This is a genomic window from Streptomyces sp. NPDC006235 (assembly GCF_040613735.1).
Classification (GTDB): domain Bacteria; phylum Actinomycetota; class Actinomycetes; order Streptomycetales; family Streptomycetaceae; genus Streptomyces.
The window spans coordinates 1-56170 of the sequence record NZ_JBEXSR010000009.1 but is presented as its reverse complement, the minus strand read 5'-3'; the positions used below and the strand labels follow the sequence as shown (position 1 = coordinate 56170).

General features: G+C 72.2%; 53 protein-coding genes and 1 pseudogene (1 of these 54 cut by a window edge). 31 read left to right on the top strand and 23 right to left on the bottom strand.

The annotated features are described in order from the left end of the window. From ABZ192_RS13805 to ABZ192_RS13785, 5 genes are all read left to right on the top strand, one after another. Positions 1–574: the 3' portion of a sugar ABC transporter permease gene (locus tag ABZ192_RS13805; RefSeq protein ID WP_356924697.1), read on the top strand. It extends 311 nt beyond the left edge of the window; only the last 574 of its 885 coding nucleotides appear in the window; its start codon lies beyond the left edge, outside the window; its stop codon occupies positions 572–574. Continuing rightward, positions 574–1488: a carbohydrate ABC transporter permease gene (locus ABZ192_RS13800; RefSeq protein ID WP_356924696.1), complete on the top strand. Its 915-nt coding sequence runs from the start codon at positions 574–576 to the stop codon at positions 1486–1488. The genes ABZ192_RS13805 and ABZ192_RS13800 overlap by 1 nt, the downstream gene beginning before the upstream one ends. A gap of 220 nt (positions 1489–1708) precedes the next feature. Next, positions 1709–3310: a glycoside hydrolase family 43 protein gene (locus ABZ192_RS13795; protein ID WP_356924695.1), complete on the top strand. Its 1602-nt coding sequence runs from the start codon at positions 1709–1711 to the stop codon at positions 3308–3310. Positions 3311–3495: 185 nt separating this feature from the next. Continuing rightward, the gene (locus ABZ192_RS13790) at positions 3496–4539 is read left to right on the top strand and encodes a substrate-binding domain-containing protein (RefSeq protein WP_356924694.1); all 1044 of its coding nucleotides are present in this window, start codon (positions 3496–3498) and stop codon (positions 4537–4539) included. A gap of 336 nt (positions 4540–4875) precedes the next feature. Next, positions 4876–5307, top strand: coding sequence for a helix-turn-helix transcriptional regulator (locus ABZ192_RS13785; RefSeq protein WP_356924693.1), 432 nt, complete (start codon positions 4876–4878; stop codon positions 5305–5307). Positions 5308–5424: 117 nt separating this feature from the next. Here the strand turns inward: ABZ192_RS13785 and ABZ192_RS13780 are convergent, their stop codons facing one another. From ABZ192_RS13780 to ABZ192_RS13770, 3 genes are all read right to left on the bottom strand, one after another. Continuing rightward, complete coding sequence (locus ABZ192_RS13780; RefSeq protein WP_356924692.1) at positions 5425–5964, bottom strand: peptidoglycan-binding domain-containing protein; 540 nt, start codon at positions 5962–5964, stop codon at positions 5425–5427. A 250-nt stretch (positions 5965–6214) separates the two neighbouring features. Beyond that, the gene (locus tag ABZ192_RS13775; protein WP_356924691.1) at positions 6215–6796 is read right to left on the bottom strand and encodes a hypothetical protein; all 582 of its coding nucleotides are present in this window, start codon (positions 6794–6796) and stop codon (positions 6215–6217) included. Between the two features lie 146 nt (positions 6797–6942). Next, positions 6943–7350 (bottom strand): SRPBCC family protein, encoded by a 408-nt coding sequence (locus ABZ192_RS13770; RefSeq protein WP_356924690.1) that lies wholly within the window; start codon positions 7348–7350, stop codon positions 6943–6945. A gap of 125 nt (positions 7351–7475) precedes the next feature. Between ABZ192_RS13770 and ABZ192_RS13765 the strand changes: the two genes are divergently transcribed. Continuing rightward, the gene (locus ABZ192_RS13765) at positions 7476–7880 is read left to right on the top strand and encodes a VOC family protein (RefSeq protein ID WP_356924689.1); all 405 of its coding nucleotides are present in this window, start codon (positions 7476–7478) and stop codon (positions 7878–7880) included. On the opposite strand, the gene ABZ192_RS13760 is transcribed toward ABZ192_RS13765, so the two are convergent. Both ABZ192_RS13760 and ABZ192_RS13755 read right to left on the bottom strand, forming a co-directional pair. Next, positions 7860–8549 carry a DUF6597 domain-containing transcriptional factor gene (locus ABZ192_RS13760; RefSeq protein WP_356924688.1) on the bottom strand — a complete coding sequence of 230 codons (690 nt, stop codon included), beginning with the start codon at positions 8547–8549 and terminating at the stop codon, positions 7860–7862. The two genes, ABZ192_RS13765 and ABZ192_RS13760, sit on opposite strands and share 21 nt — an antisense overlap. A 114-nt stretch (positions 8550–8663) precedes the next feature. After that, positions 8664–9599, bottom strand: a complete 936-nt coding sequence (locus ABZ192_RS13755) for an AraC family transcriptional regulator (protein ID WP_356924687.1) — start codon at positions 9597–9599, stop codon at positions 8664–8666. Positions 9600–9680: 81 nt separating this feature from the next. Here ABZ192_RS13755 and ABZ192_RS13750 point away from each other — a divergent pair, with 81 nt between their 5' ends. Continuing rightward, positions 9681–10526, top strand: a complete 846-nt coding sequence (locus ABZ192_RS13750; protein ID WP_356924686.1) for an NmrA family transcriptional regulator — start codon at positions 9681–9683, stop codon at positions 10524–10526. Between the two features lie 23 nt (positions 10527–10549). Here the strand turns inward: ABZ192_RS13750 and ABZ192_RS13745 are convergent, their stop codons facing one another. After that, positions 10550–11719 carry a YihY/virulence factor BrkB family protein gene (locus tag ABZ192_RS13745; RefSeq protein WP_356924685.1) on the bottom strand — a complete coding sequence of 390 codons (1170 nt, stop codon included), beginning with the start codon at positions 11717–11719 and terminating at the stop codon, positions 10550–10552. 109 nt (positions 11720–11828) lie between these two features. Here ABZ192_RS13745 and ABZ192_RS13740 point away from each other — a divergent pair, with 109 nt between their 5' ends. From ABZ192_RS13740 to ABZ192_RS13670, 15 genes and pseudogenes are all read left to right on the top strand, one after another. Further along, positions 11829–13463, top strand: a complete 1635-nt coding sequence (locus ABZ192_RS13740) for an acyl-CoA dehydrogenase family protein (protein WP_356924684.1) — start codon at positions 11829–11831, stop codon at positions 13461–13463. Between the two features lie 304 nt (positions 13464–13767). Continuing rightward, positions 13768–15045, top strand: coding sequence for a GAF domain-containing protein (locus ABZ192_RS13735; RefSeq protein ID WP_356924683.1), 1278 nt, complete (start codon positions 13768–13770; stop codon positions 15043–15045). A 172-nt stretch (positions 15046–15217) separates the two neighbouring features. Next, the gene (locus ABZ192_RS13730) at positions 15218–16543 is read left to right on the top strand and encodes a hypothetical protein (protein WP_356924682.1); all 1326 of its coding nucleotides are present in this window, start codon (positions 15218–15220) and stop codon (positions 16541–16543) included. Between the two features lie 42 nt (positions 16544–16585). Beyond that, a complete protein-coding gene (locus tag ABZ192_RS13725; protein ID WP_356924681.1) occupies positions 16586–17158 on the top strand; it encodes a GNAT family N-acetyltransferase in 573 nt (190 codons plus the stop codon). Between the two features lie 126 nt (positions 17159–17284). Further along, positions 17285–17368, top strand: coding sequence for a putative leader peptide (locus ABZ192_RS13720; RefSeq protein ID WP_310887545.1), 84 nt, complete (start codon positions 17285–17287; stop codon positions 17366–17368). Between the two features lie 128 nt (positions 17369–17496). Beyond that, entirely contained in the window at positions 17497–19194 is a 1698-nt protein-coding gene (locus ABZ192_RS13715; protein WP_356924680.1) for a nitrite/sulfite reductase, read from the top strand. After that, on the top strand, positions 19191–19370 hold the full coding sequence (locus ABZ192_RS13710; RefSeq protein ID WP_356924679.1) for a hypothetical protein: 180 nt from the start codon (positions 19191–19193) through the stop codon (positions 19368–19370). Before ABZ192_RS13715 ends, ABZ192_RS13710 begins: the two co-directional genes overlap by 4 nt. Further along, entirely contained in the window at positions 19367–20077 is a 711-nt protein-coding gene (locus ABZ192_RS13705) for a phosphoadenylyl-sulfate reductase (protein WP_356924678.1), read from the top strand. The genes ABZ192_RS13710 and ABZ192_RS13705 overlap by 4 nt, the downstream gene beginning before the upstream one ends. 80 nt (positions 20078–20157) lie before the next feature. Further along, positions 20158–20712, top strand: a pseudogene (gene cysC, locus ABZ192_RS13700) (adenylyl-sulfate kinase); the annotation flags it as partial. After that, positions 20709–21644, top strand: a complete 936-nt coding sequence (gene cysD / locus ABZ192_RS13695) for a sulfate adenylyltransferase subunit CysD (protein ID WP_356924677.1) — start codon at positions 20709–20711, stop codon at positions 21642–21644. The pseudogene cysC and the gene cysD, both read left to right, overlap by 4 nt. 2 nt (positions 21645–21646) lie before the next feature. Further along, positions 21647–22981: a GTP-binding protein gene (locus ABZ192_RS13690; RefSeq protein WP_356924676.1), complete on the top strand. Its 1335-nt coding sequence runs from the start codon at positions 21647–21649 to the stop codon at positions 22979–22981. A 221-nt stretch (positions 22982–23202) separates the two neighbouring features. Beyond that, positions 23203–24306, top strand: a complete 1104-nt coding sequence (locus ABZ192_RS13685) for an ABC transporter substrate-binding protein (RefSeq protein WP_356924675.1) — start codon at positions 23203–23205, stop codon at positions 24304–24306. Between the two features lie 35 nt (positions 24307–24341). Further along, positions 24342–25130: an ABC transporter ATP-binding protein gene (locus ABZ192_RS13680; protein ID WP_356924674.1), complete on the top strand. Its 789-nt coding sequence runs from the start codon at positions 24342–24344 to the stop codon at positions 25128–25130. Then, complete coding sequence (locus tag ABZ192_RS13675) at positions 25117–26013, top strand: ABC transporter permease (protein ID WP_356924673.1); 897 nt, start codon at positions 25117–25119, stop codon at positions 26011–26013. Before ABZ192_RS13680 ends, ABZ192_RS13675 begins: the two co-directional genes overlap by 14 nt. Before the next feature lie 2 nt (positions 26014–26015). After that, complete coding sequence (locus ABZ192_RS13670) at positions 26016–26756, top strand: sirohydrochlorin chelatase (RefSeq protein ID WP_356924838.1); 741 nt, start codon at positions 26016–26018, stop codon at positions 26754–26756. Between the two features lie 37 nt (positions 26757–26793). Here the strand turns inward: ABZ192_RS13670 and ABZ192_RS13665 are convergent, their stop codons facing one another. The 7 genes from ABZ192_RS13665 to ABZ192_RS13635 all read right to left on the bottom strand — a co-directional run bounded on the left by ABZ192_RS13665 (position 26794) and on the right by ABZ192_RS13635 (position 30497). Next, positions 26794–27627, bottom strand: coding sequence for a GvpL/GvpF family gas vesicle protein (locus tag ABZ192_RS13665; protein ID WP_356924672.1), 834 nt, complete (start codon positions 27625–27627; stop codon positions 26794–26796). Beyond that, positions 27624–27986, bottom strand: a complete 363-nt coding sequence (locus ABZ192_RS13660) for a gas vesicle protein (RefSeq protein WP_356924671.1) — start codon at positions 27984–27986, stop codon at positions 27624–27626. Before ABZ192_RS13660 ends, ABZ192_RS13665 begins: the two co-directional genes overlap by 4 nt. Beyond that, positions 27983–28234: a gas vesicle protein GvpG gene (locus ABZ192_RS13655; RefSeq protein WP_356924670.1), complete on the bottom strand. Its 252-nt coding sequence runs from the start codon at positions 28232–28234 to the stop codon at positions 27983–27985. The genes ABZ192_RS13660 and ABZ192_RS13655 overlap by 4 nt, the downstream gene beginning before the upstream one ends. A 1-nt stretch (position 28235) precedes the next feature. Beyond that, positions 28236–28955 (bottom strand): GvpL/GvpF family gas vesicle protein, encoded by a 720-nt coding sequence (locus ABZ192_RS13650; RefSeq protein WP_356924669.1) that lies wholly within the window; start codon positions 28953–28955, stop codon positions 28236–28238. Further along, positions 28952–29338, bottom strand: coding sequence for a gas vesicle protein GvpJ (gvpJ, locus tag ABZ192_RS13645; protein WP_356924837.1), 387 nt, complete (start codon positions 29336–29338; stop codon positions 28952–28954). Before gvpJ ends, ABZ192_RS13650 begins: the two co-directional genes overlap by 4 nt. 122 nt (positions 29339–29460) lie before the next feature. Continuing rightward, positions 29461–29757: a gas vesicle protein gene (locus ABZ192_RS13640; protein WP_356924668.1), complete on the bottom strand. Its 297-nt coding sequence runs from the start codon at positions 29755–29757 to the stop codon at positions 29461–29463. 194 nt (positions 29758–29951) lie between these two features. Next, positions 29952–30497 (bottom strand): DUF1697 domain-containing protein, encoded by a 546-nt coding sequence (locus ABZ192_RS13635; RefSeq protein ID WP_356924667.1) that lies wholly within the window; start codon positions 30495–30497, stop codon positions 29952–29954. Positions 30498–30850: 353 nt separating this feature from the next. Here ABZ192_RS13635 and ABZ192_RS13630 point away from each other — a divergent pair, with 353 nt between their 5' ends. Beyond that, the gene (locus tag ABZ192_RS13630; protein ID WP_356924666.1) at positions 30851–33100 is read left to right on the top strand and encodes an MMPL family transporter; all 2250 of its coding nucleotides are present in this window, start codon (positions 30851–30853) and stop codon (positions 33098–33100) included. Between the two features lie 54 nt (positions 33101–33154). Here ABZ192_RS13630 and ABZ192_RS13625 read toward each other — a convergent pair whose 3' ends face one another. The 4 genes from ABZ192_RS13625 to ABZ192_RS13610 form a co-directional block, all read right to left on the bottom strand. Beyond that, on the bottom strand, positions 33155–34357 hold the full coding sequence (locus ABZ192_RS13625) for a glycosyltransferase (RefSeq protein ID WP_356924665.1): 1203 nt from the start codon (positions 34355–34357) through the stop codon (positions 33155–33157). A 65-nt stretch (positions 34358–34422) separates the two neighbouring features. After that, positions 34423–35697: a sugar ABC transporter substrate-binding protein gene (locus tag ABZ192_RS13620; RefSeq protein WP_356924664.1), complete on the bottom strand. Its 1275-nt coding sequence runs from the start codon at positions 35695–35697 to the stop codon at positions 34423–34425. Then, complete coding sequence (locus ABZ192_RS13615; protein WP_356924663.1) at positions 35697–36530, bottom strand: carbohydrate ABC transporter permease; 834 nt, start codon at positions 36528–36530, stop codon at positions 35697–35699. Before ABZ192_RS13615 ends, ABZ192_RS13620 begins: the two co-directional genes overlap by 1 nt. Next, positions 36527–37471, bottom strand: a complete 945-nt coding sequence (locus tag ABZ192_RS13610) for a sugar ABC transporter permease (protein ID WP_356924662.1) — start codon at positions 37469–37471, stop codon at positions 36527–36529. The genes ABZ192_RS13615 and ABZ192_RS13610 overlap by 4 nt, the downstream gene beginning before the upstream one ends. Positions 37472–37639: 168 nt before the next feature. Between ABZ192_RS13610 and ABZ192_RS13605 the strand changes: the two genes are divergently transcribed. Then, the gene (locus ABZ192_RS13605) at positions 37640–38503 is read left to right on the top strand and encodes an aminoglycoside phosphotransferase family protein (protein ID WP_356924661.1); all 864 of its coding nucleotides are present in this window, start codon (positions 37640–37642) and stop codon (positions 38501–38503) included. Positions 38504–38505: 2 nt separating this feature from the next. Here ABZ192_RS13605 and ABZ192_RS13600 read toward each other — a convergent pair whose 3' ends face one another. Then, positions 38506–39411, bottom strand: coding sequence for a LysR family transcriptional regulator (locus ABZ192_RS13600; RefSeq protein WP_356924660.1), 906 nt, complete (start codon positions 39409–39411; stop codon positions 38506–38508). 91 nt (positions 39412–39502) lie between these two features. Here ABZ192_RS13600 and ABZ192_RS13595 point away from each other — a divergent pair, with 91 nt between their 5' ends. Together ABZ192_RS13595 and ABZ192_RS13590 are read left to right on the top strand one after the other, a co-directional pair. Continuing rightward, positions 39503–40501: a DMT family transporter gene (locus ABZ192_RS13595; RefSeq protein ID WP_356924659.1), complete on the top strand. Its 999-nt coding sequence runs from the start codon at positions 39503–39505 to the stop codon at positions 40499–40501. Then, positions 40432–40968, top strand: a complete 537-nt coding sequence (locus ABZ192_RS13590; RefSeq protein ID WP_356924658.1) for a YbaK/EbsC family protein — start codon at positions 40432–40434, stop codon at positions 40966–40968. Before ABZ192_RS13595 ends, ABZ192_RS13590 begins: the two co-directional genes overlap by 70 nt. A gap of 40 nt (positions 40969–41008) precedes the next feature. Here the strand turns inward: ABZ192_RS13590 and ABZ192_RS13585 are convergent, their stop codons facing one another. Together ABZ192_RS13585 and ABZ192_RS13580 are read right to left on the bottom strand one after the other, a co-directional pair. Beyond that, on the bottom strand, positions 41009–41725 hold the full coding sequence (locus ABZ192_RS13585; protein ID WP_356924657.1) for a 3'-5' exonuclease: 717 nt from the start codon (positions 41723–41725) through the stop codon (positions 41009–41011). A gap of 117 nt (positions 41726–41842) precedes the next feature. Next, the gene (locus ABZ192_RS13580) at positions 41843–43114 is read right to left on the bottom strand and encodes an SAV2148 family HEPN domain-containing protein (protein ID WP_356924836.1); all 1272 of its coding nucleotides are present in this window, start codon (positions 43112–43114) and stop codon (positions 41843–41845) included. Positions 43115–43416: 302 nt separating this feature from the next. Here ABZ192_RS13580 and glgX point away from each other — a divergent pair, with 302 nt between their 5' ends. Together glgX and treY are read left to right on the top strand one after the other, a co-directional pair. After that, positions 43417–45552: a glycogen debranching protein GlgX gene (gene glgX / locus ABZ192_RS13575; RefSeq protein WP_356924656.1), complete on the top strand. Its 2136-nt coding sequence runs from the start codon at positions 43417–43419 to the stop codon at positions 45550–45552. A 138-nt stretch (positions 45553–45690) separates the two neighbouring features. Next, positions 45691–48060, top strand: a complete 2370-nt coding sequence (gene treY / locus ABZ192_RS13570; RefSeq protein ID WP_356924655.1) for a malto-oligosyltrehalose synthase — start codon at positions 45691–45693, stop codon at positions 48058–48060. 16 nt (positions 48061–48076) lie between these two features. Here the strand turns inward: treY and ABZ192_RS13565 are convergent, their stop codons facing one another. Beyond that, a complete protein-coding gene (locus ABZ192_RS13565; RefSeq protein ID WP_356924654.1) occupies positions 48077–49027 on the bottom strand; it encodes a LysR family transcriptional regulator in 951 nt (316 codons plus the stop codon). A 90-nt stretch (positions 49028–49117) separates the two neighbouring features. On the opposite strand from ABZ192_RS13565, the gene lpdA reads away from it, so the two are divergent. Continuing rightward, positions 49118–50557 carry a dihydrolipoyl dehydrogenase gene (gene lpdA, locus ABZ192_RS13560; RefSeq protein ID WP_356924653.1) on the top strand — a complete coding sequence of 480 codons (1440 nt, stop codon included), beginning with the start codon at positions 49118–49120 and terminating at the stop codon, positions 50555–50557. 148 nt (positions 50558–50705) lie between these two features. Continuing rightward, positions 50706–51956, top strand: coding sequence for a M14 family zinc carboxypeptidase (locus ABZ192_RS13555; RefSeq protein ID WP_356924652.1), 1251 nt, complete (start codon positions 50706–50708; stop codon positions 51954–51956). Positions 51957–51988: 32 nt separating this feature from the next. Here ABZ192_RS13555 and ABZ192_RS13550 read toward each other — a convergent pair whose 3' ends face one another. After that, positions 51989–53341, bottom strand: coding sequence for a M14 family zinc carboxypeptidase (locus ABZ192_RS13550; protein ID WP_356924835.1), 1353 nt, complete (start codon positions 53339–53341; stop codon positions 51989–51991). 202 nt (positions 53342–53543) lie between these two features. Further along, positions 53544–54095 carry a DUF1707 and FHA domain-containing protein gene (locus tag ABZ192_RS13545; protein WP_356924651.1) on the bottom strand — a complete coding sequence of 184 codons (552 nt, stop codon included), beginning with the start codon at positions 54093–54095 and terminating at the stop codon, positions 53544–53546. A gap of 173 nt (positions 54096–54268) precedes the next feature. Here ABZ192_RS13545 and treZ point away from each other — a divergent pair, with 173 nt between their 5' ends. Continuing rightward, complete coding sequence (gene treZ / locus ABZ192_RS13540; protein WP_356924650.1) at positions 54269–56014, top strand: malto-oligosyltrehalose trehalohydrolase; 1746 nt, start codon at positions 54269–54271, stop codon at positions 56012–56014. Positions 56015–56170 lie beyond the last annotated feature (156 nt).

The following is a 56170-nucleotide window of genomic DNA, read 5'->3' as shown; positions in this document are numbered from 1 at the left end:
GGCGAGCCGGTTCCGGATCCTGCTGCTGGTGCCGTACATGATCCCCGGCGTGGTCGCGGCGATCGTGTGGGTCAACCTCTACAGCCCGGACGTCGGCCCGCTGACCCCGATCGGCAAGACCCTCGGGCTCGACTGGAACTTCTTCGCGCCGTCGATGGTGTGGCCGTCCATCGGCAATCTGCTGACCTGGCACGGCATCGGCTACAACATGGTGATCATCTACTCGGCGCTCCAGGGCGTGCCCCGCGAGCTGTTCGAGGCGGCCCGGCTCGACGGCGCCTCCGAGCTGAGGATCGCGCGCAGCATCAAGATTCCGTACGTGCGCGGGGCGCTGGTGCTGACGGGTCTGCTGTCGATCATCCAGATGCTCCAGATCTTCAACGAGCCGGCGCTGTTCCGGAACATCACTCCGCAGACGGTCAGCGACAGCTTCACCCCGATCATGATCATCTACAACCAGGCGTTCAACGCGGGCAACTACAACTACGCGGCCGCCCTGTCCGTGCTGCTCGCCCTGATCCTGGGCGTGGCCTCCTTCCTCTTCTACCGGCTCACCTCGAAGGAGGCCGACTGATGGTGCTGACCGAGCACACCACCGAGCGGCCCCCCGTCCGCAGCGTCCGGCGCCTTGCCCGCCCGGACGCGGCCTCCCGCGGGCGGGGTGGTCAGCGCTTCCTGCTGGTCGGGCTGATCCTGGCCAGCGTCTACAGCCTGTTCCCGGTGTGGTGGCTGATCGTCGCCGCGACCAAGGACCGCACGGCGCTGTACCAGAGCAACGGCCTGTGGTTCTCCGGCTGGCACCTGTGGGACAACCTGCAGCAGGTGTTCACCTACCAGGACGGCATCTTCCTGCGGTGGACGGCCAACTCGTTCCTGTACGCCGGGGTCGGCTCGCTCGGCGGCACGCTGATCGCGCTCGCAACCGGTTACGGACTGGCGCGCTTCGACTTCCCCGGCCGCAACGTGATCTTCGCGTGTGTCGTGGGCTCGTTCCTGATCCCGATCGCGCTGCTCACGCTGCCGCTGTATCTGCTGTTCTCGGCGCTCGGCATGGTGGACACCCCGTGGGCGATGCTGATCCCCTGCCTGATCAACCCGTTCAGCGTGTATCTGGCCAAGGTGTACACCGAGGCCACGGTCCCCTACGAGCTGCTGGAGGCGGCCCGGATCGACGGTGCCGGCGAGCTGCGGATCTTCTTCAGCATCGTGCTGCGGATGATGACGACGGGCGGTGCGACGGTGTTCCTGCTGGCCTTCGTCAACACCTGGAACGCCTTCTTCCTGCCGCTGACCGTGCTCCGCGGCAAGGAGAACTGGACGCTCAACCTCGGCCTCTACAACTGGACCGGCACCCGCCTGGAGTCCGGCATCGATCTGACGGGCCTGGTGCTGACCGGCGCGCTGCTGTCCATCGTCCCGATGGCGATCATGATGGTCGCGATGCGCCGCTACTGGCGATCGGGCGTGACACTCGGCGCCCTCAAGTGACCGGGGCTCCGGTGACCGGGGCCTCCTGTAACCGGCGCCCTCAAGTGACCGGAGCCTCCGGTGACAGGTGCCCTCCGGTGGCCGGCGCCCTTACGTCACCGGCGCCCATACGTCACCGGTGTCCTCAAGTGATCTCCCTCGCCGCTGACCGACTCCGGGGGCCGCAGGTGACCCTGACTCCCTGCGGCCCCCGGGCGCCCATCCCTCCCGGAGCCCTCACGTGACCGTTCTGCACAACCCCGTCCTGCGCGGCTTCTCCCCCGACCCCTCCCTGATCCGGGTCGGCAACTGGTACTACGTGGCGACCAGCTCCTTCGAGTGGTTCCCGACGATCCCGGTCCACCGCTCCCGCGACCTGGCCCACTGGGAGTACGCGGGGCACGTCCGGGGCGCCGCCCCCGGCGGTTCGCTGGCCGGGGTGCCCGACTCCGGGGGCATCTGGGCGCCGTCGCTGAGCTGGGACGGGGAGCGGTTCTGGGTGACGTACGCCGTCGTGCGCTCGGTCGGCACGCCGTACTTCGACCTGGACACGTACGTGTCGACGGCCACCGAGGTGAGCAGTGAGTGGAGCACGCCGCGCCGGGTCGCGAGCCACGGTTTCGACCCGGCCCTGTTCCACGAGGACGGCAGGCTGTGGCTGCTGAACCTCCAGAACGACCACCGGCCGGGCGGCCGGAGGTTCGCCGGGATCGTCGTCACGGAGCTGGACCGGGACACCCTGGAGCCCGTCGGGCCGACGCGTCTGCTGCTCCAGCACGACCGGCTGATCGAGGGGCCGAAGCTGCTGCGGCGCGCGGGCTGGTACTACCTGGTCCTCGCGGAGGGCGGCACGGGCTGGGAGCACGGGGTGCGGGTGGCCCGCAGCCGGGAGCTGACCGGGCCGTACGAACTCGACGAACGGCCGCTGCTGACCACCCGGGACGACGCGGAGGGGCCGTTGCAGAAGGCCGGGCACGGGGAGCTGGTCGAGACGCCGGACGGGCAGTGGCTGATCGGCCATCTGACGGCCCGTCCGCTGCACACGCCGCAGGGCCGCCGCTGCCCGCTCGGCCGGGAGACCGCGATCCAGGCGGTGACCTGGGACGCGGAGGGCTGGCCCCGGCTGCGGCAGGGCGGTTGGCACCCGGCGGTGGACGTCGACGTGCCGACGCCGCCACATCCGCTGCCTCCCGCCGCCCTGCCCGAGGACCTGTCCTGGCCGTGGAGTTCCCTGCGCGAGCCGCCGGACGCGTCCTGGGCCGACACGACGGCCCGGCCCGGCTGGATCCGGCTGCGCGGCCGGCACGGGCCTGAGTCCCGCTGGGCGAGCAGCCTGCTGGCCCAGCGCATCACCGAGCACCGCGCTCAGGCCGAGGTCACCGTCGAGGCGCGGCCGGTCACCTTCACCCAGGCCGCCGGACTGGTGCTCTGGTACAACCCCGAGGCGTATCTCAGCCTGGACCTGACCTGGGTGGAGCCCGAGGGCGAGCCGCAGGGCGGACAGCAGTGGCGGGGCACGCCCGGTGCGGGGGGCCGTACGGTGCTCAGCCTCGTGGAGCGCGACGAGGAGGGCGCCCGGCAGGCCGCGATCGTGGAGGTGCCGGTGGCGGCGCCCGTGACGCTGGGGGTGACGATCGAGAAAGCCGAGGCACGTTTTTGGTATGTCCTGGACGGGGTGCGGACGGCGATCGGCCCGGCCCTGGACTTCAGCCGGCTCTCCGACGACCACGGGTCCCGGCTGCGCTTCACCGGTGCGATGGCGGGCATCCACGCCCGGGACCTCGTCGACGCGGCGTTCACGGCGGACTTCAGGGGGTTCCGGCTGACCTGCACACCAGGCTGAGGGCCTTGTTCGGGGTTTCGAAAGTTTTGACCGGCGAGAACCCGTGAATTCACTTGTCTTCCCGCCGTCCTGCGCCGCACCTAGAGTAGGAAGCGCTTTCTGTCGGTCCGGACTCCGGACTGCGGTGAGCAGCGCTGGTCGAAACTTTCCACGGCCCTCGGGCGGGCCGGAGAGGTGGGTTCCCGATGGTCCGTACGGCGAGTGCGAGCGTGGCGGCAGGTCCGACGCTGGCGGTCGTGGCGCGCGAGGCGGGGGTGTCGGTGCCGACCGCGTCCAAGGTGGTCAACGGCCGGGAGGACGTGGCGCCCGAGACGCGCCGCCGCGTCACCGAGGCGCTCGACCGGCTCGGCTACGTGCGCAGACCCCGGTTCGACGCGTCGAAGGCGCCACGGCTGGTGGACCTGGTCGTGCACTCGCTGGACAGTTCCTGGTCGGGCGCGGTGCTGCACGGGGTGGAGGAGGCGGCGCACGACGCGGGCCTGGAAGTCGTCGTGTCGGCGGCCCTCACCCGCACCCGGGCCGGGCGCCCGGAGCGCGGCTGGCTGGACAAGCTGGTCGCCCGGGGCTCCTCCGGGGTCCTGTTCAACCTGGCCGAGCTGAGCGATTCCCAGTACGCCTGGCTGGAGCAGCACCGCATCCCGTTCGTGATGATCGACCCGGTCCAGGAACCGCCGGAGGGCGTGGCGTCGGTGGGCGCGGCCAACTGGCAGGGCGGTCTGACGGCCACGGAGCATCTGCTGTCCCTGGGCCACGAGCGCATCGCCGTCATCGCCGGTCACCGGCGCACGATGTGCAGCAGCGCCCGGGTCGCCGGTTACCGCTCGGCGCTCGCGTCGGCCGGGCTCCGGCACCGCGCCGAGTACGTCCGGCACGCGGGCTTCGACGAGAGCCAGGCCCGCCGCCGCATGCGGGAGCTGCTCGACCTGCCCGAGCCGCCGACGGCGGTCTTCGTCTGCTCGGACCGGATGGCGCTGGGGGTCTACCAGGCCCTGACCGAAAGGGGGTTGAGCGTCCCGGACGACGTCAGTGTGGTGGGCTTCGACGACCTGCCCGAGGCGCGCTGGGCCTCCCCCGCGCTGACCACGGTCCGCCAGCCGCTGTCGGAGATGGCCGCGACGGCCCTGCGGTCGCTGCTGCGTCTGATGGACGGCCACCACCCGGAGAGCACGCGGACGGAGTTGTCGACGCGGCTGGTGGAACGGGCGAGCACGGCGGCGCCGCGCGGGTAGCCACTGCGCACAGCGGCCGCCCGGGCAGGGATCCGGCGAGCCGCAGGCGTGCGTCACGCGCCTGCCCTGTCAGGCGTTCGTCATGCCCCTGCACTGAGAGGCGTTCGTCAGGCGCCGACGCTGAACTGCCTGCGACCGGTCGTCACCCGCGCCCTCGCGGCACGCCGCTCCGGCGCGATGCACGCCAGTGATGGTCGCCCGGTCCGCAGCCGCGCACCCCTTGCGCGCGCCGCGCGCCCGTCGTGGTGGGGAACTGGCCGGAACCGGCCGGCGTCGAACGATGCGGTGGGGAGGGGCCGTTGCCCGGGGCGGCGGTCGGGCAGTGGGGGGACGACCATGACACGCTGGCGGCCGCTTCCGGACGCACTGCCGAGGGAGGCACGGCACCTGGTCGCACAACTGCGGGCCCTGAAGGACCGCACGGGTCTGAGCCTGGCCGAGCTGGCGCGGCGGACGGCGTACAGCAAGTCGTCGTGGCAGCGGTACCTCAGCGGGGCCAAACAGCCGCCGAGGGGAGCGGTGCAGGCGCTGTGCCGGGTGGCGGGGGCGGACCAGGCGCGGCTGCTGGCGCTGTGGGATCTGGCGGACCAGACGTGGCCGCACGGCGCGGCGGTGCCGGTGGAACCGGCCGGGCGGGTGCTGGACGCGGCGACGCCGCCGCCCGGCGCCGAGTACCGGCGGTGGCGGGCGGCGGCGCTGGTCTCCTTCGCGGTCATCGTGGTGCTGCTGGCCGGGCTGCTGTGGGTGCTGCCGGCGAGGAGCGGGTGAGGGGCAGGTCCACCCGCTCCTCACCCGCTCCCCGGCTCCCCGGCTCCCCGGCTCCTGGCGCCCGGCCCCCGGCCCCCGGCCCCCGCTAGCGCCTCCCGTTCCTCGACGGCGGCGTTCTCAGCCGACGGTGCGGTAGTGGGCGTTCTTCCAGGGCCCGACGTTCTTCAGCTTGACCTGGTACTTGCCGCCCACGCGCTTGAAGCTGACGTTCCGCGCGTCGCCCTTGTACTGGACGAGGTTGCCCGGGATGCTCTGCAGCCGGGTCTGGGCGAAGTCCCAGGTTTCGCCGACGACGACACCGTCGGTGTCCGACAGGTTGTGCCGGCTCTGCCACCACTGCGTGGCGGACTCGGTCTCGGGCCCGAACGAGCCGTCGATCTGGCTCCTCTTGAAGGGCCGCCACTCCCCCTCGTCGTCCTCCCACTGGGCGCCGTCCGCCCACAGGACGGTCTCCCACAGGGCGATGGCGTTGCCCCTGGCGTACGCCTCGACGCCGAGGTTCTCCTCGTCCTCCCAGTCGTTGCCGACGGCGCCGCCGCCGTCGATACCGAAGTACGCGGGTGCGGCGCCTGCGGCCGGGGCCAGGGCGATTCCGGTGGCCCCGGCCCCCAGCAGTACGGCCGTCACCATCGCCATGGCCCGAATGCGCATGCTCATGCGGTCTTCCTTCCCGAACCGCCGTCACCCGTGGGTTCCCCCTGGGGCGGCTCGTCTCCTCTGGCACGGCACAGCCTCACGGGCCGGGGCGGCCGGAGCGAGCTTTCCCGCCGTACGCGGACCGCCCCGGGGCGGTTCACGAGCCGGTCGGCGGCGTCCCGGCGCGGGACGGGTCGCGCGGGACCTCCGTGGGCCGGGGCGGGACGGATCCGAGGCAGGGGCGCGTCGTGGTCACGGGTCGGTCCGCTCCTCACGAGGGGCCGGCGAGGTACTCGACGTCGAGGGTGTCGGTATGGCCGGCCCAGGCGAGGGAGAACGTCCAGCATCCCGGCTTCGGCATGTCGACGAGGGAAGGACCGGGTCCCCCGGTGACCGAGCGGGTCACCACTTCGTCCGTGCCGGCGAGGCGGGCCTTGATGGTCAACCGGTCGTCGGGCGCCATGTGGGCGGCTTCCTCGGCGTCCTTCGCCACCCAGAGGATCTTGTTCTCCCGGTCCTTGGCCGGCGGCGCGTGGTACGGGTATCCGAAGAGCACCGCTGCGATGTGGCCCTTGTCGCCGATGATGTGGCGCTGTGCCACGTCTCGCGGGAAACCGTTCCGGGCCCACGGGGGAAGGGAGCCCTGCCGCACCGCGGGGCGGCAACTCCCCGCCGCGTCCGGCCCGGTGACGTGGCGCGTGGATTCCGTCGCCTGCGCCGTGTCCGGGTCGCTCCCGCTCCCGCTGCACCCGCTCGCCGTGAGCACCGCGGCCGTCACCAGGGCGACGAGCGCACGGGGCACGGCGGAGCCGTCCGGGTGCCGCACGCTGGGTCGATTCAGGTGTGCGGGCATCCCGGCTCCGATGCGGTGCGGCAGCCCGCCGGGCGCGACCCGGCGGGGCGGGGCTGAACGTCATGCTGATCGCAGCAGGACGAGTGGTCACTGTTCCACGGGTGCCGAAGGGCGGGGAACCTGCTGTCCGGCCAACCTCGGCTGTCTCATGAGCGTTCCATCAGCCGCTTGAGGGCGGTGAGGTCGGCGGTCACCGCCTCCGCGTCGCGGTGGAACTCCTCGTCGCTCATCCAGGGCTGCCGGCGCAGGGTGAACACCACTTCGCAGCCGGGGCCGTCGGCGAGCACTCGCATCGGGTTGTGGACGGTCTCCCCCGAGGGCAGGGTGACGTCGTGGTCGAGCACGCCGAAGTCGTTCCTGGGCGTGAAGTCCACCACGACCCGTCCCATGGGTGACTCCCCCACCCACCGGCCGTCCACCAGCTCGATGGAACGGGCCAGTCCGGGAGCCCAGCCGGGGACGTTGACGGGATCCGAGACGTAGTCGTAGACCTCCTGTGCGGGTCGGTCGATGGCGATGCCGAGGTGCTGGGACTGCCGTGTCGTGGTCGTCATGGCGGCGACGTTACGGGCCTGCCCGAAGGGCCGTCTTGAACGGATCGGACACGGATCGGACACCCCCGCGACCGGTGTCCGATTCCTTCAAGACCGGGCGTCGCGGGGCTGCCTACGGTGGGCCCATGACTGCTCGATTCGATGCCATCGGCCTGGTCGTCTCCGACATGGCCGCCTCCGTCGCCTTCTACCGTCGGCTCGGGTTCGCCTTCCCCGAGGGCGCCGAGAACCAGCCGCACGCCGAGGCCGAACTGCCCGGCGGGCTGCGGCTGATGTTCGACACCGAGGAGACGGTCCGCTCCTTCCTGCCCGAGTGGCGGCCGCCGGCGGACGGCGGCCGGACCTCGCTGGCCCTGCGCTGCGACGGGCCGGAGGAAGTGGACGCGGTGTACGCGGAGTTGGTGGGCGCCGGGTGCCACGGTGAACTGAAGCCCTGGGACGCCTTCTGGGGGCAGCGGTACGCCGTAGTGCTCGACCCGGACGGCAACGGGGTCGACCTGTTCGCTCCGCTAGCCGTGCCCGGCGAGTAGCTCACCCAACGGCAGACCCGCCAACTCCCTCACGTCCCGGGCCAGATGGGCCTGGTCGGCGTATCCGGCCCGGGCGGCCGTGTCCGCGAAGGGGACACCGCCCCGGGCCAGCGCGAGGGCGCGGCGCAGCCGCAGGATCCGGGCCAGGGTCTTGGGCCCGTAGCCGAACGCGGTCAGCGAGCGGCGGTGCAACTGGCGTGCTCCGACGCCGAGTTCGTCGGCGGTCGCGGCGACCGGCCGGCCCGCGCCGAGGGCGGTCACGACCTGCCGCAGCAGCGGATCCGGCGGATCGGCACCGGCCGCCTGCCGCAGGGCGAGATCCTCCAGGCCGCTCTCCGGGTCGGGGGCGGCGTTCACCCGTGCCTCCAGTCGCCGTACCTCCGCGGCCGGCCACAGATCCGCGAGCTCGACGCGGCGGTCACGCAGCTCGTGGGCCGGTACGCCGAGCAGCGCCGGGGCCGTGCCCGGGTAGAAGCGGACGCCGGCCCATGCGCCGTTCTCGCTGTCCGTGACATGGGCGTGGGTATCGGGCCCGGCGACCAGCAACCGCCCCTGGTGCCACAGCAGATCCATGCACCCGTCGGGCAGCACACGTGCCGCCCCGCCCCGCTCCGGGGCGTTGCTCCACACGACCGCTCCCGCCAGCCGTGACGCCCGCTCCACGTACACGTGAGCCAGGCTACGCCGCGGGCGCCGAGGCTGCCGCGAGCGTCGTCCCGGCCGGGCTTCACCACCGCCGCCGACCAGGAGACCGCGACGCTCCCCGCCCCTGCGCCATCTCCCCTACGCCACCCGTCCCCGGTACTCCACCGGGCTCACCCCGTACACCCGCTTGAACGCCGTCGACAAGGCGAACGCGCTGCCGTACCCCACCCGGCGGGCCACCGCGTCGAGCGTGTCCTCGGTGTCGCGCAGCCGGTCGGCGGCGAGGGCGAGGCGCCAGCCGGTGAGGTACGTCATCGGGGGCTCGCCGACCAGGGCGGTGAAGCGGCGGGCGAGTGCGGCGCGGGACACACCCACCTTGGCGGCGAGCGCGGCGACGGTCCACGGGTGGGCGGGATCGTCCTGGAGCAGGCGCAGGACACCGCCGACGACCGGGTCGGCGAGGGCCCGGTACCAGGCGGGCGCCTCCGCCTCGGGGCGGGCGAACCAGGCGCGCAGCGCGGCGATGACCAGCAGGTCCAGCAGCCGGTCCAGGACCACCTCCTGGCCGGGCTCGTCCCGCACGATCTCCTCGGAGACATACGGCGTGAGCGGGCAGTCCCACACGTCGGACGTGAGGGCGAGCAGCGGCGGCAGCGCGTCCAGCAGCCGGCCGCTGATCTCGCCCTGCAGCGGGTAGGTGCCGATCAGCAGCACCGTGGCACCGTCGAGCCGGTCGCCCCAGGTGCGCACGCCCAGGTCCATGGAGCCGTTGAGGGGGCGTCCGTCGGGGTGGCGGCACTCCTGGCCGGGCAGGATCAGCGCCTGCGGTGCCGTGCCCGGGGCGTCGGCGCAGGTGTAGGGGTCCGGGCCGCGGGCGATGGCCAGGTCCCCGGCCCGCAGCCGGGCCGGCTCGCCCCGGTCGGGCAGGACCCAGGCCTCGCCGCGCGCGACGAGCATCACGGTGAGCGGCGCCCGGTCCTCCACGCGGACCGCCCACGGCGGGTCGAAGCACGCCCTGATCATGAACGCGCCCCTGGCGCGCGGGCCCTCCAGCAACCCCGAGAGTGCGTCCATGGGGTCAGCGTAGACGCGGTCGTATGGGAATGAGCCGTTCAGCGATGGTTCCGTGCGGTGCAGGGCAGTTGACTCGACGGCATGACGAACACGACACGGGACTCGCAGGACATGACGGTGGTGGTGACGGGCGCCTCGGGCCGTACGGGGAGCCGGGTGACGCGGGCGGCACAGGCCGCCGGGCTCACGGTACGGGCGGCGTCGCGGGCGACCGGTTTCGACTGGTGGGACCGCTCGACCTGGGCGGACGCCCTGCGCGGCGCCGACGCGGCCTACCTCGTCCACCCCTCGGACGTCGGCGCGCCGGGCGCCGCCGAGGCGGTCGGGGAGCTCGCGCGGGAGGCGGTCGGGCTCGGGGTGCGGCGGCTGGTGCTGCTGTCCGGGCGCGGCGAGGACCAGGCCCTGCCCACGGAGGAGGCGCTGCACGCGTCGGGGGCGGACTGGACGGTCCTGCGGGCCGCGTGGTTCGCGCAGAACTTCAGCGAGGGGCCGCTGGTGGCGGAGCTGCGGGAGCGTGGGGAGCTGGTGTTCCCGGCGGGCGAAGTGCGCGAGCCGTTCCTCGACGTACGGGACATCGCGGATGCGACGGTGACCGCGCTGACGTCCGGCGACCGGTACGTGGGCCGGACGCTCACCCTCTCCGGGCCACGCCTGCTCACCTTCGGCGAGGCGGTGGCGGAAATCGCCGAATCGACCGGCCGCCCGCTCACCTACCGGGCGGTGTCGACACAGGACTACGCCGAGAGGCTTCTCGAGTTCGGCGTACCACCGCAGGAGGTCACGGCCCTCACCGAAATCTTCGACACCCTCCTCGACGGCCGCAACGCACACCTCTCGGACGGCGTACGGGAAGTCCTGGGCCGCGCGCCCAGGGACTTCACGGACTTCGTCCGGGAGGAGACGACGGCGGGAACGTGGAAGGGCTGACGACAGCCGGGATGTGCGGGCTCTTACTTGTTCACGGGCGGTGGTGGCTCCCCATTGGACTGGTCGGAGCTCTTCGCATGGGTGCTCTTCACGTGGGTGCTCTTCACGTGGGTGCGCAGACGGGCCGTGACGTCCTCCGGGGGGAGGAAGCGGGACCAGCGTTCGGGGAACTCGGAGGGCATGTCCGGGTCGGACTCGCCCGCGGCGGCGGCGCGGGCGACGTACTCGGCGACCTGCGCCTGCCGCAGGCGTTCGTTGGCCTCGCGGGCCGCGGCCGTCGCGGCGGCCGGCCAGACCCGGTCGATGGCGGCGTTGACCGCGGCCCCGACGAGCACGGCGAACGCGGCCACCCCGATCCACAGCAGCACGGCGACGGGCGCGGCCAGGGAGCCGTAGATCGTCGGGCCCTCGACCGTGCTGGTCAGGTAGATCCGCAGCAGGAAGCTGCCGAGGACCCACATGCCGAGGGCGACGAGCGCGCCGGGCACGTCCTCGATCCACGGGGAGCGGACGGGGACGGACACGTGGTAGAGCGTGGTCAGGAAGGCGATGGACAGCAGGATGACGACCGGCCAGTAGAGGATCTGCACGACCGTCGTCGACCACGGCACGATCCGTACCACCGCGTCCGGCCCGGCCACCATCAGCGGCAGCGCGATGGAGCCGATCAGCAGGGCGACGATGAACAGCGCGAAGGCCATCAGGCGGGTCTTCACGATGCCGCGGACGCCGTCGAGGCCGTACATGACGGTGATCGTGTCTATGAAGACGTTCACGGCGCGGGAGCCGGACCACAGGGCGAACAGGAATCCGATGGAGATGACGTCGGGCCGGCCGCCCTTCATCACGTCGTGCAGGATCGGCTCGGCGATCTGCCGCACGCCCCGGTCGGACAGCACCGTGCGGGCGGCCTCCAGGATGTTCGTCTCGAGGCTCGCGATGGTGTCGGCGCCGGTCCAGGCGTCGACGTAGCCGAGCAGTCCGATCATGCTAAGCAGCAGGGGCGGCACCGACAGCAGCGTGAAGAACGCGGCCTCCGCCGCCAGGCCCAGGATGCGGTACTCGATGCAGGAGTTGACGGTGTCCTTGAGCAACAGCCAGGCGGTCCTGCGCTTGGAGACGTTCCGGTAGAGCGCACGCGCCCGGTGGAGGCGCCCGGAGTGTGTGTCGGGGGTTTCACTTGCTGGCTGCACCCCCTAACGGTATCCGTCGTGCCTGACCGCACTCACGCACAGGTGGGGCTCCGGCGCCCGGGCCCCGCCCCTTGGTGACCGGGGGGCCGCCCCGGGGTACTTTCGCAGCATGGCTGGCAGCACCCACTCCGTGAACAACCAGGTCCCGCCGTTGGTCGGGTACGACGTCTTCTCGGCCGACCGGGCCCTCACGGCGGCGGTCGAACGGCATCTCGATCCGGGCGTGCGCGACGAGGTGCTCGGCGAGCTCTCGGCGCTCGGGCGGACCTCCGGCTCGGCCCAGGTGCAGGAGTGGGGAGCGCAGGCCAACGAGAACCCGCCGCGGCTGCGCACCCATGACCGGTACGGCCACCGGATCGACGAGGTCGAGTTCCACCCGTCCTGGCACCGGCTGCTCGGCAAGGGCGTCTCGGCCGGTCTGACCGCGGCCTGGGACCGGCCGGCCGGGCATCTGCGGCGGGCCGCCGCGTTCCTGGTGTGGACGCAGGTCGAGGCCGGCAACAGCTGCCCGCTGTCGATGACGCACGCGGCGGTGCCCGCCCTGCGCGCGGACCCGGACCTGGCCGCCGAGTGGGAGCCGCGGCTGACGTCCATGGTCTACGACCGTGGGCTCAGGCCCGCCCGCCTCAAGGCCGGGGCGCTGTTCGGGATGGGCATGACGGAGAAGCAGGGCGGCAGCGACGTACGCGCCAACACGACGTCCGCGCGGCCGCTCGCGGAGGACGGGACGTACGAGCTGACCGGGCACAAGTGGTTCTGTTCGGCGCCGATGTCCGACGGTTTCCTGGTGCTGGCGCAGGCGCCGGGCGGGCTCACCTGTTTCCTGGTCCCGCGGGTGCTGGCGGACGGCACGCGCAACGTGTTCCTGCTCCAGCGGCTCAAGGACAAGCTCGGCAACCGGTCGAACGCCTCGGCCGAGGTGGAGTTCGACGGGACCTGGGCACGCCGGGTCGGCGAGGAGGGGCGCGGGGTGCGCACCATCATCGAGATGGTGGCGGCGACCCGGCTCGACTGTGTGCTGGGCTCGGCGGGGCTGATGCGGCAGGCGGTGGCGCAGGCGGTGCACCACTGCACGTACCGGGAGGCGTTCGGCGGGAAGCTCGCCGACAAGCCGCTGATGCGCAACGTCCTCGCCGATCTCGCCCTGGAGTCGGAGGCGGCGACGACGCTGGCGCTGCGCCTCGCGGCGGCCTACGACGACGGCGGCGAGCACGAGCGGGCACTGCTGCGGATCGCGGTACCGGCGGCCAAGTACTGGGTGACCAAGCGGTGCCCGCCGGTGGCGGTGGAGGCGGCCGAGTGCCTGGGCGGCAACGGCTACGTCGAGGAGTCCGGGCTGCCCCGGCTGGTGCGCGAGTCGCCGCTCAACTCGATCTGGGAGGGCGCGGGCAACGTCCAGGCCCTCGACGTGCTGCGGGCGTTGCAGCGGGAACCGGGGGCGCTCGACGCGTATCTGCGGGAGGTCGGGCAGGCGCGCGGCGCCGATCACCGGCTCGACGGGGCCATCAAGAACCTGCTGACGGAACTCGCCGATCTGGAGGGCGTGGAGGGTCGGGCGCGGCGGCTGGCGGAGCGGCTGGCGCTGGTGCTCCAGGGGTCGCTGCTGGTCCGTTTCGCGCCACCGGAGGTCGCCGACGCGTTCTGCGCGGCACGGCTGGGCGGCGACGGGGGCGCGGCGTTCGGGACGCTCCCGCACACGCTCGATCTGGCGTCGGTGGTGGAGCGGGCCCGGCCCGTGACCTGATCGGGCAGGGGAGAGCGGGGGTGGTGCTGCGCCGACACGGCACCACCCCCGCCGCACTGGCCCGTTCGAGCCACTGAACGCCGCTCGGGACGGCGCCGCTCAAGTTTCAGACACGGCCGGGCTGTCCACCAGGGTTGCAAGGGGTTGCAACTTGCTGCTGACTGTGGGCGGTCTGCCCGCGCCGCCGTGGGGCAGACGGCACTATGAGACGGACAGTCAAAAGGCTCCGACAGACAGTCAGGACTCCGGCGGACGGTCGATGGACTCCGACGGGCAGTCAGAAGACACCGGGGGGCACACGCCTATGGACGTCACGCAGATCGCCGCCAGGGACACCTCGCGTGCGGCCCGGGTGCTCAGCCAGGTCCGTTCCGCCCGGCTGTCCGGGCAGCCCGCGCCCGTGCCGCCGCGCCCGGTGATCGAGCAGTCCTGGGAGCGGATGCTGCGCAGCGGTGTGGATCCCGACCACGACTTCCGGGCGGATCTGCTGTCCCGCGAGGAGGTGCAGCGGCGGCGTGAGACGTCGGCCCTGCGCCATGTGCTGCCGGTGCTGCGGGAGGGGCTGCTGGGGTTCGCGGACGTCGCCCACCACATCATGGTGGTCGCCGACGAGGAGGGCCGGGTGCTGTGGCGCGAGGGCAGCGCGCCGGTGCTGCGCAAGGCGGACGGGCTCGGCTTCGAACTCGGCGCGGACTGGCGTGAGGACGTCGTCGGCACGAACGGTCTGGGCACCCCGGCGGTGGTGCGCCGGCCCGTGCAGGTCTTCGCCTCCGAGCACTTCGTGCGCTCCCAGGCCGTGTGGACCTGTGCCGGCGCTCCGCTGACGGATCCGCGGGACGGCCGGCTGCTCGGCGTGGTGGATGTGAGCGGCCCGCTGGAGACGATGCATCCGGCCACGCTCGCCTGGGTGGACTCGGTGGCCAAACTCGCCGAGGCCCGGCTGCGGGAGAGGCACCTGGAGTCGCTGGAGCGGCTGCGCGCGGTGGCGGCGCCGGTGCTGGCCCGGCTGGAGGGGCGTGCCCTGGTCGTCGACCGGGACGGCTGGACCGCCGCGGTCAGCGGGATGCCGTACACGCGGCGCGTGGCCCTGCCCAAGTCGCTGTCGCCGGGCCCGAGGTGGGTGCCGGCGCTCGGGCTGTGCTCGGTGGAGCCGCTGGCCGGGGGCTGGCTGCTGCGGGCGGCCGCCGACGAGCCGGCGGCGCTCGGGGCGAGCAGCATCGTGCTGGACCTGAGACAGGCCCGCAGATGGACGGTGGCGGTGTCCGGCGGCGCGGGCTCGTGGACGCGTGAACTGAGTCCCCGGCACGCCGAGTTGCTGTACCTCCTCGCCGTCCACCGCACCGGCCGCAGCGCCTCGGACCTGGCCGGTGACGTGTTCGGCGATCCGGCCCGCACGGTGACGGTACGCGCCGAGATGTCGCGGGTACGGCGCTACCTCGGCGCGTTCCTGGAACACCGGCCGTACCGCTTCGCCGAGGACGCCGAGGTCGAGGTGCTCCTCCCGGACGACCCGAACGACCTGCTGCCGCACTCGACGGCACCGACGGTGGGGAGGCTGCGCGGCTCCGCACCTGCCCCCTGAGGTTCACGGGACGTGCCGTCCGGCCGCCCCAGGGGTGCATCTTGCGCATATTTGCAAGGTCTTCGCCCCCCGCCCCGCCCACCTGCCGTAGCATCCCCTACGGGCCACCCCACCTGCTCCTCCGTCAACGTACGGACCACAAGGCGCAGTTGGCTCGCCTCGGGAGGACGTTATGAAGCATCGCGGCAGACACCGGCGGCGCAGGCGGGGCAGGGTACTGCGTGGGACCCTGGCCGGGACGGCTCTCGCGCTCACCGCCGCCGCCACCCTGATCAGCGCCTCGCAGGCCACGGTCGCCGACGCGCCCGGGGCCCTGAAGCCCCTCTCCGCGTCCACCGGGGCCGGGCGGCTGCCGCTGACCGAGCAGCGGGTGCCCGGGCGGTGGCTCGACCGGCTGGCCTCGGAGATGGGCCGGCCCGTCGGTGCCGGCACGGTGCTGGACGGCGCCGACCGCACGCTGCGGAACGCTAACGGCTGCCCGAGCGCCGAGAAGCACAGCCTGCCGGTCGAGCCGGCGGCCACGCGCGCGTACTGCTTCGGCGGCGCCGACACCCGGGGCTGGCGGCCCGGCGCGGTCACCACCTCGGGCGACGCGGACGACGACGGCCGCTGGGGCCGCCACCGCGTGATCCTCTCCGGCTGGACCCGCGGCGGCGGAGGCGGATCCCTGGACGGCCCGGACCCCGAGCGGGGCCTGGCGAAGGTCGCCTTCGTCGACGCGAACGACCCCGGCCGGCTCCGCTACACCTGGGCGCTGCTGGCCGTCCCGGTGGACGGCGGGCGGGACTACCGGGGGCTGGTCTCCCCGCTGTCCGGCATGGTCTGGTACCAGGACAAGCTGCTGGTGACGACCCGCGAGGGCGACCGGGACGCGCTGTACGTGTACGACATGGACCGCATCCAGCGCGCCACGGTCGACTCCGACGCGGTCGGCCGGGTGCGCGGCGGCTGGTCGGCGTACGGCAACCGGTACGTGCTTCCCGCGATCGCCTCCTACGCCCTGCCCGGCGGGCGCGACGCGCCGCATCCGGCCGCGGTCTCCCTCGACCGCAGCACCTCCCCCGACAGTCTGGTGGCGAGCGAGTGGGTGCCCGCGGACGGCGACCGGCGCACCCGGCTGTGGCGGTACGCGCTGAGCCGGGAGCCGGCCAGGTCCGGCCTGCTCGCCACGGCCTCCTCGGGGCGCGCGGAGCCGGTCGAGGCGTACGAGACGAAGACGGCCGACGTGCGCGGCGTGCTGTCGTACCGCTCGGGCTGGTACCTCGACCGCGCGGCGGGCACGTCCGGCGGGCACGGGACGCTGTGGCGCCAGGACACGAAGGGCGCGCGGGCGACGGAGTGCGCGACGGACGAGACGCGCCACTGCTGGAGCGGCCGGGCGGGTTCCCTTTCCTACTGGGAGGAGACCGGCGAGCTCTGGTCCCAGTCGGGGCGGATGCTGTTCGCGCTGCCGCTGGCGTCGGTGGACAAGGCGCTGGGACGGTCGGCGGAGCAGTAGGTCAATCGACAGACCAGTGGGTCAGATGATTTTCTGGCCCACATGACCACCATCGCCGTGACCACCTGGTCCCTGGAGCAGACCGCCCCGACCGACCTGCTGCCGGCCGCCGCGCCGGACGGGGACGTCCGGGTCGTCCGCTCCGAGGTGCCCTCGCCCGAGTTCAGCCGGTTCCTGTACGCCTCGGTCGGCGGCGACATCCTGTGGACGGACCGGCTGAGCTGGTCGTACGCGCGGTGGCTGGAGCACCTTCAGCGGCCCGGCGTGGAGACGTGGGTGGCGTACGACCGGGGCACGCCCGCGGGCTATGTGGAGCTGGAGGCGCAGGACGACGCGGTCGTGGAGATCGCCTACTTCGGTCTGCTCCCCGCTTTCCGCGGCCGGCGCATCGGCGGGCACCTGCTGTCGTACGGCACGGCACGCGCCTGGGACCTCGCGGACCGCTGGGCGGGACTGACGCCGACGAAGCGGGTCTGGCTGCACACCTGCAGCAAGGACGGCGAGCACGCGATGGCCAATTACCAGCGCCGCGGCTTCAAGCTGTTCGACACCAAGGTCGAGGAGGAACCGGACGCCCCCGCTCCGGGACCGTGGCCTGGAGCGTTCCCCGTCTGACCTGGTCGGACACCCGGGGGCGGCCCGATGTGACCAAGGACACGCGCGTCTCGCATATCGAGACCTGAGTGTCCGAATCTTGGACGAAGCTGGACGGTGTCCAGATCGCCGTGCCACGCTTCCGTCATGCCTGGAACTGGGATCGCCTTGGTGAGTCGACGCCACGTCGACCTCGGCCGCATGTCCAGCGCCATCTGTCCGGCGCGCTGAGAGCACTCACGCACCGCCCGACATCCCCCTTTTCGTCGCATTCCCGCGCAATGACGCGCCCTCTGCCCATGCGCCCGCACACGCAGGTCAGAGCCGCTTTCCCGCCTGTCCCGAAGGACGTATCAACCATGGCCGCCACCCCGCAGAACCCTGCCGCCGCGACTCCCCGCCGCAAGGTGAGCCGTCACCGCGGTGAGGGTCAGTGGGCCGCGGGGCACCACACCCCGCTCAACGGCAACGAGCAGTTCAAGAAGGACGACGACGGTCTCAATGTGCGGACACGCATTGAGACGATCTACTCCAAGCGGGGCTTCGACTCGATCGACCCGAACGACCTGCGCGGCCGGATGCGCTGGTGGGGCCTGTACACCCAGCGCCGTCCCGGGATCGACGGCGGCAAGACGGCGGTCCTGGAGCCGGAGGAGCTGGACGACGAGTACTTCATGCTGCGCGTCCGCATCGACGGCGGGGCGCTGACCACCCGGCAGCTGAGGGTCGTCGGCGAGATCTCGCAGGAGTTCGCGCGCGGCACGGCCGACATCACCGACCGGCAGAACGTGCAGTACCACTGGATCCGGATCGAGGACGTGCCCGAGATCTGGAACCGGCTGGAGGGCGTGGGCCTGTCCACCGTCACCGCCTGCGGCGACACCCCGCGTGTGATGATCGGCTCCCCGGTGGCGGGCATCGCCGAGGACGAGATCATCGACGGCACCCCGGCGCTGGAGGAGATGAAGCGCCGGGTGCTGAACAACAAGGCGTACTCGAACCTCCCGCGGAAGTTCAAGACGGCCATCTCGGGCTCGCCGGTGCTGGACGTCGTGCACGAGATCAACGACGTCGCGTTCGTCGGCGTCGTGCACCCCGAGCACGGCCCGGGCTTCGACGTGTGGGTCGGCGGCGGCCTGTCCACCAACCCCAAGCTGGGCGTGCGGCTGGGCGCCTGGGTGCCGATCGCCGAGGTCCCGGACGTCTACGAGGGCGTCCTGTCGATCTTCCGCGACTACGGCTACCGGCGGCTGCGCACCCGCGCCCGCCTGAAGTTCCTCGTCGCCGACTGGGGTGCGGAGAAGTTCCGGCAGGTGCTGGAGGACGAGTACCTGGGGCGCAAGCTGGTCGACGGCCCCGCTCCCGAGCAGCCGGTCCAGCAGTGGCGCGACCACATCGGCGTGCACCGGCAGAAGGACGGCCGCTTCTACGTCGGCTTCGCCCCGCGCGTGGGACGCGTCGACGGCGCGACGCTCACGAAGATCGCCGACCTCGCGGAGGCCCACGGCTCGGGCCGGGTGCGCACCACCGTCGAGCAGAAGATGATCGTCCTCGATGTCGAGGAGGACAAGGTCGAGTCGCTCGTCGAGGGCCTGGAGGCGCTCGACCTGACCGCCCGGCCGTCCTCGTTCCGGCGCGGCACCATGGCCTGCACCGGCATCGAGTTCTGCAAGCTGGCCATCGTCGAGACCAAGCAGCGCGGTTCGCAGCTCATCGACGAGCTGGAGCGCCGTCTGCCGGAGTTCGACGAGCCGATCACCATCAACCTCAACGGCTGCCCGAACGCCTGCGCCCGTATCCAGGTGGCGGACATCGGTCTCAAGGGCCAGCTGGTCGTCAACGACAAGGGCGAGCAGGTCGAGGGCTACCAGGTGCACCTGGGCGGCGCGCTCGGCCTGGAGGCGGGCTTCGGCCGCAAGGTGCGCGGCCTGAAGGTCACCTCCGAGGAGCTGCCCGACTACGTCGAGCGCGTCCTGAAGCGCTTCCAGGCGGAGCGCGAGGACGGCGAGCGGTTCGCCACCTGGGCGGCCCGCGCCAGCGAGGAGGCCCTGTCGTGAGCGAACGTGCGGCCCCCTTCTACTGCCCCTACTGCGGCGACGAGGACCTGCGTCCGCACGAGGCGGGCCACGGCGCGTGGGAATGCGCGGCGTGCAACCGAGCCTTTCAGCTGAAGTTCCTCGGGCTGCTGGCCCAGGGACTGAAGCGATCCGACACCGGAGGGGCGAAGATATGACCACGGCTCAGGAACAGCGCACGGCCGAGGAGCTCAAGGCCCTCGCCGAGCAGGCGGGCCGCGACCTGGAGGACGCCTCCGCGCTGGAGATCCTCCAGTGGGCGGCCGAGACGTTCGGCAAGCGTTTCTGCGTGACCTCCTCCATGGAGGACGCGGTCGTCGCCCACCTGGCCTCCCGGGCGATGCCCGGCGTCGACGTCGTCTTCCTCGACACCGGCTACCACTTCGAGGAGACCATCGGCACCCGCGACGCGGTCGACGCCGTGATGGACGTCAACGTCATCACGCTCACGCCACGCCAGACGGTCGCCGAGCAGGACGCGGAGTTCGGCCCGAAGCTGCACGACCGCAACCCCGACCTGTGCTGCGCCATGCGCAAGGTGGAGCCTCTGGAGCGAGGCCTGAAGGACTACCAGGCCTGGGCGACCGGTCTGCGCCGCGACGAGTCCCCGACCCGGGCGAACACCCCGGTGGTCGGCTGGGACGACAAGCGCCACAAGGTCAAGATCTCCCCGATCGCCCGCTGGACCCAGGACGACGTGGACGCGTACGTCACCGAGCACGGCGTCCTGACGAACCCGCTGCTGATGGACGGCTACGCCTCCGTCGGCTGCGCCCCGTGCACCCGCCGGGTCCTGGAGGGCGAGGACGCGCGCGCCGGCCGCTGGGCGGGCCGCAGCAAGACCGAGTGCGGGCTGCACGGATGACGGCGCCTCAGGTTGAGACGCCTCAGCCCCAGACGACTCAGACCCAGACGACTCAGTCTCAGCCCCAGACTCAGACTCAGACGATTCAGGAGACCGACGTGACGACCGGAGCCACCGTCTGGCTCACGGGTCTGCCGAGCGCAGGCAAGACCACCATCGCCCATGAGCTGGCCGGCCGGCTCCGCGCCGAGGGCCACCGCGTCGAGGTGCTCGACGGCGACGAGATCCGCGAGTTCCTCTCGGCGGGCCTCGGCTTCAGCCGCGAGGACCGGCACACCAACGTGCAGCGCATCGGCTTCGTCGCCGAACTGCTCGCCCGCAACGGCGTGCTCGCCCTCGTCCCGGTCATCGCGCCGTACCAGGACAGCCGGGAGGCGGTGCGCAAGCGGCACCAGACGAACGGCACCGCGTACGTGGAGATCCACGTGGCGACTCCGGTGGAGGTGTGCAGCGAGCGGGACGTGAAGGGCCTGTACGCCAAGCAGGCCGCGGGCGAGCTCACGGGGCTCACCGGGGTCGACGACCCGTACGAGGCTCCCGAGTCGCCCGATCTGCGCATCGAGTCGCAGAACCAGACCGTGCAGGAGTCCGCGGCGTCCGTGTACGCCCTGCTCAGCGAAAGGGGACTGGCATGACGACCGCCGCCACGGTTTCCGAGGAGACCGACAGCCCGTACGCCCTCTCCCACCTCGACGCTCTCGAGTCGGAGGCGGTGCACATCTTCCGTGAGGTGGCGGGTGAGTTCGAGCGGCCGGTGATTCTCTTCTCCGGCGGCAAGGACTCCATCGTCATGCTGCACCTCGCGCTGAAGGCGTTCCGCCCGGCCGCGGTGCCGTTCTCGCTGCTGCACGTCGACACCGGGCACAACTTCCCCGAGGTCCTCGACTACCGGGACCGCACGGTCGCCCGGCACGGGCTGCGGCTGCATGTCGCCTCGGTGCAGGACTACATCGACCGGGGTGTACTCAAGGAGCGCCCGGACGGCACCCGCAACCCGCTGCAGACGCTGCCGCTGACGGAGAAGATCCAGCAGGAGAAGTTCGACGCGGTCTTCGGCGGCGGCCGCCGCGACGAGGAGAAGGCCCGGGCCAAGGAGCGGGTGTTCTCCCTGCGGGACGAGTTCTCCCAGTGGGACCCGCGCCGCCAGCGCCCGGAGCTGTGGAACCTCTACAACGGCCGGCACGCCCCGGGCGAGCACGTCCGCGTGTTCCCGCTGTCGAACTGGACCGAGCTGGACGTGTGGCAGTACATCGCCCGCGAGGGCATCGAACTGCCGGAGATCTACTACGCGCACGAGCGTGAGGTGTTCCGGCGCAGCGGCATGTGGCTGACGGCCGGTGAGTGGGGCGGCCCGAAGGACGGCGAGACCGTGGAGAAGCGCCTGGTGCGCTACCGCACGGTCGGTGACATGTCCTGCACCGGCGCCGTCGATTCCGACGCCGACACGATCGAGAAGGTGATCGTGGAGATCGCCGCGTCCCGGCTGACCGAGCGGGGCGCCACCCGCGCCGACGACAAGATGTCCGAAGCGGCGATGGAAGACCGCAAGCGCGAGGGGTACTTCTAGAGATGAGCACGATCACGACCGAGGAGCTCTCGGCCACCACGCTGCTGCGGTTCGCCACCGCCGGTTCCGTCGACGACGGCAAGTCCACCCTCGTCGGGCGGCTCCTGCACGACTCCAAGTCCGTCCTCACGGACCAGTTGGAGGCCGTCGAGCGCGCTTCCGCCAGCCGGGGCCAGGAGGCACCGGACCTGGCGCTGCTGACCGACGGTCTGCGGGCCGAGCGGGAGCAGGGCATCACCATCGACGTGGCCTACCGCTACTTCGCCACGCCCCGGCGCCGGTTCATCCTCGCCGACACCCCCGGCCATGTGCAGTACACCCGCAACATGGTCACCGGCGCCTCCACCGCCGAGCTGACGGTCATCCTGGTCGACGCCCGCAACGGCGTGGTCGAGCAGACCCGCCGGCACGCCGCGATCGCCGCGCTGCTGCGGGTGCCGCACGCGGTGCTGGCCGTGAACAAGATGGACCTGGTCGGCTACGACGAGACGGTGTTCGCCGCGATCGCCGAGGAGTTCACGGCGTACGCGACCGAGCTGGGCGTGCCGGAGGTCACCGCGATCCCGATCTCCGCCCTCGTCGGCGACAACGTGGTGGAGCCTTCCGCGAACATGGACTGGTACGGCGGCCCGACCGTGCTGGAGCACCTGGAGACGGTCCCGGTCGCGCACGACCTGAGCCACTGCCACGCCCGGCTGCCGGTGCAGTACGTGATCCGGCCGCAGAGCGCGGACCACCCCGACTACCGCGGCTACGCCGGGCAGATCGCGGCCGGTTCCTTCCACGTCGGCGAGCAGGTCACCGTGCTGCCGTCGGGCCGCTCCACGAAGATCTCCGGCATCGACCTGCTCGGCGAGCCGGTCGACGTCGCCTGGACCACCCAGTCGGTGACCCTCCTCCTGGAGGACGACATCGACATCTCGCGCGGCGACCTGATCGTGCCCTCCAAGGACGCTCCCCCGACCACGCAGGACATCGAGGCCACCGTCTGCCACGTCGCCGACGCCCCCCTGACCCTCGGCCACCGGGTACTGCTCAAGCACGGCACCCGCACGGTCAAGGCGATCGTCAAGGACATCCCCTCCCGCCTCACGCTCGCCGACCTGTCCCTGCACCCGCACCCGGGACAGCTCGTCGCCAACGACATCGGCCGGGTGAAGATCCGCACCGCCGAGCCGCTGCCGGTCGACTCCTACGCCGACTCGCGGCGCACCGGCTCGTTCATCCTGATCGACCCGAACGACGGCACGACGCTGACCGCGGGCATGGTCGGCGAGTCCTTCGCCGCCCCCGACCCGGTCAAGGACGAGTCCGAGGACGACGGGTGGGACTTCTGACATGAACTCCCCCGACTTCTACTCGATGTTCGCGAAGGAGGGCGGCCGCGTCGGCAGCGGTGCTCTCGGCAGCGGGCAGGGCGGAGTCGCGCGATGTGTGCGCTGACGTACGCGCACCGCTCGCGCGCCCTCACCCCCCACCGCCGTAGACGAAAACCCGCCGACCTCCCGGCCACGACCTGACAGACGTGACCGCCGGGCCTCCGAGAGGAAACCCTCCCGTGCCTGCACCATCCGCTCTGCGCCGATCCTTCGCGGTGCTCGCCGCGCTGCCCCTGCTCACCCTGGCCGCCTGCGGCTACGGCTCCCAGGCGAAGGACGACGGCACCGCCAAGGTCGCCGCCGGGGCGAAGAAGATCGACGGTCTCGACACCGTCAAGATCGGCTACTTCGGCAACCTCACCCACGGCACCGCGCTGGTGGGCATGCAGAAGGGCTTCTTCCAGAAGGCGCTCGGCGCCACCAAGGCCGAGCCCGCGCTCTTCAACGCCGGGCCCTCCGAGATCGAGGCCCTCAACTCCGGCTCCATCGACATCGGCTGGATCGGCCCCTCCCCGGCCATCAACGGCTACGTCAAGTCCCAGGGCAAGAACCTGCGGATCATCGGCGGTTCGGCGTCCGGCGGTGTGAAGCTCGTGGTCAACCCGGACAAGATCAAGTCCCTGAAGGACATCAAGGGCAAGCGGATCGCGACCCCGCAGCTCGGCAACACCCAGGACGTGGCGTTCCTCAACTGGGCCGCCGACCAGGGCTGGAAGATCGACCCGCAGAGCGGCAAGGGCGACGTCACGGTCGTGCGCAGTGACAACAAGGTCACCCCGGACGCCTACAAGTCCGGTTCGGTGGACGGTGCGTGGGTGCCGGAGCCGACCGCGTCGAAGCTGGTCGCCGAGGGCGGCAAGGTCCTCCTCGACGAGGCGTCGCTGTGGCCGGACAAGAAGTTCGTGATCACGAACATCATCGTCCGCCAGGAGTTCCTCAAGGAGCACCCGAAGGTCGTCGAGGCCGTGCTGAAGGGCTCGGTCGAGACCAACAAGTGGATCAACGCCAACCCGGACGCGGCGAAGGCGGCGGCGAACAAGCAACTGGAGGCCGACTCCGGCAAGGCGCTGCCCGCCGATGTACTGGACCCGGCGTGGAAGTCGATCCAGTTCACCGACGATCCGCTGGCGTCCACCCTCAACACCGAGGCCGAGCACGCCGTGAAGGCGGGGCTGCTGCAGAAGCCCGACCTGAAGGGCATCTACGACCTCGCGCCGCTGAACAAGGTCCTCAAGGCCGAGGGCGAGCCCACCGTCGACGACGCCGGTCTCGGCGCGAAGTAAGCCCGGATCCCGAAGAGTCCCAGGAGGTGACGACCATGGCCACGACCCTCGCCAAGGCCGCCGACGGCACGGAGGCGGCCACCCACGCCGCCCGGATCGAGCACGTCTCGAAGTCGTTCGCGGGCCCCGCCGGGCAGCAGCTCGTCCTGGACGACATCAGCCTCGATGTCGCGCCCGGCGAGTTCGTCACCCTCCTGGGTGCCTCGGGCTGCGGCAAGTCCACCCTGCTCAACCTGGTGGCGGGCCTGGACCGGCCCACCGCCGGCGACATCACCACCGACGGCCGTCCCGCCCTGATGTTCCAGGAACACGCCCTGTTCCCGTGGCTGACCGCGGGCAAGAACATCGAACTGGCCCTGAAGCTCAGCGGTGTGCCGAAGGCGGAGCGCCGCGAGCGTGCGGAGCGGCTGCTCGAACTCGTCCGGCTCAAGGGCGCGTACGGCAAGCGGGTGCACGAGCTGTCGGGCGGTATGCGCCAGCGGGTCGCGCTGGCCCGCGCGCTGGCCCAGGAGAGCAGGCTCCTGCTGATGGACGAGCCGTTCGCGGCACTGGACGCGATCACGCGGGACGTGCTGCACGACGAGCTGACCCGTATCTGGCGCGAGACACAGGTGTCCGTCCTGTTCGTCACGCACAACGTGCGCGAGGCGGTCCGCCTCGCGCAGCGTGTGGTGCTGCTGTCCTCCCGTCCGGGACGGATCGCCCGCGAGTGGACGGTGGACATCCCGCAGCCGCGCCGCATCGAGGACACCGCCGTGGCGGAGCTGTCCGTCGAGATCACCGAAGAACTGCGTGGGGAGATCCGCCGTCATGGCCAGCACTGACTCGACGACGACCGTCGACAAGGACGGCAACGACCTCGCCGGGCTGGAGGCGGGCCTCGACGCGCTGGAGACGCGGCAGACCAGCCGCACACCCTTCCGGCAGACCCTCACCGAGAAGATCCTGCCGCCCGTCCTCGCCGTCGCCCTCGTCCTGGCGGTCTGGCAGGCCCTGGTCTCCTTCAAGGTCGTCGACGACCCGACCAAGCTGCCCGCCCCCTCGGCGGTGTGGGACGTCGTCCACCAGGCGTGGCTCCAGGGCGAACTGCTCGGCTACATCTGGACCAGCGTCTCGCGCGGCCTGCTCGGCTTCTGCTTCGCCCTGGTCATCGGCACCCCGCTGGGTCTGCTGGTGGCCCGCGTGAAGTTCATCCGCGCGGCCATCGGCCCGATCCTGTCCGGTCTGCAGTCCCTGCCCTCGGTCGCCTGGGTCCCGCCGGCCGTCATCTGGCTGGGCCTGAACAACTCCATGATGTACGCCGTCATCCTGCTCGGCGCGGTCCCCTCCATCGCCAACGGTCTCGTCTCGGGCGTCGACCAGGTGCCCCCGCTGTTCCTGCGCGCGGGCCGCACGCTCGGCGCGACCGGTCTGAAGGGCACCTGGCACATCGTGCTCCCGGCGGCGCTGCCCGGCTACGTGGCGGGTCTGAAGCAGGGCTGGGCCTTCTCCTGGCGCTCCCTGATGGCCGCCGAGATCATCGCCTCCTTCCCCGACCTCGGCGTCGGCCTCGGACAGCTCCTGGAGAACGGCCGCAACGCCAGCGACATGGCCATGGTCTTCGAAGCCATCCTGCTCATCCTCATCGTCGGCATCGCGATCGACCTGCTGATCTTCAGCCCGCTGGAGCGGTGGGTGCTGCGCAGCCGCGGCCTGCTGGTGAAGTGACCGTGTTCCACAAGCCCGTTCTCCTCGTCATCGCCCACGGCAGCCGCGACCCGCGGCACGCCGCGACGGTGCACGCCCTGGTGCGCCGGGTCCGCTCCCTGCGTCCCGACGTCCGCGTGGAGACGGGCTTCCTGGACTTCAACGTGCCCTCGGTGCAGGGGGTGCTGGAGTCCCTGGCGGTCCAGGGCGTCCGTGACGTCGTGGCCCTCCCCCTCCTGCTGACCCGGGCGTTCCACGCGAAGGCGGACATCCCGGCGGTCCTCGCGGACGCTCCCCCGCAGCTGCGGATCCGCCAGGCGGACGTCCTGGGCCCGTCGCCCCTGTTGCTGTCCGCCCTGGAGCGGCGCCTGTACGAGGCGGGCCTGTCCCCCGCCGACAAGTCCTCGACCGGGGTCGTGCTGGCCTCGGCGGGGTCCACCGACCCGGAGGCGATCGCAGTGATCGCAGACATCGCGCGGGAGTGGCGGCACACCGGTTGGTGCGCCGTGCGGCCTGCGTTCGCCTCCGCATCTCTCCCCCGCACCGAGGACGCCGTCCGGGAACTCCGGTCCCTCGGCTGCACCCGAGTGGCGGTCGCCCCCTACGTCCTCGCCCCCGGTTTCCTCCCGGACCGCATCGCGCGGGGCGCGGCCCAGGCGGACGTCCTGGCGGACGTGCTGGGGCCGGCGCCGGAGGTGGCGCGGGTGGTGCTGGAGCGGTACGAGGCGGCTGGGGTAACGGCGTTGACGGCTGTGAGCGCCTGAGAGGAACCGGCCATCACAGCAGGCCACCGACGGGCCGTCACGCGGCGGGTTCGGGTTCCGGCTGGAGTGCGAAGGAGTACGGCGCCCACGGGCCGGTGACCTCGACGCGGAGGCCGGGGATGCCCTCGGCGGCCGCCAGTACGGCGGCGCGGAAGGCGTCGACGCGGTCGGCGGGGACGAGGTAGGCGTCGTTGCCGACGTTGGTGCCGGGGGCCGCGCCCGCGAGGCTTCCGCGCTGCGGGGTGTGTGCGACGCGGTCGACGGCGAGGGCGCCGGCGGTCTGCGTGAGGTGTGCGGCGGCCTGCGCGACCGTACGCCAGGCTTCCTCGTTTCTGCGTTGTCTGCGGCGGCGGATCGACAGATAGGTGCGACCGACGCCGCGGCCGGTGTGCGTTTCCCGTTCGTCGCCGGTGTCCGGTTCGGGGGGTGTGATGTCGGGTGTGGCGTAGATCCTGACGCCGAGTTCGACATGGCCCGTCAGGCGGTGCAGGAGGGACAGGAAGTAGGTGCGGCGGATGTCGAGGGCCTGCCGGGCACGGTCCTCGTCGGGGTAGACGGTGGCCAGGCGCAGGGGCAGGACGGCGGTGCCGCTCGCGACGAGCGCGGCGACGACGGCATGGTGGGAGCGGACCGTGGCCTCCATCCAGTCCAGGTCGTGGAGGTGGGCCTGGAGGGGTGCCTCGGCGTAGTCGGCGGCCGGGACGTGGCCGACGGCGAAGGCGAGCCGGGAGGTGGGGTCGGCTGCGGGCGTCACCAGGTGGATCCGGTCCCCGGCGACTCCGCGCACGTGCGCCACCGCCGCGGCGGCCTCGGGGGTGCCGCGCAGGACTGCGTAGACGTAGACGACGCCCTGGTCGGTCGGGTCGGTCATCGCTCCGGCCTCCTGTCGGCCGCCTTGAGGGCGGCGATCTCGGCGCGCAGCCGTTCGTTCTCGTCGGCCAGGGACCGCTCGGGGCGAGCGGCGCGGGAGGAGAGGGAGGGATCGTGTTCCCACCAGTCGATGCCCATCTCCTTCGCCTTGTCGACGGAAGCGACGAGCAGGCGCAGCTTGATGGTGAGCAGTTCGATGTCGAGCAGGTTGATCCGGATGTCGCCGGCGATGACCACGCCCTTGTCGAGGACGCGTTCGAGGATGTCGGCGAGGTTGGCGCTCTGGGCGCCGGGCCCTTGGCCGTAGGGGGAGGGAAGGCGGGGCGGCCCGGTGAGTCCGCCTGTTGCCGGATGGGTCATGGTCGCAGGGCTCGTCTCCGGAGGTCGATCTCGTCGAGTCGGTCCAGCAGTTCGTCCTCGCGGCGGTCGTACTCGTCCTCGTCGACGCGTCCCTCCAGCAGGGCCCGTTCCAGGTCGACGAGGGCCTGCCGGACGGGGGCCGGGTCGTAGTACTGCGCCTGTGCGGCCGCCTGGAGCTGCTCGGCGGCCCAGAGGGTGGTGCGCACGGGTGCGAGCGGGAGGGTGAGGATGCCGGTGAGCAGGCCCATGTCAGGCGGCGAAGCTGTACGGGGGCAGCGGCCCGCGCAGCCGGAACTCGTAGGCGGCGCCGTAGTCCTGGGCCAGGCGTCGGCCGGCCGTGGTGAACTCCTCCGCGCGGGCGTGCTCGACGAGGAACGACACGTTGAGGAAGTCGTCCGTGGACGGGTCCGCCACGACGCTGGACCTGGCGAGTGAGGACAGCCGTCCGACGATCTCCTCGGCCTGCCGCCGCTGCCGTGCGTCGACCTGCCGGGCGACCAGTTCGCCGAGGGCGAGGCGGTCCGCGTGGCTTCCCGTGCCGTCGCGGGTGCGCTGGTTGAGCCGGCGGGCCTCCTCCGACTCGTCGAGCACCTCGCGCAGCAGGTCGTCCTGGTCGCGGGCGGCCTTGAGGTTGAACTCGGCGGTGCCCTGCAGTTCGCCGAGCCTGCGGGCGTAGTCCTGGCCCTGCTCCTCCAGGGCCGTCCGGACGGCGGTGTCGTCGGGGGCGAGCAGGCCGAACCGCATGGGCAGGACCGAGCCGTCGGCCATGAGCCGTTCCTGGAGTTCCTGATGGGCGGCGAGGTCGCGCCGTTTGGGCCGCAGATCGGGGGGTGCGGCGCTGACCACGGCGGCGAGCGGGCCGTGCACGACCACGCGCGGGGAGTCGTCGGTCCCGCCGACCGTGCGCAGGCCGTCGAGCCGCAGGGGGTGGTCGGAGCGGGTGACGGCGTAGACGTAGACGCCGCTCACCGGTCTTCCTCCCGGCGGTCCTTGTCATCCCGGTCGAAGATGTCGCCGATCGCGTCGATGGCGCCGCCGATCGCGCCGCCGGTCTTGCCCCGGGCGCCGCTCTCGACGAGGTTGCCGACGATGTCGGTGAGCTTGTCGGGTGCCTTGCGGCCGGACTCGAGGTCGAGGCGGTTGCAGGCCTCGGCGAACCGGAGGTAGGTGTCGACGCTCGCGATGACGATCCGTACGTCGATCTTGAGGATCTCGATGCCGACCAGGGAGACACGGACGAACACGTCGATCACGAGCCCGCGGTCCAGGATCAGTTCGAGGATGTCGAAGAGGCCGCCGGTCCCCGACCCGCCGGAAGTGGCGGCGGGTTGCATCCCGCCGGTCTGTGTCATGACGGTCACGGTGCGATTCCTCTCGCGAGACTCGTTCTCGTGCCGCCCGTAGGTACGGGGGTGGCGGCGGGCGTGTTCACGCAAACACCGAAACGGGTCTCAGCGGCGGGAAGCGAGAGGGTCTAGCGGCCTCGGTCGAGCTGGCCGCGGGCGTACCGGCGGACCCGTTCGTAGCCCAGGAGCAGGCCCTCCGGGTCGAGGGTGACCCGGTAGGTCGCCATGATGGTCATGGTGTCGGGGACCCGCTCCAGCTCCACGACCTCCACGTCGGCGGTCCAGCCGTCGGGGGTGGGGCGGACGGCGGTGACGGAGTCGGGGGTCGTGCCGAGCAGTTCGGCAAGCTGGGCAGCCGCGCCGCGCATGGCCTGGACGGCCGTCGTCCGGCCGGATGGGGTCGCCTGATCATCGGTGCTCGTCATGGTCCTACCGTGCCAAGGCCCCGGTTCACGCGGGGGTGATTCGGCCAAACGTGCGTCGTGCACGCCCTGCCCCGGCGACCGGACTCGTGGAAGTCGGGGTGCAGCAGCCCCCGACCCGCTCGGGCGAGCGGCACACGTCCGGGTCGAGCAGTGCCCGTTCGTCCTCGACGGCGGCAGCGACGGCCGGGGCGTGTTCAGGCACCGGTCAGCTCCGCCAGCTTGACGACGGTGTTCCAGTTGCGGGTCGTGGCGACGATCCCCTTGTTGATGCGCGGCTTCGCGAGGTGTTCGGCCAGCTTGGAGCGGCCCAGGCCGTTCGGGGCGTACAGGTACAGGGCGCGGTCGCCGAGGCGGAACTGCTCGGGGAGGTAGGCGGATTCGTCGATCTCCGCGAAGCGCTCGGGGGTGACGGGGGCGGAGAAGTAGGTGACGTGGAGCTGCTTGGGCTCCAGGTCGGCGGCCGGGAACGGGCAGGCGTCGACGATCGCCTTCAAGTAGGCGTGGTCGCGCACGATCACGTCGACGGCGAACCCGAAGTGCTTCTGGATGGCGTTCGTGATCTCGGCGGCCAGAGACTCCTCGTCACCGTGGCCCGAGGCGAACACGGCCTGGCCGCTCTGGAGGTACGTCGTCACGTCCTCGTGGCCGAGGCCGGCCAGGAGTGCGCGCAGGTCCGCCATCGGGACCTTTCTGCTGCCGCCCACGTTGATTCCGCGCAACAGTGCCGCATACGTCGTCATCCGCACACCTTAGGAGGTGCTGCCGGGAATCAGCCGTCAGGCGGCCGTCGTGCCCCGTGGGGGTGGGCACGACGGCCGGTGGGCGGATGCCCGAGCCCCGTAAATTACTCACCGGTCATGGCGGGGCACAACCTTCTGCTCAGGATCCACACAGTCGAGGAGACCGATAGGTGTAAGGGGCCACGGCCCTTTCCGGTCCTCCCCAGTGGGGAGAGGGTGAGCGCCGGGGGGATGAGTTCCGGCCCCGTCACGTCACCGGGCAGCACGACGTGCCGCCTTTATCCGGCCCATACCTTCGAGATGCAAGGGGGCGGCAGGGGGCCGCTCTCGCATCACGAGGGGGCAAGCCCGTCATGGGGAACGGAGAAGCACGGGTGCGGGGCCTGGCCGCCCGGGCCGGCGGCTGGAGCGCACGGCACCGATGGGCTGCCGTCGGGATCTGGGTGTTGTTCGTCGTCCTGGCGACGGGGCTCGGTTCGGCGGCGGGCCGGGTCGACGTCAAGGACAGCGACCAGCTGAAGGGCGAGACGCACACCGCCGCGAAGATCATCGAGGACGCCGGCATCGACGAACCGGCCCGCGAGACCGTGCTGATACAGGCCAGGGGTTCCGGGCTGAAGGCCACCGACGCCGAGTTCCGGGACGCCGTCACGGACGTGGTCCGGGCCGTCGAGGGGACCGGCCGCGTCACTCACGTGACCTCGCCGTACGACACGAAGACGATCTCGAAGGACGGGCGCAGCGCGCTCGTGCAGTTCGACATGCGCGGCGAGCCGGACACCGCCGGTGAGCGGGTCGAGCCGGTGCTGGAGGCCGTGGAGGGCGTCCAGAAGGACCACGGGCCGCTGCGGATCGAGGAGATCGGCGGCGCCAGCATGATGAAGACGTTCGCCGACGCGTTCGGGGACGACTTCAAGAAGGCCGAGTACTCCGCGGTGCCGGTGGCGTTCGGCATTCTGCTCATCGCCTTCGGCGCGCTCGTGGCGGCGCTGCTGCCGGTGGCGCTGGCGCTCACCGCGATCATGGCGACGATGGGCTTGATGGGGGTGGTCAGCCACGCGGTGCCGATGACGGACGCCGCCAACTCCGTGATGCTGCTCGTCGGTCTGGCCGTCGGTGTCGACTACTGCCTGTTCTATCTGCGCCGTGAGCGGGAGGAGCGCGCCGCGGGCCGGGACGCTCAGACGGCGCTGCGGATCGCCGCCGCGACGAGTGGCCGCGCGATCGTGGTCTCCGGTGTCACGGTGTGCGTGGCCATGGCGGGCATGCTGTTCACCGGGCTCGCCGAGTTCGAGGCGATGGGTCTGGCCTCGCTGATCGTGGTGGCCGTGGCCATGGTGGGGTCCGTGACCGTGCTGCCCGCGCTGCTGTCGCTGCTGGGCGAGCGCGTGGAGAAGGGCCGTATCCCGTTCCTGCGCCGGCGCGGGCAGGGCGGCGACGGTGAGAGCCGGTTCTGGACGGCCGTCCTGCGGCGTGTGCTCGCCAAGCCGGTCGTGTCCGTCGCGGTGGCGACCGGTGCGCTGCTGGCCATCGCGGCTCCCGCGGTCGGCATGAAGACCCAGAACCTCACGCTCGACCAGGAGTTCGGTGACTCGCTGCCGATCGTGCAGACGTACAACCGGCTCAACGAGGCCTTCCCGGGCGGCTCGGATCCTGCCCAGGTGATCGTGAAGGCGAACGACATCAACGCGCCCGAGGTGCGGTCGGCGCTCGCCGACTTCCGTGAAAGGGCCGTCAGTTCGGGTGCCTCGCGCGGTCCGGTGGAGATCGAGCTGCACGACGCGCGGAACCTCGCCGTCGTGTCCGTCCCGCTGGTCGGCGGCTCCGACCTCGACAAGGCGGGCGCGAGCCTGGACAAGTTGCGCGACGACGTGCGGCCCGCCACGCTCGGCGAGGTCGACGGCGTCGAGGCCCCGATCACCGGGCAGGTCGCGGGTTCGAAGGACTTCAACGACCAGCTGGCGGGAGCCGTCGTCCCCGTCTTCGCCTTCGTCGTGGTCTTCGCCTTCGCGCTGATGCTGCTGTCGTTCCGCTCGCTGACCGTCGCGCTCACGTCGATCCTGCTGAACCTGCTGTCGGTGGGCGCGGCCTATGGCATCCTCGTCGCGGTCTTCCAGCACGGCTGGGGCGCCTCGCTGGTGGGAGCGGAGGGCGTCGGCGCGATCATCACCTGGCTGCCGCTGTTCCTCTTCGTGATCTTGTTCGGCCTGTCGATGGACTACCACGTGTTCGTGGTGTCGCGGATCCGCGAGGCGCGTCTGAGGGGCCGTACGACGAAGGACGCGATCCAGCACGGCGTGGTCACCACGGCGGGTGTCGTCACCAGCGCCGCGGTCATCATGGTCGCCGTGTTCGCGATCTTCGGGACGCTGTCCATGCAGTCCATGAAGCAGATGGGCGTCGGCCTCGCGGCCGCCGTGCTCATCGACGCGACGATCATCCGGGGCGTGCTGCTGCCGGCGGTGATGGCACTGCTCGGGGAGCGCAACTGGTACCTGCCCAAGTGGCTGCACCGGCTGCCCGACCTCACGCACGACGAGACACCCGAGGCCGTCACAGCGCCGGTGGTCAAGGACGACGAGGGTGAGCGGCTGACGGTCTGACACCGCGACCGCCGAAGGGCCCGTTGGTTCCGGGGGGAACCAACGGGCTCTCGCTCATGCCCTGCCGACGGGCAGTTCGGCCTCGATGAGGTCGGCCGCGCGCCGCGTGCCGCCCTCCCGGGCCGTCTCCGCCTGGATCTCCTTCAGACGGCGGGCGGCCTCCGGGTCGTCGACGAGGGCGAGGGCCGCCTCGCGCAGCGCCTCCCCGGTCGCCTCCTGAGTCGGGAGGTACCGCGCGACACCGAGGCCCTCGAGCACCTGCGCGTTACCGAACTGGTCCGCGGCCTGCGGTACGGCGATCATCGGCGTGGCCGTGGCCAGGCCCTCCTGGCTGCCGCCCGCGCCGGCGTGCGTGACGAACAGGTCGGCCTGCTTCAGGATCGCCAGCTGCGGCACCCAGGAGCGCACCTCGACGTTCGCGGGGACCTCCCCGAGGTCGGCCGGGTCGATGTGCTTGCCGACCGAGAGCACCAGGTGCCAGCCGGGCAGGTCGCCGAACGCCTTGACGCACTCCCGGTAGAAGGCGGGCTGCTTGGTGAAGGCGGAGCCGAGCGACACGAGCACGACCTTCTCGGCACCGGCCGGACGCTGCCAGCCACCCTCCGCGGCGCGGTCGCCCTGGCAGGCTCCGACGAAGGAGTACACGGTCTCGTCGACGCGGTCCGCGTTCGGCTGAAGCGCCTTGGGGATCAGGACGATCGAGCGGTCGGGACGGCCGCCGAACGCGTCGGGGTGCTGAGTGATCCCGTTCTCCCGCAGCCATGCGTGGAAGCGGGCGTAGTAGGCACGGCCGCGCTCGGTCTTCTTCGGCTCCTCCCACATGGGCTCGGCGACCTCCTCCTCGTACCCCTCCCAGGCGACCATGGCCGGTGACAGGGAGATCGCGGGCACGCCCCAGCGGTGGGCCAGGACGCGGGCCGGGTAGGAGGCGATGTCGTGCAGGACGAGGTCCGGCTCGTCGCCCTCGTACGCCTCGATCAGCTGCGGGAGGGCCTGGATCGCGTCGTCGAGGAACGGCTCCACGTTGTCCAGCAGCGTGCTCCCCCAGGCCTCCGGGTCGTCGTCGGGCGAGGGCAGCGTCGAGTGCCACGGCTTCACCTCGGCACCGGTGTCGGCGACCTTCTCCGCGAAGGCCGGCGGGATCGCGTACGTCACGCGGTGGCCGCGCGCCACGAGCTCGCGGATCACCTCCAGACTCGGGTTCACGTGGCCGTGGGCGGCGATGGAGAACATGGCGATATGAGCGCGACTGGTCATGCGCCGACCGTACGCGAGACGAGACGTCTCGTGCAATCTGTTTCGCCGGGGCCGCGTCGGCGGGCTCAGCGCTGGTAGCGGGCCAGCACCAGGTTGCCGTCCTCCTCCAGGCGTTCGCGCAGCTCATGGATGCCGATGGCGCCGCTGTAGTACTCCTGGAGGGCCGGGGTCGCCACCTTGTCCTTCCACTCGGGGTAGCCCCGTACGGTCTGTGCGGGCGCCGGGCGCAGGTGGGCGGCGAGCGCGGTGCCCGTCGCCCAGCCGTGCTCGGAGGTGCGCAGGGCCGGGTCGTTCAGCGCCCGGGTGCCGGTCGGCAGCATCCAGTCGCCGAGGGCGAGGCGGACCATGTTCTTCGGCCTCAGCAGGAAATCGATGAAGGCGGCGGCCTCCTTCTTGTGCGGCGAGTCCTCGGCGACGGACAACGTCTGCGGGCTGACGCCCTGGGTGAGTCCCCCGGCGCCGGCCGGGGCGGGCAGCACCTGCCAGGTGAAGCCCTTCGGGGCCTGCTGCACCATCTGCTGGCGGTAGGAGAAGCCCAGCGGGACCATCGCGTATCTGCCGCCGAAGAAGCCGGGCAGGGTGTCCGAGCCGCCGCTGCCCAGGGTCGTGGGCGAGGCACTGCGGTCGGTGCCGGTCTGGGCGTGGATGGTGCGCGGCACCACCTGATCGGCCGCCTCGAACCGGACCGTCACCTTGCCGTCGGCCCCGCGGTGGAAGAGCCGGCCGCCCGTCGACAGGGAAAGGTTGAGCGTGGCGGAGACCGGTTCCTTCAGGGGCCAGGCGACGCCGTACTTCCCCCGGCCGCTGAGCTGTTCGGTGATCCGGCGGAACTCGGCCCAGCTCCACGGCTTCTCGGGGGTCGGGATCCGCACTCCGGAGCGCTTGAGCCATGTGGCGTTGGCGATCAGCACGCGCGGTTCCTGGAGGAACGGCACACCGTAGACGCCGTCCCCGAAGGTGGTGGTCTCCCAAGTGCGCTGCGATATGTCCGACTTCAGCCGGGCGGGCAGCAGGCCGGTGAGATCGGCGAGATAGCCGCCGTAGGCGAAGTCCGCGAGGTCGTCGGAGGCGTCGTGGATGATGTCGGGCGCCTCGCCACCCTCGAAGGCGGTCAGGAGCTGGTCGTGGACGCTGTCCCAGCTGCCCTGGACGTACTCGACCCGGACGTCCGGGTGGGTGGCGTTCCACTCCTTCACCAATTCCTTGTTGGCCTCGACCGACTCCTCCTGCCAGGCCAGGGACTGGAAGCGCAGGGTGATCCGGCCGTCGTCGCGGGTACCGCCCGCGGAGCAGCCCGCCAGGAGCAGCAGGAGGACCAGGGCCAGCAGGCGTGCGCGCATCAGCTCTTCACCGCCCCGGTGAGCATGCCGCTCGTGATGCGCCGCTGGGTGATCGCGAAGACGACGAGTGAGGGAAGCGTCGCGAGGAACGCCGCCGCCGCGAGCGGGCCGAGGTCGGCTACGCCCTCGGCGCCGATGAAGTGGGTGAGCACCACCGGCAGGGTCTGTTTCTCCGGTGTCTTGAGCAGCACGAGCGCGAAGAAGAACTCGTTCCACGCGGTGATGAACGCGAACAGCGCGGTCGCCACGATGCCCGGCGCGAGCAACGGCGCGGTCACCGACACCAGTGTCCGCACCCGGCCGGCCCCGTCGACCGCGGCGGCCTCCTCCAGCTCGGGCGGTACGGCCCGTACGTACCCGGCGAGCATCCACAGCGCGAACGGCAGCGCCCACACCACGTACACCAGCACCAGCCCCGGCACGGAGTTGATCAGGCGGAGGTTCTTCAGCACGAGGAACAGCGGGATGATCAGCAGCACGAACGGGAACGCCTGGCTGACCACCACCCAGCCCGTCACCGCTTTCGCGAGCCGGGTGCGACGCCGGGCCACGACGTAGGCCATCGGGGTCGCGATCAGCACGGCGACGACCGCCGCCGCGAGCGCGGCGAGCAGGGAGTTGAGGGCGGCGTGCAGCAGCGGCTGTTCGTCGAAGGCCTGCCGGAAGTTGGCGAGGGTGGGGTCCTCGGGGATCCACGTCGGATGCAGGCTGCCCAGCTCGCGCGGCGGCTTGAACGCGGTGGAGACCAGCCAGAGGAACGGGAAGGCGAGAAAGACGAGGTAGGCGAGCAGCGCGGTGTACTGGCCGACGCGGGCCGGGGTGCTGGTCCTCACGTGGCGTCACCCCCTCTGAGGCGGCCGGCGAGGAAGACGGCCAGAGCGATCGAGATCACGGCCACCATCACGCAGCCCATCGCCGCCGCGTAGCCGAACTGCCCGTAACGGAAGGCCTCTTCGTAGGCGAAGAGCATGGGCAGGCGGGTCCGGCCGCCCGGACCGCCGCTGGTGAGGACGTAGACCAGGGCGAAGGAGTTGAAGTTCCAGATCAGGTTGAGCGCGGTGATGGCCAGGGCGATGGGTCTGAGGGCGGGCCAGGTGACCGTGCGGAAGCGGCGCCAGGCGCTCGCGCCGTCGACCGCCGCCGCCTCGTGCAGTTCGCGCGGGGTGTTCTGGAGTCCGGCGAGCAGCGCGACCGTCGTCTGCGGCATGCCCGCCCAGACGCCGACGAGGATGACGGCGGGCAGCGCGGTGGCCAGCCCGCTCAGCCAGTCGCGGCCGCCGCCGAGGCCCAGGTCGCGCAGGGTCTCGTTGAGGATGCCCGCGTCCGGGTTGTAGACGAGCCGCCACATGATGCCGACGACGACCTCGGGCATGGCCCAGGGGATGATCGCCAGGGCGCGGGCCAGCCAGCGCAGCCGCAGATCCTGGTTGAGCAGCAGGGCGAGGCCCAGCGCGAGCAGGAACTGCGGCACGGTCACCCCGACCGCCCACACCAGCCCGATCCGGAACGACTCCCAGAACAGCGTGTCGTGCAGCAGGTCCCGGAAGTTGAGGGTGCCGATCCACTGGGTCGGCTCGGTGCGGCCCGACTGGGCGTCGGTGAAGGCCAGCAGGATCCCGTACAGCAGCGGCCCGACGCTGAGGACCAGGATGGGGAGCAGGGCGGGCAGCACGAGGAACCAGGCGCCGTGGTCGACGGCCCGCCGAGGCCGGTCCGCGCCGGGTCTGCGGCCGGCCCGTCTCCTCGGTGGGGAAGGAGGCGAAGACTCGGTCACCCATGTCACGGGATCAGCCCCTTCGACGGCTCGGCCGGCCAGGTCATGGTCGTGACGGCGTTCTGCCTCGTCAAGGCACCGCGCACGCCGCCCGACCTGTACCGATGCGACACTGACCGGCGGATGGCCGGAACCCGACGGCACAGACGTGGACGACGGAGGCGGACGATGGACGAGGCACGGGCCCGGGACGTACTGGCAAAGGCGGGGGTGCTGCCCGGTGCGGCCCGCGAGGCACGGCTGCTCGCGCTGGGCGAGAACGCGGTGTTCGCCGCCGGTGAGCTGGTCGTCAAGGTGGGCCGCGACGCCGAACTCCTCGACCGGGCGCGACGCGAACTGGACATCGCGCTGTGGCTCGCCGAGGCGGGTGTCCCGGCGGTACGGGCGGCCGAGCCCGAGCCGCTGCTGGTCGACGGTCACCCGGTGACGGTGTGGCACCGGCTGCCGGATGCCGTACGGCCCGCCGAGCCACGGGATTTAGCCGAACTGCTACGGCTCGTGCACGCCCTGCCCGCGCCCGCCTTCGCTCTGCCGCCCCGCGATCTCCTGGGCGGTGTCGAGCGCTGGCTGCGGCTCGCCGGGGACGCGATCGATCCGGCGGACGCGGCCTATCTGCGGGAGCGGCGGGACGGGTTCGCGGCGCAGGCGGCGGCGCTGACGCCGCATCTGCCGCCGGGGCCGATCCACGGGGACGCGCTGCCGCGCAATGTGCACGTCGGGCCGGACGGGCCGGTGCTGGTCGACCTGGAGACGGTCTCGGCCGATCTGCGCGAGCACGACCTGGTCGTGATGGCCCTCTCCCACGACCGGTACGGGCTGCCCGACGCGGCGTACGAGTCCTTCACCGAGGCGTACGGCTGGGATGTGCGTGAGTGGGAGGGGTGCTCGGTGTTGCGTGGGGCCCGGGAGACGGCCAGTTGCGCGTGGGTGGCTCAGCATGCGCCGAGCAATCCGAAGGCGCTGGCGGAGTTCCGGCGGCGGGTGGCTTCGCTGCGGGAGGGGGACGAGACGGTGCGGTGGTATCCGTTCTGAGCCTACGGTTCTCCGCCCTGGATACTTCGGGCGGCCCGGCGCAGCTCCGTGAGGACCGTGCGGACCGCGGTTCGGGCCGTGCGCTCGGGGCGGCACAGGGCGTCGATGTGGCGTCGCGCCCGCACCCCGCTGAGCGGGCGGAGCACGAGCGCCGGATGCGGACGCATGGTCCAGCGCGGCATCAGGGCGATACCACCCCCGGCGGCCACGGCCTCGGCGACCACCGAGAACTCGTTGATGCGATGGGCGAGATGGAGCCTGCGGCCCGCCGCGGCGGCGATGGCCTCGATGGTCGCCAGGACCGGGAACCCTTCGTGCACGGTGATCCACGGCTCGTCGGCCACGTCGCGCGGGGTGACGCGGCGCTGGGCGGCCAGGGGGTGGTCGGCGGGCATGGCCACGTCCAGCGGCTCGCGCAGCAGCGTCGTCGTGGCCACCGTGTCCGGCCAGGGCGGGGCGTGGTCCAGACGGTGGGCCAGGACGACGTCGTACTCCCGGGTGAGCCGGGGGAAGTCCTCCTGCGGTACGTCCTCGTCGGCCAGCCTCGGCACCGGCTTGCCCGGACCGGCCAGCGCGCGCAGCAGCGGCGGGAAGAACGCGGCGCCCGCGCTGTGGAACGCCGCCACCGACACTTCGCCGTCGGGCCGTCCGACGAACTCCTCGACGGTGTGCCGTGCGCGTGCCAGGGCCGTCTCCACCTCCACGGCCGCGCCCGCCAGCGCCTGCCCGGCGTCGGTGAGCACCAGCCGTCGCCCCTGGCGCTCGGTGAGCGGCACGGGGATCGCGCGCTGCAGCAGCCGCAGTTGCTGGGAGATCGCCGACGGCGTCACCAGCAGCGCCTCGGCGACCGCCGTGACGCTGCCCAGTTCGCCGAGTTCCCGCAGGATCCGCAGCTGACGTTCGTCCATCGCCTCAGTGTAGGGACGATGTAGGGCTGCTAAATGATCGTTTTAGAGACTGGTACTGGGCTTCATGATGGCTCCGGTGCACCGTAGGCGGGTGTCCGACGTCCGCCGTACCGATGCGGTACTCCTCCTGGTCGCGCTCGTCTGGGGTTCCAGTTACCTGTCCGCCCAGACGGCCACTGCCGCGCTCCCCGTCCTGCTGGTGCTGTTCGCCCGCTACGCCCTCTCCGCGCTCGCCTGCCTCGGCGTCGTCGCCGCCCGAGGGCGCGGGCCGCGCCGGTGGACGCGGGACGAACTGCGGGCCGGGGTGCCCCTGGGGCTCACCCAGGCCGCGGTCCTGATCGTGGAGACGTACGGCGTCGCGCACACCAGCGCCGCCAACGCCGGGCTCATCATCAGTCTGACCATCGTCCTCACCCCGTTCCTCGACCGCGGCGGCCACCGCGGCGCGCTGCCTGTCTCCTTCTTCGCCGCGACCGGCGTGTGCATCGTGGCCGTCGGGCTGCTGATGTCCGGCAACGGCTTCCACGCGCCACGCCTCGGCGATCTGCTGATGCTCGGCGCCGCGCTGATCCGGGCCGTGCATGTCGCGCTGGTCGGCCGCTTCACGACCGGGCGGGCCGTTCGGCCCCTGCATCTGACGACGGTGCAGACCCTCGTCGGCACGGCCCTGTTCCTGCCGGTCGCCGCCCACGACCTGCCGACGCTGGTCCGCGCGGACCCGGCCACGTGGGTCCAGTTGGTCTATCTCGCCCTGTTCTGCAGTGTGTTCGCCTTCCTGGCCCAGACCTGGGCCGTGCAGCGCACCTCCGCCAGCCGGGCCAGCCTGCTGCTGGGCACCGAGCCGGTCTGGGCCGTCGCGGTGGGCATCGCCCTCGGCGGCGAACACCTCACGCCCCTCACCGGCCTCGGGGCGGCCCTGATGGTGGCCGGTACGTACTGGGGGCAGGCGGTGGAACGGGCGCACCGAAACGCACCCGACCCCCTGCCTCCCTCGTCCCACTCCCTCGACAAGGACTCCGCATGCCCGACGGCACCCAGGGCGACACCGGCCCGCACGACACCGGCCGGCAGGACACCTACGGCCACCTGATCTCCCTGCTGGACTCGGCCGGCGTCGATTACCGGCTCATCGACCACGCTCCCGAAGGCGCCACCGAAGCCGTCTGCGCGTTGCGCGGGCATCCGGCCGGCGAGGCCGCGAAGTGCATCGTGCTGCGGGTCAAGGTGGACGGCCGCACCACACGCCACGTCCTCGCGGTCGTCCCCGGGGACCGGCGGGTGGACCTGGACGCCGTCAGGGCGCTGTTCACGGCCCGCTACGTGGGCTTCAGCGACCCCCAGACCGCCGAGCGGCTGGCCCGCGCCGCTCCCGGCACGGTCCTGCCGTTCAGCTTCGATCCCGACCTGGAACTGGTCGCCGATCCGGACGTCATGGCCCTGCCGAAGCTGTACTTCAACGCGGCCCGGCTCGACCGCTCGCTCCTCATCTCGGGCTCCGACTACGAGCGTCTGGCCAAGCCCCGGATCGAACGCATCGCGGCGCCCGCGCCGGTGTGACGGAGGGGAGCTGCGGGGTTTCCCAACGGGTGGGCGGGGCTCATGCGTCCGCCAGCGCCCGCAACGGCCATGCCCCGTCCACCAGGGCCGTCGCATCGCCCTTGCCGCGCAGGAAGTTCTGGAAGTCCGCCGCCCACTCCGCGTACCACTCGATCTGGCGGCGGTGGAGGTCCGCCGGGCCGAGGGACGCGATCTTGGGGTGGCGGGCGGCTATCGCACCGGCCAGACGGGCCGCTGCCAGGGCGTCGGCCAGGGCGTCATGGGCGGAGTCGAGGACGACGCCGTACTCGGCGCAGACCGCTTCGAGGTTGCGCTTGCCCCGGCGGTAGCGGTCGACCCAGCGGTCGATGGTGTACGGGTCGATGACCGGGGCGGGGTCCACGCCGCCCAGGCGGTCGCGCAGGGACGGCAGTCCGTGGCGGCGCAGCTCGGCGGCGAGCAGGGTCAGGTCGAAGGCGGCGTTGTAGGCGACGACCGGCACGCCCGCCTTCCAGTAGGAGGTGAGGACGTCGGCGAGGGCGTCCGCCACCTGGTCGGCCGGTCGGCCCTCGGCCGCCGCGCGCTCGTTGCTGATGCCGTGCACCGCCACCGCGTCCTCGGGGATCGGCACCCCCGGGTCGGCCAGCCACTCCCGGCGCCCCATCGGCTCCCCGGCCCTGACCTCGATCACGGCTGCCGTGACGATGCGCGCCTCGCGCGGATCCGTGCCCGTCGTCTCCAGGTCGAAGCCGATCAGCAGCTCCCGGTGCCAGCCCATGGGCGGCCCCCCTTCTATGGTGCGTTCCCCCAGTGGTCTCCACCTTCCCATGCACCACTGACAATCAGAGGACCGCGTTCCGCTCGGGCGCCGAACCACGCGACCAGGAGGGACGGTTCACGACACCGGCCGCGAATCCGCCCACATCACCTCGAACTCCTCGCGATAGGTGGGGAAGAGGCCGCTTTCGTCGATCTCGCCCGACTTGACCACCTTGCCGCTGTTGCGCAGCACGAACACCGGCGCTTCCATCCCACGGGTCCGGCGCAGGTAGTTCTGCACGACCGCGATGCCGTCCGCCCCGTCGCCGTCGACCAGGTACGCCGTGAAGCGGGGCGTCTCGTCGAAGACCTGGATCTCGAAGGCTCCCGGGTCGCGCAGCCGCGCCCGCACCCGGCGCATGTGCAGGATGTTCATCTCGACGGCCCGGCTGAGCTCGCCGCGCTTGATGCCCAGTTCGCGCTCGCGCCGCTTGACCGCGCTGGAGGCCGGGTTCAGGAACAGCAGTCGCACCCGGCAGCCGGACTCGGCCAGCCGGACCAGACGGCGGCCGGAGAAGTTCTGCACGAGCAGGTTGAGGCCGATGCCGATGGCGTCGAGGCGGCGGGCGCCGCCGAAGATGTCCTCGGCCGGGAACTGGCGCATCAGCCGCACCCGGTCCGGGTGGACGGCGACCACGTCGGCGTACCGGTCGCCGACCAGGTCCTCGACCGCGTCGATGGGCAGCCGGCGGGCGGAGGGCACGTCACCGCCGGCGCCGAGCATCTCCAGCAGCCGGGCGGAGGCGCGCTCCGCCTGGTTCAGGACGGCCTCGGACAGGGCCCGGTTGCGGGAGACGACGTTCCGGGTGACCTCCAGCTCGTCCAGGGCGAGCTCGACGTCCCGGCGGTCGTCGAAGTAGGGCTCGAAGCAGGGCCAGTGCTGCACCATCAGCTCGCGCAGCTGCGGCAGGGTGAGGAAGGACAGGACGTTGTCGTCGGCCGGGTCGAGCAGATAGCCCTTGCGGCGGCTGACCTCGCGTACGGCTACCGCGCGCTGCACCCACTCCTGCCCGGCGGGTCCGGCGGCGGCCACCACCCAGTCCTCGCCGTGGACGGGCTCGTACACGGGACGCAGGACGGCGGCGACGACCGCGCGCAGCCGCTGCTCGACGAGGTTCAGCCAGATGTAGGCCCGGCCGGCCCGCTGGGCGCGCGTGCGCACCTCGCGCCAGGCGTCGGCGTCCCAGTCCAGCTCCGGGCCGATCGAGCCCGTCGCGTCCATCGGCCGTGCCAGGGACACGGCAGAGGCCGGGACGTCTGCGGAGTTCCCCTCGTGACCCTCGTCACCAGGGGGCAGCTCCAGCCCTCCCGAGCCCACCCGCGCACCGCCTTCCGCTCCCCCGAGCACTCCCTCTGTCAACGATCAAGGAAGGGTACTCCGGGAGCGGTCGGCGGTGCAGCCGGATGGGCAGGGTAGTCCTCAGCCGTGCGGCTGCCCGTACCGGGGCCGGTCCGCTCTGCCCAGTATCAATCTTTCCCCTACTCCCCCAATAGCCTCGGGAGTATCACTTGCCCCACTGGTTCGGCATAAGGCATATGCACTGGTCACGCGGTAAGAGGGACATAAGCCATAGGAGGTTCCCTCACTTTCGGGGAGACTCGGGGCCAAGGCGTCCCCACCGGCGCCGCTCACCTGAAAGAGTCGTATCCATGCAGGTCTGGCCTGGAGAGGCATATCCACTCGGTGCCACGTACGACGGCGCCGGCACGAACTTCGCTGTCTTCACGGAGGCCGCGGACCGAGTAGAGCTGTGTCTGCTGCACGACGACGGCTCGGAGACGGCGATCGAGCTCCGGGAGAGCGACGCGTTCGTACGGCACGCGTACCTGCCGGGCATCATGCCGGGGCAGCGGTACGGGTTCCGGGTGCACGGTCCGTACGCCCCGGAGCGCGGGGTGCGCTGCAACTCCGCGAAACTGCTGCTCGACCCGTACGCGCGTGCGATCAGCGGTTCGATCAGCTGGGGCGAGGAGGTCTACGGCTACCACTTCGACGATCCCGACCGGCGCAACGATCTCGACTCGGCGCCGCACACGATGACGTCGGTCGTGGTCAACCCGTACTTCGACTGGGGCGACGACCGCCTGCCGCGCACCGAGTACCACCACACGGTGATCTACGAGGCCCACGTCAAGGGCCTCACCATGCGGCACCCGGGCCTGCCGGAGGAGCTGCGCGGCACCTACGCGGCCCTCGCGCACCCGGCGATCATCGAGCACCTCACCGAGCTCGGGGTCACGGCCCTGGAGCTGATGCCCGTCCACCAGTTCGTGAACGATCACCGCCTGGTCGACATGGGCCTGAACAACTACTGGGGCTACAACACGATCGGTTTCTTCGCCCCGCACAACGCCTACGCCTCCTGGGGCGACCGGGGTCAGCAGGTGCTGGAGTTCAAGTCGGCGGTGAAGGCGCTGCACGAAGCCGGGATCGAGGTGATCCTCGACGTGGTCTACAACCACACCGCCGAGGGCAACCACCTGGGCCCGACCCTGTCCTTCAAGGGCCTGGACAACTCGCGCTACTACCGGCTGACGGACGACCCCCGCTACTACATGGACACGACAGGGACCGGGAACTCCCTGCTCATGCGGTCCCCGCACGTCCTCCAGATGATCATGGACTCGCTGCGGTACTGGGTCACGGAGATGCATGTCGACGGGTTCCGCTTCGACCTGGCGGCGACGCTCGCCCGGCAGTTCCACGAGGTGGACCGGCTGTCGTCGTTCTTCGACCTGGTGCAGCAGGACCCGGTGGTCTCGCAGGTGAAGCTGATCGCCGAGCCGTGGGACGTGGGCGAGGGCGGCTACCAGGTGGGGAACTTCCCGCCGCTGTGGACCGAGTGGAACGGCAAGTACCGGGACACCGTGCGGGACCTGTGGCGGGGCGAGCAGCGCACGCTCGCGGAGTTCGCCTCGCGGCTGACCGGCTCGTCCGACCTGTACCAGGACGACGGGCGGCGCCCGCTGGCCTCCATCAACTTCGTGACCTGCCACGACGGCTTCACACTGCATGATCTCGTGTCGTACAACGACAAGCACAACGAGGCCAACGGCGAGGGCAACCGGGACGGCGAGAGCCACAACCGGTCCTGGAACTGCGGGACCGAGGGCGAGACCGGCGACCCGGACGTGCTGCGGCTGCGGGCCCGGCAGATGCGGAACTTCATCGCGACGCTGATGCTGTCCCAGGGCGTGCCCATGATCAGCCACGGCGACGAGTTCGCCCGCACCCAGCGCGGCAACAACAACGCCTACTGCCAGGACAACGAGCTGGCCTGGGTCGAGTGGCCCGAAGAGGGAGGAGAGGACGCCGAGGGGGGCCTGAGCCGGGAGCTGCTGGCCTTCACGCGCGCGATGGTGTGGCTGCGCCGGGACCACCCGGTCTTCCGCCGCCGGCGCTTCTTCCACGGCCGGCCCGTGGAGGGCACGCACGACGATCTGTCCGACATCGCCTGGTTCACCCCCGAGGGCCGGGAGATGACCCAGCGCGACTGGGACTCGGCACGGGCCTCGGCGCTGACGGTGTTCCTCAACGGCAACGCGATCTCGGAGCCGGGCCCGCGCGGGGAGCGCATCACTGACGACTCGTTCCTGCTGATGTTCAACGCCTCGCCCAAGCCGCTGGAGTTCCTGGTTCCGGTCAACCACGGGCGGCAGTGGCAGGTGGTCGTCGACACCGCCCGCGCGGACGGTGTGCCGCCCGGCACGGGCCCGAAGGTGCAGGCCGGGGACCGGCTGACCCTGACCGACCGGAGCATGACGGTGCTCCAGCGGCCCGTGTAGCCGGCGGCGCGGCGCCCGGTCGGTCGCCCGGTTCGCCCCAGGTTCGTCGCCCGGACAGAGCCACTCGTCCGGGCGACGCGCGGGGCACCTGGCGCGGGCGATGACACGAACGGCGGCAGGGCGGGTACGTAGGTCTCCATGACACCTGAGCGACCTGACCCCGTGGTGCCCACGGCCACGTACCGGCTGCAGCTGCAGCCCGAGTTCCCGTTCGGGGCCGCGGCGGCCGTCGTGCCGTACCTGGCCTCGCTCGGCGTCTCGCACCTGCATCTGTCCCCCGTCCTGGAGGCCGTGCCGGGCTCCATGCACGGCTACGACGTCGTCGACCACGCGCGCGTGCGGGAGGAACTGGGCGGCGAGGAGGGACTGCGGGCGCTGGCGCGCACGGCGCGCGAGCACGGGCTCGGACTGGTGGTGGACATCGTCCCGAACCACATGGCCATGGCCCCGCGCCACAACCGCGCCCTGTGGGAGATGCTCCGCGAGGGCCCGAAGTCGCCGTACGCGCGCTGGTTCGACATCGACTGGGAGGCCCGGAACGGCCAGGTGCTGCTGCCGGTGCTCGGCGGGCCGCTGGGCGAGGTGCTCGGGGAGCTGCGCGTCGACGGTGACGTCCTGCGGTACTACGACCACGTGTTCCCGTTGCGCGAGGGCACCGAGGACCTGCCGCTGCCGCACCTGCTGGACGCGCAGTGGTACCGCCCCGTGTGGTGGCGGCTGGCCCGCACCGAGCTCAACTACCGGCGCTTCTTCAGCATCTCGGAGCTGATCGGGGTGCGGGTGGAGGACCCGGAGGTGTTCGAGGCCACCCACGACAAGATCCTGCAGCTGCTCCACGAGGGCGTGATCGACGGGCTGCGCGTCGACCACCCCGACGGGCTCGCCGACCCCGACGGCTACCTCCGGCGGCTGCACGAGGCGACGGGGGGCCGCTGGACCGTCGTGGAGAAGATCCTGGCCGACGGTGAGCGGCTGCCGGCCTCCTGGCCCGTCGCGGGCACCACCGGCTACGACGCCCTGCGGCACGTGGACGGGCTCTTCACGGATCCCGCCGGGTTCGGGGAGCTGCTGGGGCAGTACCGGCGCTTCGCGGCCCCGCAGACGGACCGGGGCGGGCAGTGGGAGGCGACGGTGCGGCGGGCGGCGTACAAGGTCCTCACGCACGAGCTGGCGACCGAGACCGACCGGCTGGTGCGGGTGGCGGACCGGCTGTGCGCGACCTCACCGGAACCGGCGCTGCGCGACCGCGCGCCCTGGGCGCTGCGCACGGCGCTCCAGGAGCTGCTGGTGCGGATGGAGGTCTACCGGCCGTACGAGTCCGTCGACGCGGCGTCCGTGGTCACCGAGGAAGCCGCCGCCGAGGCCCGGCTGGCCTTCACCGTGCCCGAGGAGGCCGGCGCGGTGGACGTCGTACGGGACCTCGTCCTGGGGCGGTACGGCGACGGGCCCGCGCAGCTGGAGTTCCGGACGCGGTTCGCGCAGACCTCGTCGGCGCTGCGGGCGAAGTCCGTGGAGGACACGGCGTTCTACCGGTACGTGCCGCTGCTGTCGGCGACCGAGGTGGGCGGGAATCCGGGCGGTCCGGCGCTGTCGCCGGAGGAGTTCCACGCGTACTGCGCGCGCGTGCAGCGCGACTGGCCGGTGACCGGGACGGTCGCCTCGACGCACGACACGAAGCGCAGCGCCGACGTCCGGGCGGCGCTGCACGTGCTCACGGAGTGCCCCGGCCGCTGGGCGGACGTCCTCGCGGAGGTGACGCGCACCGGCGAGGGCGTGCCGGACGCGCAACTGGCCTGGGCGGCCTGGCAGACGGTGTACGGGCTCGGCCCGGCGTCCGGGGCCCTGGAGCGGGTGCAGGGGGCGGTGCTGAAGCACGTGCGCGAGGCGGGCCTGTTCACCAGCTGGACCGAGCAGGAGCCGCCGTACGAGGAGGCGGTGGCGCGGTTCGTGGCGGCCGGGCCGTGCGGGGCGCCGAGTGAGCGGATCGCCGCCTTCCGGGACTCTCTCGGGCCGCACATCCGGGCGAACGTGCTGGGCTCGGCCCTGGTCCAGCTGACGATGCCGGGGGTGCCGGACGTCTACCAGGGCACGGAGGCCGAGTACCGGGCGCTGGTCGACCCCGACAACCGTCGGGCGGTGAGCTTCCCGCCCGAGGAGTCCGGCGGGACGTCCGCGGAGAAGATCGCGGTGACGCGGGCGGCACTGGGGCTGCGCGCCCGACGCCCCGACGCCTTCGGCGACACGGCGACGTACCTGCCGCTCCCGGCCCAGGGACCGGCGGCGGCCCACTGCCTGGCGTTCGCCCGCTCCGGAGAGGTGCTGACGGCCGTGACCCGCCTGTCGCTCCGGCTCGCGGAGGCGGGCGGCTGGCAGGACACCCGACTGCCGCTGCCGCCGGGGCGGTGGGCGGACGTTCTGGAACCGGCACGCGAGTTCACGGGCCACGCGCGCGTGGAGGAGCTGTTCGAGCGGCTGCCGGTGGCGTTGCTGGAGCGGGTCGGAGAGTGAGTCGGGCGGCTGGTCGTCAGGCCACGGCCGTGCCGTCCCCGGGGCAGTCCTGGTATGCCCGCAGCGGTGCGGCCGGGGACACGCGTGGGTGGGGCCAGGCCGAGCGCAGCAGGGTCACGAAGGCCTCGGCCGCCCCGGTCGGAGGCAGGCGGGAGAAGACCGTCAGGGTGCGCTTCCAGGGCGGGTCGGGGGTGAGCACGACGCAGTCCTCGCCGACCGCGTCGCGCACGAGGTGGGCGGGCGCGGCGCAGACCCCGACACCGGCGGCCGCCATCCGTACCGCCGTCGAGGTGTGCTCGGTGAACACGGCGGTGCGCGGGCTGAAGCCGGCCCGTGCGCACGCCCAGTCGAGGAAGCGTTCGCCGTGGACGACGGGTTCCATGGCGCAGCGCACCCAGGGGCGGTCGGCGAGCTCCGCCAGCGTCACCGTCGTACGGCCGGCGTAACGGTCGTCGAAGGGCACCACGAGGACGATGTCCTCCTCGCCGGCCGGCACGACGGTGCCCGGCCAGCCGGCGGGCGCCGGGCCGACGGCGAGGTCGGCGGTGCCGCGCTCGACCTGTTCCTCGAGGGCCTCGGACGTCGCGTACTCGTGGAGATGCAGCAGCACGCGCGGGTGGGCGGCGCGCCAGCGGGCGAAGACGTCCGGGAGGAGACCGACCGCGACCGAGTGGATGGCGGCGACGTGCAGTTCGCCGCCCTCGGCACCGGCGGCGGCGCGGGCCGCGCGGCGGGCCTGCGCGGCGCTGCGCACGGCGAGTTCGGCGTGCGGCCGGAAGGCGCGTCCCATGGGCGTCAGGCGCACCCCGCGCGGCATGCGCTCCAGCAGCGCGCCGCCGACCGACCGTTCCAGGGCCTTGATCTGGTGGGAGAGCGCGGGCTGCGAGACGTGCAGCAGCTCGGCCGCGCGGGTGAAGGACGCCTCCTCGACGACGGTCAGGAAGTACTCCATCTGCCGCAGGCTCATGAACGGCCGCCCCTCCCATAAACACCCTGCATCGATTCCACAAGAACATTGCCTTGGACTCATGGCAAGGGCCGGGCGGACGCTGAGCGCATGAACTCACCGGACGTCATCGTCATCGGCGGCGGCACGGGCGGTTACAGCACCGCCCTGCGCGCCGCGGCCCTCGGTCTGGACGTCGTGCTCGTCGAGCGGGACAAGGTCGGCGGGACGTGCCTGCACCGCGGCTGCATCCCGAGCAAGGCGATGCTGCACGCGGCAGAACTCGTCGACGGCATCGCCGAGGCACGCGAGCGCTGGGGCGTGAAGGCGACGCTGGACACCGTGGACTGGCCGGCCCTGGTCGCCACGCGCGACGACATCGTGTCCCGCAACCACAGGGGCGTGGAGGCGCATCTCGCGCACGCGGGCGTGCGGGTGGTGAGCGGCAGCGCGCGGCTGACAGGGCCGCGCTCCGTGCGGGTGGAGGGTGTGCACGGCGAACCCGGCGCGGACCGCGAACCCGGCGCGTACGACCTCTCCGCGCGCCGTGGACTCGTGCTCGCGACCGGCTCACGGCCGCGCACGCTCCCGGGGCTCGCACCGGACGGGCGGCGCGTCGTGACGAGCGATGACGCGCTCTTCGCGCCCGGGCTCCCGGCGTCCGTGCTGGTGCTCGGAGGCGGTGCGATCGGCGTGGAGTACGCCTCGTTCCACCGCTCCCTGGGCGCCGACGTCACCCTCGTGGAGGCCGCCGACCGGATCGTGCCGCTGGAGGACGCCGACGTGAGCCGGCATCTCACCCGCGGCCTGAAGAAGCGCGGCATCGACGTGCGGGCCGGCGCCCGGCTCCTGGACGCCGAGGTCCTCGACGACGGCATACGCGCACGCGTGCGTACCGCCCGGGGCGAGACCCTCACGGTCGAGGCGGAACGGCTGCTCGTGGCGGTCGGGCGGGCCCCGGTCACCGACGGCCTGGACGTGGCCGCCGCGGGCCTGACCACGGACGAGCGCGGTTTCGTCGTACCGGCCGACTGGGGCCGGCTGGAGACGGCCGTGCCCGGCGTCCACGTCGTGGGCGACCTGCTGCCGCCGCCGTCGCTCGGACTGGCCCACGCGTCGTTCGCGGAAGGGCTGTTGGTGGCCGAGACCCTGGCGGGCGTACCGTCCGCGCCCGTGGACTACGCGGCCGTGCCGCGGGTCACGTACTCGTCGCCGCAGACCGCGGCCGTCGGTCTGAGTGAGGCCGAGGCACGCGCGCGTGGGCACGAGGTGGAGGCCAACAGCATGCCGCTGACCGCCGTCGCGAAGGGCATGGTGCACGGGCAGGGCGGCATGGTGAAGGTCGTCACCGAGGCCGGCGGCGGACGCGTGCTGGGCGTGCACCTGGTGGGCCCGCACGTGTCGGAGATGATCGCCGAGAGCCAGCTGATCGTCGGCTGGGACGCGGAGCCGTCCGACGTGGCCCGGCACGTCCACCCGCACCCGACCCTGTCGGAGGCGGTCGGCGAGGCGTTCCTGACCCTGGCCGGACGCGGGCTGCACCAGCAGTGACACCACGCCGGCGACGCCACGCCGACGGCGATGACGCAGCGGCCGGCAATGCTTCCGGGCGCCCCCTGGAGCCTCCCCCGTCGCGCCCTTGACACCGCCCCATGGCCGTGGGGTACTGCGATGGCGAACTCGGGCGGATGTGACGGGGGTGAGTGTCCTGCCGGAGCTGCGCTACCCGACGGTGGCCGAACAGGTCTTGGCCGCCCGGGCGTTGACCTCTCGTCGGCCCGGGCTGTGCACCCTGCGGCAGGTGGGTGCCTCGCGTGCGGGCAGACCTCTGCACCTGCTGTCCGTGGGTCGCGCCCGCCGCGCCGTGCTGGTGGTCGCCGGCGCCCACGCCAACGAGCCGACCGGCTCCTGCACCCTGCTGGCACTCGCCCGACGGGTGCTGGAACAGCGGGAGTTGCGCGACGGCATCTCCTGGCACTTCCTGCTGTGCGCGGACCCGGACGGGGCGAGCCTGCACATGACGCCGGCGCCCCGCAGCCTGTTCGACTACCACCTCGGCTTCTTCCGCCCCGCGGGCCCGGAGCAGCCGGAGTGGGCGCCGTCCGTGCTGCCTCCCGACCGGCTGCCGCCCGAGACGCGGGCCCTGACCGGCGTCATCGACGAGCTGCGCCCCTACCTCCAGGTGACCCTGCACGGCACGGACCTGGGCGGCAGCTGGGTGCAGTTGACGAAGGACGTGCCCGGACTGGCCGAGCCGTTCGCCAAGTCCGCGGCCGAGCTGCACATCCCGGTGGAGACCGGTGCCTCGGACGCAGCCGGCTGGCCCGCGTCCGGGCCGGGCGTGCACGTGATGCCCGCGCCGGGCATCGGGCCCGCGTACCCGAGCCTGCCGGACGACGCACGGCACAGCACCTGGTTCCACGCCCACCGCTACGGCGGCCTCACCGCCGTGGTCGAGGTGCCGATGTGGGCGAGCGACCTGGTGGACGACCCGGCTCCGCATCCGGCCCCGGCGGCGGCGATCGGGCGGCTCGCGGGCCGGCTGCGACAGGACGCGCTGGAGGTGACGCGGGTCCTCGACGGCGCGCTGCCCCGGCTCGCGGACCTGGACGGGCCGTTGCTGCGGGCCGCGCGGTGGGGGCTGGACCTGGTGCCGGGGCTGGCCGACGACCTGGTGCGCACCCCGCCCGCCGACCGCACCCGGGCGTACGTCGGCAGCGTGGACGCGTTCGCCCGCCGCGTGCCGTTGCGGGCGGCGGCGATGCTGCGGCGGGTGCTGCGCGGGACCGACGACCGGGCGGCCGGGCAGTTGGAGGAGCTCGTGGCGACCTGGAGCGACGCTTTCGCGGAACGCTTCCGGGCCCGCTGGGTGCCGTTGGAGCACCAGGTCGAGCACCAGACCCGTACGGTGGTCGCCGCGGCGCTGCACGCGCGCGAGGGAGCGTCGTAGAGGCCGGCCCCGTCCGCGCCGTCATCGCGGTGTCACTCCCGCTGCATCGGCACCGTCGCCCCCGAATCCCACCCCGGCTCGCCCGAGCGGGAGCATGCGCGCGTGGCCCGCGCGGCCAGTGTGAAGGCGGCCAGCACCACGCGCGCCTGGTACTCCGCCTGGCGCGCCACCGGGATCCAGCGCGCCCCGCAGCTCTCGTGGTAGTCGGCGCACCACTCGTCGATCAGCCGGTCCAGCTCCGGCAGCGCCCCGGCCGGGTCGTGTCCGGCGGCCCGCACGAGCTGGTGCAGGAGACCGGCGGTGCGCAGGGCCAGCCGTCGCCCGGAGATGCGCAGGGCGGCGAGGTGGGCGGTGCTCAGCGGCGGAAGGGGGTGGGCCGCGCCGTCGCCGGTGTCGGGGTCCCAGGCGTCGGCGAGACCGGGGCAGACCAGTAAATAGTCGTCGACCGGGGCGAGCAGGCGCGCCGCGTCGGGCACGGCGGCGAGGTGCGGCCGGATGCGGGCCAGGAGGTGCCGCAGGAGCCCCGTGTCGTGGCGCAGGGTGCGGCTCACGGCCCGCAGCACCCCGTCCCGGTCGGCGGGCGGGGAGCCGTCCGTCACGGCCGCCACGCCCCACATGGGCGCTTCGACGACCGCTGTGAGGGTGCCGTGCCGGTGCGGGTGGAACCACGTCGACTCGACGGCGGCCTCCGTGATGGCCGCGGCGAGGCCGGCCGGGCGCGGCGGCGGGATCCGGTAGACGGCGGGCCCGAGCCCGGGCCAGTACAGGGCGTCGTAGGCGCCGAGTTCGCGGGGGATGCCGAGCCGGGCGGCGATGTGGGCGAGGCGCCGGCCGAGGCCCGGCAGGTCGTCGGTGAGCTCGACGAAGCCGCCGCCGACGTCGACGCCGTGCAGGGAGCACTGGAGGAACGGCCGCAGTTCGTCCTGGACGTCGAGCAGGGCGCGCGTCTCCGGCAGGGCGGCACCGGCCGCGCCGTCGGGCAGCCACTCGGGCTGCTCCAGGAAGCCCGGCCGGAAGAAGTTCCGGAAGTACTGGCCCAGTGTGTACGGGCCGGTCAGCCAGCCGTCGTTGCGGCGCAGCCCGTCCGGATCGAGGCACAGCAGCAGGTTCCAGGTGGCGTCGGCGCCCTCCGTGAGCCGCGGGTCACCCAGCGCCCGCTCGGCCAGGCGCAGCACGGTGGCGCCGCCCACGGGTTCGTTGGCGTGGGGTCCGGCGACGACGAGGGCCTGACGGCTGCCGTGGCCGACGGAGAGCAGCCACATGGGCGTGCCCGCGCGGGATGTGCCGATCCTGCGCAGCCGGGCGTCTCGCGGGTGGCGGGCGACGAGGGCGGCGGCCCGGGTGCCCAGTTCGTCGACGGTCGGATAGCGCAGGAGGGGCGGCAGGGCACACCTCCCCGATGCGGTGCCGTCGCTTCACCAGCTGTACATGGCGTACGCACAGTCAGTCACGACTTCGGGGGTACGTCAACACCGCGGAACACAATGGGTTTTGAGCCACTCTCCACGGAGCGACAACCGGTAAATCCAAGGCCAGAGCTAAGGCATGGCTCGGTTTCCGGTCAGCCGGCCGCGGAGCGGTACGCGGTCAGTCGGCCGACAGCCGGAACGCCATCCGCCCGAAGCCGACCTGATCGCCCTCGCGGACGACGGCCGCGCCGACGACGCGCCGTCCGTTCACCGTCGTGCCGTTGGTGGAGCCGAGGTCGCGCAGCACCCACATGCCGCCCTGGTGGCGGAGTTCGGCGTGGACGCGGGAGACGGTCTCGTGGTTGAGGCGCAGTCCGCTGGCGGGGTCGCGGCCTATGCGCAGCGGGTGGCCGTGCGCCGGGTGGGGCAGCAGCAACTTGGGGAGTTTCTCGGCCTGCCAGGCCCTGCGCAGCCGTACGGTGAAGCCGGAGACCGCCTCGACGGTGCCGAACACCAGGCGGGAGAACCGGCTCTCGGTGGGCAGGTCGGCGGTGAGCACGGCGAGTTCGTCCGCGCGGCGGGCGGCGAGCGCCAGTTCCATGCGGCGGATGAACGTGTCATGGGACAGGCGGCCCATGGCGACGCCGTCACGGAGCACCTTCAGCGCCCTGTCGCGCTCCACGTCGGACAGCCGCGCGGGGTACGTGTTGAACTCGAAGGACGACGTCACGCTCGTGATTGTCGGGCAGCGCGGCCGGGCTGTCCAGAAAACGGGAAAACGGCCGTCACGTGCCCGCATCCGCCGAGACCCGCCGCAAATGGGTGGATGCACCAGCGGATTGATCGCGTTTGACGCACCATGGACGGGCTACATCACGGTGAGCAGACGAAGGGGAACCGTCCGTGCAGTTCGAGGTGTGGGCACCGCAGGCAGGCCGTGTGACGCTCCGGTGCGACGGCGTCACGCGCGCGTTGGAGCGCGATCCGGCACGGGCCGGATGGTGGCGGGGCGAGGCGGACGCGCGCGACGGGTCCCGGTACGGCTTCGCGCTGGACGACGGCCCCGTACGGCCCGATCCGTGCTCGCGCCGGCAGCCGGACGGCCCGGACGGGCTGAGCGCGGTCGTCGACCACGAGCGGTACGAGTGGCGCGCGCAGTGGCGGGGGCGGCCGCTGCCCGGTGCGGTGCTGTACGAGCTGCACGTCGGGACGTACACCCGCGAGGGCACCCTGGACGCGGCTGCCGAGCGGCTCGGTCATCTCGCCGAACTGGGCGTCACGCACGTGCAGCTGATGCCGCTGTGCCCCTTCCCCGGCACGCACGGCTGGGGATACGAGGGCGTCTCGCTGTGGGCCGTGCACGAGCCGTACGGCGGACCCGAGGCGCTGAAACGCTTCGTCGACCGGGCCCACGAACTCGGCCTGGGCGTGGTGCTCGACGTGGTGCACAACCACTTCGGCCCGTCCGGCAACTACCTGCCCGAATTCGGCCCGTACCTCACGGACCGGCATCACACGCCCTGGGGCGCCGCGGTCAATCTGGACGCGCCCGGCTCGGACGAGGTGCGCGCGTTCCTCATCGGCAGCGCGCTGGCGTGGCTGCGCGACTACCGGATCGACGGGCTGCGCCTGGACGCGGTGCACGCGCTGGTGGACACGCGCGCGCTGCACTTCCTGGAGGAGCTGTCGACGGCCGTGGACGCCCTGGCCGCCGAGGTGGACCGGCCGCTGTTCCTGGTCGCCGAGACGGACCTGAACGACCCGCGGCTCATCACCTCCCGGAACGAGGGCGGCCTCGGGCTGCACGCGCAGTGGAACGACGACTTCCACCACGCCCTGCACACCACGCTGACCGGCGAGTCACAGGGCTACTACGCCGACTTCGCGCGCGCTCCCCTCGCCGGGCTCGCCAAGACCCTCACGGGCGGCTACTTCCACGACGGGACGTACTCCAGCTTCCGGGAACGGCACCACGGGCGCCCCCTGGACCGTACGCGGGTGGCCGGGCACCGGCTGCTCGGCTACAGCCAGACCCACGACCAGGTGGGCAACCGCGCCCAGGGGGACCGCCTTTCGGCCCTGGTCTCCCCCGGGCTGCTGGCCTGTGCGGCCACGCTGACCCTGACGGCTCCCTTCACGCCGATGCTCTTCATGGGCGAGGAGTGGGCGGCGGGCACGCCCTGGCAGTTCTTCACCGACCACACCGACCCCGAGCTGGCGGACGCGGTACGGCGGGGCAGGCGGCGGGAGTTCGCCGCGCACGGCTGGAAGGAGGAGGACGTTCCCGACCCGCAGGACCCGGCGACCCGGGACCGCTCCTGTCTCGACTGGTCGGAGCCGGAACGCGAGCCGCACGCGCGCGTGCTGGCCTGGTACCGGCTGCTCCTGGCCCTGCGCCACGAGCAGCCCGACCTGACCGATCCCGACCTCGCCGACACCAAGGTCGCCTACGACGAGGAGCGCCGCTGGATCGCCTTCCGGCGCGGGGACGTCCTGGTGGCGGTGAACCTGGCGCCGGAACCGGCCGCGCTGTCGCTCGGCGTCCCGCACGCGCGCGTGCTGGCCGCGTGGGAGCCGGTGGAGACTCCCGGGGCGGACGGGGTGGTGCACGTGCCCGGGGAGTCGGGTGTGGTGCTGTTGCAGGAGTGAGGTCCGCCAGGCCCTGGCGACAGGGTCTAGATGTATTGATCACGAGCGTTGTTAACACTGGCCGGGCTTGATCATGGCGAAGGCCCCCGTGTGTGGTGGAGGTGTCGAATCTTCACCGCACGGAGGCCTTCGTGTTCCACCGTAATGCCCGGCTGA

Bases quoted from the DNA above. Each gene is read 5' to 3' on its own strand.
- ABZ192_RS13600 (WP_356924660.1), bottom strand. From the start codon at position 39,411: ATGGACGAACGTCAGCTGCGGATCCTGCGGGAACTCGGCGAACTGGGC.
- ABZ192_RS13585 (WP_356924657.1), bottom strand. From the start codon at position 41,725: ATGGGCTGGCACCGGGAGCTGCTGATCGGCTTCGACCTGGAGACGACG.
- ABZ192_RS13800 (WP_356924696.1), top strand. From the start codon at position 574: ATGGTGCTGACCGAGCACACCACCGAGCGGCCCCCCGTCCGCAGCGTC.
- ABZ192_RS13765 (WP_356924689.1), top strand. From the start codon at position 7,476: ATGACTGCTCGATTCGATGCCATCGGCCTGGTCGTCTCCGACATGGCC.
- ABZ192_RS13680 (WP_356924674.1), top strand. From the start codon at position 24,342: ATGGCCACGACCCTCGCCAAGGCCGCCGACGGCACGGAGGCGGCCACC.
- ABZ192_RS13755 (WP_356924687.1), bottom strand. From the start codon at position 9,599: ATGGACGCACTCTCGGGGTTGCTGGAGGGCCCGCGCGCCAGGGGCGCG.
- ABZ192_RS13725 (WP_356924681.1), top strand. From the start codon at position 16,586: ATGACCACCATCGCCGTGACCACCTGGTCCCTGGAGCAGACCGCCCCG.
- cysD (WP_356924677.1), top strand. From the start codon at position 20,709: ATGACGACCGCCGCCACGGTTTCCGAGGAGACCGACAGCCCGTACGCC.
- ABZ192_RS13630 (WP_356924666.1), top strand. From the start codon at position 30,851: ATGGGGAACGGAGAAGCACGGGTGCGGGGCCTGGCCGCCCGGGCCGGC.
- ABZ192_RS13620 (WP_356924664.1), bottom strand. From the start codon at position 35,697: ATGCGCGCACGCCTGCTGGCCCTGGTCCTCCTGCTGCTCCTGGCGGGC.
- ABZ192_RS13665 (WP_356924672.1), bottom strand. From the start codon at position 27,627: ATGACCGACCCGACCGACCAGGGCGTCGTCTACGTCTACGCAGTCCTG.
- ABZ192_RS13635 (WP_356924667.1), bottom strand. From the start codon at position 30,497: ATGACGACGTATGCGGCACTGTTGCGCGGAATCAACGTGGGCGGCAGC.
- ABZ192_RS13730 (WP_356924682.1), top strand. From the start codon at position 15,218: ATGAAGCATCGCGGCAGACACCGGCGGCGCAGGCGGGGCAGGGTACTG.
- ABZ192_RS13590 (WP_356924658.1), top strand. From the start codon at position 40,432: ATGCCCGACGGCACCCAGGGCGACACCGGCCCGCACGACACCGGCCGG.
- ABZ192_RS13785 (WP_356924693.1), top strand. From the start codon at position 4,876: ATGACACGCTGGCGGCCGCTTCCGGACGCACTGCCGAGGGAGGCACGG.
- ABZ192_RS13705 (WP_356924678.1), top strand. From the start codon at position 19,367: ATGACCACGGCTCAGGAACAGCGCACGGCCGAGGAGCTCAAGGCCCTC.
- ABZ192_RS13690 (WP_356924676.1), top strand. From the start codon at position 21,647: ATGAGCACGATCACGACCGAGGAGCTCTCGGCCACCACGCTGCTGCGG.
- ABZ192_RS13740 (WP_356924684.1), top strand. From the start codon at position 11,829: ATGGCTGGCAGCACCCACTCCGTGAACAACCAGGTCCCGCCGTTGGTC.
- ABZ192_RS13605 (WP_356924661.1), top strand. From the start codon at position 37,640: ATGGACGAGGCACGGGCCCGGGACGTACTGGCAAAGGCGGGGGTGCTG.
- lpdA (WP_356924653.1), top strand. From the start codon at position 49,118: ATGAACTCACCGGACGTCATCGTCATCGGCGGCGGCACGGGCGGTTAC.
- ABZ192_RS13565 (WP_356924654.1), bottom strand. From the start codon at position 49,027: ATGAGCCTGCGGCAGATGGAGTACTTCCTGACCGTCGTCGAGGAGGCG.
- ABZ192_RS13655 (WP_356924670.1), bottom strand. From the start codon at position 28,234: ATGGGCCTGCTCACCGGCATCCTCACCCTCCCGCTCGCACCCGTGCGC.
- ABZ192_RS13625 (WP_356924665.1), bottom strand. From the start codon at position 34,357: ATGACCAGTCGCGCTCATATCGCCATGTTCTCCATCGCCGCCCACGGC.
- gvpJ (WP_356924837.1), bottom strand. From the start codon at position 29,338: ATGACACAGACCGGCGGGATGCAACCCGCCGCCACTTCCGGCGGGTCG.
- ABZ192_RS13720 (WP_310887545.1), top strand. From the start codon at position 17,285: ATGCCTGGAACTGGGATCGCCTTGGTGAGTCGACGCCACGTCGACCTC.
- ABZ192_RS13675 (WP_356924673.1), top strand. From the start codon at position 25,117: ATGGCCAGCACTGACTCGACGACGACCGTCGACAAGGACGGCAACGAC.
- treY (WP_356924655.1), top strand. From the start codon at position 45,691: ATGACACCTGAGCGACCTGACCCCGTGGTGCCCACGGCCACGTACCGG.
- ABZ192_RS13775 (WP_356924691.1), bottom strand. From the start codon at position 6,796: ATGCCCGCACACCTGAATCGACCCAGCGTGCGGCACCCGGACGGCTCC.
- ABZ192_RS13640 (WP_356924668.1), bottom strand. From the start codon at position 29,757: ATGACGAGCACCGATGATCAGGCGACCCCATCCGGCCGGACGACGGCC.
- ABZ192_RS13715 (WP_356924680.1), top strand. From the start codon at position 17,497: ATGGCCGCCACCCCGCAGAACCCTGCCGCCGCGACTCCCCGCCGCAAG.
- ABZ192_RS13790 (WP_356924694.1), top strand. From the start codon at position 3,496: ATGGTCCGTACGGCGAGTGCGAGCGTGGCGGCAGGTCCGACGCTGGCG.
- ABZ192_RS13770 (WP_356924690.1), bottom strand. From the start codon at position 7,350: ATGACGACCACGACACGGCAGTCCCAGCACCTCGGCATCGCCATCGAC.
- ABZ192_RS13750 (WP_356924686.1), top strand. From the start codon at position 9,681: ATGACGAACACGACACGGGACTCGCAGGACATGACGGTGGTGGTGACG.
- ABZ192_RS13735 (WP_356924683.1), top strand. From the start codon at position 13,768: ATGGACGTCACGCAGATCGCCGCCAGGGACACCTCGCGTGCGGCCCGG.
- glgX (WP_356924656.1), top strand. From the start codon at position 43,417: ATGCAGGTCTGGCCTGGAGAGGCATATCCACTCGGTGCCACGTACGAC.
- ABZ192_RS13660 (WP_356924671.1), bottom strand. From the start codon at position 27,986: ATGACCCATCCGGCAACAGGCGGACTCACCGGGCCGCCCCGCCTTCCC.
- ABZ192_RS13780 (WP_356924692.1), bottom strand. From the start codon at position 5,964: ATGAGCATGCGCATTCGGGCCATGGCGATGGTGACGGCCGTACTGCTG.